We start from the raw sequence: 57,671 nt of genomic DNA on the forward strand, positions 1-57,671 counted from the left end.
GCACCCTGCAAGTGCCTTCCGTGACAGGAAACTTGGACCCTCAGCAAGTCCTATTTTCCCTGATCAGAAGGCACTTCTTCGTTTCTGCCCAGTCCTTGGACACCCCTTAACGAAGGGTCGAGGCTAGGAGGCGTTGGCTCCCGGATCACCGCTCTGCTCCCGCTGTAGAACACCTCGGCAGATAGGCGGCGCGTCGGTGCCTTGAGCCGGACGGAACTCATTGTCGCAGACCTTTCTCGCGACACCGGAGTGGCGTGCCATCACCGAGGCTCAGGATCTGCTCGAGCTTGCGCGATCGTTGGTCGCTACCGGCCGGCGGTACTCGCCTAGCTGGCCTCTCGGACATCAGGCCCTCGGCTCACCTCGGCCACCGACCGAGTCAGACGCGCTCGCCACATCGGCGCAGCAGCTGAGACTCTCGCTCGGGGGCAGACCATGCTCGGCGGCGCAGGCGGCCTCGCCTCGATCCTCCCTCACGCTTGTTCCACTGCCGGTCATTCAGTCCCAAGTGTCGGCGACAGTTTGCGGCAGCGGCCGGAACCCAAGCCCGCGGAGTGAGCGCGGCGGCTGTCGACCCGCCACACTCCGGCAGTGGTACGTCAGAGCGGCAGCTCCGTCCACTCCTCAACGCCCTGCACGCGCAGCCAGTCGGCGTTGACCCGCACCGTTTGCTCCGCTCCCGTTGACCTCGGCGCACGTGTCCACGAGGTCGGCGAACCGGGCGTGGCCAATGGGTGCGGTGACGTTGAAGTCGCCGCTGACCTCTGCCGCGCACAGAGGACGGCGAACGCGGCGAGGTCACAGACATCGATCGGCTGGTTCGGCCGGTCGGCCGGTCGGCCGGAGCCGGGGCAAGCATGTCACTGCTGGTGGATGCCCGCAGCAGCCACCACGTTGGCCGCCCGACGTGCTCGTGTGGTCCGAGAACCACGCCTGGAGGCAGTACTGTCGTGCGGTCCTCGCCCAGCGTTTGTCGGACCGCCTGCTCGCATCCCGCCTTGGTGGTCCCGTAGCGAACGAGCTCGCCGTGCTCGATCGCGTAGTCAAGCTCGGCGTCGACAGGGCACTCATACCGGGGCGACGGTCCGTGAGCAGGGACCTGGGCCAGCCGGTGAAGGCGTTGACCGTCGAGATCGCCATGTAGTGCCCCACGGACGGCGCCAAGATCGTCGTTGCCACGAAGGGTCTCGTGTGGCGTGAAAACGACGGTGTCGATCACCGCAGGGCCGGCTACTCACCTCAGCCAGCCGTGACGACCGTGCTGTTCGGCTCGACCGGCCCCGGCACCTTCACGCCGCGCCTTCTGTCCAGAATCGCGGCAAGCTCCCGCCGGGGTCATTACCCCGTCGTGTGCACCAGGCAGGGCGATCCGGGTGCACACGAGGGTGCATACGACGGTGTAGTTCCCTAGCTGTCGAGCTTCCCGCCACGCTGGTGGTGGCAGCGTAGCCAGTCCATCACTACTCGTAAGCCGCCCAATGCGAGTTTCGCCTAGCGAGCTGCGGGCTTCGATTCTGGGTAATCCGAAGAACGGATCTTGATTGGGTCTTGATCGCCACTTCGTGGCATGCGTGTCCGGTCAGATCTAGCGCGCTACCAGATTTGATGCCGCTTGTTCAATCGTCCACAAATGCGATCGGGGAAGCTATCTTTCCGATACGTCGGCGCGGCGGCTTTGCTGTTCAATATTTACCAGTTCATCGGTGATGAACTGGAATATGCTGCCGGGAGCGCGGCAGACGAGGACGGGTATGGAGGGGATTCGGTTGCGGCTGTGGCTGTAGAAGCCGACTACCGCAACATTGTCGAGGCGGTAGAACGAATAGAGGCGGTCGCCGGGCCTGTATCGGATTTCAATGTCGGCGCCACCCGCAATGCGCAGGTCCTTGAAGTCGTCGTGAGTTGCGGTGATGCGGCGCCGTAATTCCTCGGTGCTGACGGCGAAACGATCGGCAAGCGTGATAATTGTGGATTGGTCGTCAGGGTCTGGGAGGAATACCCGGATTCGACTTCCAGGTCGCGAGGCCAGATTGTGGAGGTGGCGGGCGTGGAGATTGCGCCAAGTCTGGGCGTAGGCGACGAAGATGTCGAGTTCACGGATCTCCGAGAAAAGCTCTTCCCATTCAAGTTCATTGAGATAGCTGGAGCCGATGCGCAACAGACCGGCATCGTTGATGTCGTTGGCCAGCTTCATAGTCAGGCCGTGTTGGTGGAGGGCTTCTCGTTCGGCTTCGGCTTGCAGGCGGGCCGCCTCGGTGCGGGCAGCGGCGAGCAGGCGAGCGGCCTCGCGTTCGGCGCCGGCCCGAATCTCGGACGCCTCGTCGAGCAGCCTTTGCGCCTGGGTCTTCGCTGGTGGCTGATCAGCGCTGCTGGTGTCCCGATGCGACGTGGCGCGTTGGCCCGCGATTCGATTCCACGCGGCAAGCCAGCGGGGATCAGCACCTGGCTCGAGACGGCAGGCTCGCAGGAAAGCGAGCAGAACCCTCTTACGGGGAAGACGCCGGCCAGCGAGCACGTCGACCATGCTGCTGCGCGGCATCGGCGTCGCGTGGAGAGTTCCCCACTTTTCAAGATCGCGGTACGAGACCTCCGCCTGAAGGCGAAGGCTGTTCAGGCACGCAGCAAACTCGGCGATCGAGCCGGCCGTGGTCGGATCGACGTCCGAATCGTCGGCCGCGGGTGGCTGGGGGTGTCCGGTGATGTCCGGAAGTGTACCGGGCCGGGCGCGGCGGTGGGAGCCGCCGGTGACGCTCTGACCAGCGCCGGATCGGATTGGCGTGTCGGGAGTGTCCGGTGTGCTTGCCGGACGCCTGCCAGGTCGTATCCCATGTTCGCTAGGCGGCCAAGGCCACCGGGCGACGCCGGTATGGCTTCCCACCCGGGCGGGGTCTCGATGGCTGGGGTCGTTGAACAGCGTGTGGAGGCGATTGTGGCGACTGGTGTGGCCTGTCCCGTGACCGAGCACGGCGCCCGCTGGCGTCGTTGTGGTCGGCGGCCGCGATGAGCAGCACGGTGGCGGAGCCGCTGCCGCGGCGGACGTTGGGCCGTACCGGTATCGCGGTGTCGGCGTTGGGAGCGGGATGCTGGCCGCTGGGTGGCCCCGATGAGAACCTGGGCATGCCGATGGGTTGGGCCGAGATCGACGACGGGACGGCGGTGGCTGCGCTCGAGCGGGCCTTCGAGCGCGGAGTGACCCTGTTCGACACTGCGGACGTGTACGGCCATGGCCGCTCGGAGCGGCGCCTGGGGCGCCTGGTCGCGCAGGTCCCGCGCGACCAACTGGTTCTTACCTCCAAGGTCGGCTATTTCGCCGGGACGGCGGCGCACGGCTACGACCCTGGGCACATGCGCCGGCAGTTGGAGCAGAGCCTGCAGAATCTGGGCACCGATGTCCTGGACGTCTACTTTCTGCATCACCCGGACTTCGGGCCGGAGGATTGCTATCTGGACGGTGCGGTCGCAGCGATGCGGGACTTTCAGGCCGAGGGCCTCGTACGGGCGATCGGCATGCGGGGCCCGCACCGCTTCGCCGTGGATCGGCTGACGACCGGGCCGCATCTGCGGGGCGACAAGATCGCCCGGTTCCGGGCGCTGTTCGACGTTGTGAACCCGGATGTGCTCGCGGTGCGGGACAACCTGCTGACGCCGGGCGGCCGGTCGGAAGGAATCTTTGCGCTGGCCGACGCCCACGGTTGCGGAGTTCTGGTCAATAAGGCGCTGAGCCAGGGGCTGCTGACCGGAACCTACCGTCCGGGCCGGGAGCGAGTATTCGGGGCGGGGGACCACCGCAGCCGCAAGCGGTGGTTCGGGCCAGCAGCGGGCGCGGTGATGGCGGCGGGCATCGACGAGCTCGGCGCGCTCGTGGGTGGGGAAACCACTGATCTGATCCGGATCGCGTTGTGGTCCTGCTTGAGCCGTTCCCCGCATGCCGTCGTTCTGGTGGGCTTCACTAGCGTGCAGCAGGCGGAGATGGACTTCGGCTGCCTGCGGGAACCCCCCGACCCGGCGACGATCGAGGCCGCGCGCAAGATCATGTCGCGGGTTCAGGCGACGCTCGACGCCGGCGGCGAGGTCTTCGCTGACGAGCTAACCGACACGAAGGGTGCCCGATGATCGCCGCGAACCTGCTGCCATCGGGGCAGGTCGGATCCGATGCCGTGCCCGGCACCACGGTTGGGGTCCTCACCTGGAACGTCCAACACGCCAGCGCGGCCCGCAGCGCGCGGCAAGCGGACTGGATCGCCGCACAGCCGGACGCGGATGTCGTGGTCCTGACCGAGGTAGCGGGCGGCCGATCAGGCGACAGCGTGGCCGCGTCGCTGACCGGTCATGGCTACCGCGTCCACCTCACCGACTCGGGCGGCAAGGACCTGCGGGTTCTGCTCGCGACTCGCGTCGGCGACCTGGAGGCGAGACCGCTGGACGCCGCTGTTTTGCCGCACCGGGCCGCGGGCGCGGTGTTGCACCACCCGGAGGGGCATCAGCTGGCGCTCGTGGGGCTCTACGTCCCATCGCGTGGACCCCGTAACCGGCGCAACCTCGACAAGAAGGCGTTCCAAACCGCCGTCACCACGCTGCTGGAGCGCCTGCCCGGCATCTTCGGATCCGGTCTCCCGATGCTCGTCGCCGGCGACCTGAACGTGCTGGAACCGGGACACCGCCCGCATCACGCGGTGTTCGGCCGCTGGGAGTACGACTTCTACTCCAGTTTCGCCGCGCGCGGCTTCGCCGACCTCTACCGGATGCATCATCCGGAGGGTACCGACCATTCCTGGTTCGGTCGTTCCGGAGCCGGCTACCGCTTCGATCACCTGTTCTGCATCGGTGATCAGCGACTGACCGTGACTGGCTGCCGCTATCTGCACGCCGCACGCTCCACCGGTTTGTCCGACCACTCCGCCATGTCCGCCGACCTCGAATGGGACGTCCCGAGCCCCTGATCTGACCCGGCAGCGCGACCAAGCGGGAATTGCACACGGTCACGCTGCGATGCCTCACGCCCCGAGGCATTGCACAGAGTAGCGGCACTATCGCTTGTTGACGTGCGTTCGTCACCTGGAGGTCCCCCATGCTGGCAACTGCCCCCACGACCACGCGCAACAGACTGCTCTGGGCGGTCATCCACGCGACCGGCAACGACCCGGGCGCTGAACTCGTCCACAACCTGAACCACCTGCCGCTGACGGACGTCGCCGCGCTGAGCACAGCACTGGCATCAGCATTGCCGCGACGCTTCGCGGTGACCGGCACCCTGGAGAATCGCCTGCTGATTGCCGAGAACCCGTCCGGTGAGTGGACGATCGCGGACTTGTCCGGGCAACCGCACAGCAGCCGCCAGTGGCCGGCGTGGACACGCGACCGCGTTACCGTGCACCAGCCGGACGGATGGCTGTCGTCCGCAACGCTCACCGAGGAGGCCGTCGCCCGCCTGCTGCGCCCGCGCCTGCTGCTGGTGGCGCTCTATCACCCCGAGTGGTTCCCGCTGCCGCGTTTCCCGCTCGGGATTTCTGACCTTGCCCGTGCTGCCCGCAGCACCCTGCTGGGCCAGGTCCGGCTCATGGACATGCAGCTCGGCGCTACCCTGCCCGACGTGCGCGCGGCCATCGACCTGTGGCAGCCGGACGTCGTCGGGGTCTCGGCCACCTTCGGCCAGCACGATCTGATGACCGGCCTGCTCGACCACCTGGAGCAGTTGCCCGAGCGGCCGCTGATCGTGGCCGGCGGCAGCCTCACCGCCCGCAACGAGGCCCTGCTGCTGGAGCGGTACCCGGACCTGCTGGTGGCCCGCGCGGCCGGAGAACCGACGATCGCCGACGTACTCGCTCATTACCACGGCGACGTCGACGTGCAGCAGATCCGCGGCATCGGGTACCGCGGCGGCGGGATCGCGATCGGCCGGCAGCGCACCGCCGGGGTCGCCAACCGGGCGCAAACCGACTTCCTGCCCGAGCTCGACCTGCTCGACGCGACCCTGGACCACCGCGGAGTGGCCCAGCTTGAGGCATCCCGCGGCTGCACGAACTTCTGCTCCTTCTGCCCCCGCGGGCACAAGGGCACCTGGGCCGGCGGGCGCCCCGACGACCTCGGCTGGATCCTGAAAGAGATCGGCGAGGTGTTCGACCGGCATCCCGAGGTCTCCCGCACGCTGTACCTGGTAGACGAGGAAGCCATCGGCGCCGGCCCCGACGCGGTCGCCCGCGTGCGGGAGCTGGCCGAGTCCATCCATGCGGCCGGCTTCCGCTGGGAGTCCTCGTGCCGCGTCGATCAGGCCGTCGACCCCGAGAAGGACAGGGCGTGGCACGTGGAACGCGCCGGCATGTGGCGTCACCTGGTCGAGCACGGGCTGCGCCGGATGCTGTTCGGCGTCGAGTCCGGTGTGACCTCGGTGTTGGAGCGGTTCAACAAGGAAACCACCGGCGAGCAGAACGCCCTGGCCATCCGCACGCTGTCCGCGCTCGGGGTGCCCACCCGGTTCACGTACATCACCTTCGACCAGCTGATGACCGTCGAAGAACTCGCCGCCACGCACGCCTTCCAGGCCCGCACCGACCTGCTGCTGAAGCCGTTACCGCATTTGAGCGTGGCCGAGATCGTCGACGGGGTCCGCGACGAGGCGTTCGTCGCGCAGCACAGCACCGGCCGGCCGTTCTACACCGCAATCTCCTACATGCTGGTGTCGATGGAGTGCCTGACCGGCGCCGCCTACACCCGCAAGGTGCAGGCCGCTGGGCTGGCCGGCGAGGCCCGGCCGTCGCTCGGGCGCATCGACGCCCGCTACGCCGACTGGCGCCTGGGGATCTGCTCGCGCAACGCCCAGCTGTGGATCGACCGCCACTTCGCGCTCGACTACACCCTCAAGAGCCTCGAGAAGATTCTCGACGGCCCGCCCCGGCACCAATTGCGGCAAGCCCGCGTCGTGCTGAAGGACTCCGCGTTCACCCTGCTGACCGCCATGCTCGGCCTCATCGATGCCGGCACCCTCGGCGACGACGCCGACGACTTCGAGCAGCACCTGCGCCAGGTCATGGACCAGCGCCTCGCCGAACTCGATCACCGCATGAGTACGACAGTCGCGGCCCTGCTGCCGATCCTCCCCGCCGATTCCGCCGCGGTCCTGAACCACGAACTGGACCGCTGGCAGCACGCCGAAGGCTGGCAGCTCATCAACGCCGCCGACCCGTGCGGCACCTGACGGCAGAAACCGGCGACCAGGAGTTTGGAGACACGTGCATGCAGGGAAGATTCATCGCCTTGGAAGGCCCGGACGGCGTGGGCAAATCGACCCTGGCTGCGCAGTTGGGCGACCTCGACTACGCGAGCGCGGTCGCGCAGCTCGGCGATCTCGGCGCCGGACCGCGCGAGCTGGTGTTCGCCGGCCGCCGACAGATCTCGGCGACCTCCGCCTACGCGGCGAACGTCATGAGCCAGCTCGCCAACGTGCTGTGGCACAGCGGAGACGCACGCGACCTGCCGGACGCCTTCTGGGTCGGCGTCCAAGCCGCCTGGTTCACCGCCCACGCCGGCACCGTCGTGCGACCGTTGCTGGATGCCGGCCACGACGTGATCGTCGACGGCTGGACCTACAAGTTCTTCTCCAAACTGCTGGTCCAGGGCTACACCGAATCCGACCTGCACACGATCTTCGCCCGGGTCCGCATGCCCGACACGGTGATCCTGTTGACCGCCGACCCCGGCGCCCTCTACGACCGCCGGCAGGGCGACTTCCGCCCTGCCGAGCTGGGCATGCACGCCACCCATTCCACGCTGGGCCGCGACACGTTCATCGACTACCAGCAGCAGGGCCTGCACCACCTGCACCGTTTCGCCGACGCGTACGGCTGGTCCACCGTGGCGCTCGATCCCACCGCGAGCATCCTCGGCAACACCGACCGACTCGCCGCGGTCCTCGCCGAGCTGCGCAGCAACCCCGCGACGGCCAGCGACCAGCCGCCCCTGACACCGACAAGGAGCTGACCATGTCGTCCCTTCTCGCCGCCCACGGCGGACCGGCCACGATCGACATCCCAGGACCGCACTACCAATGGCCGGCCATCACCGCCGACCTCGAACAGGCCGTCCTGCAGCAGACCCGCCGCTCGCTGTCCGACCGCGACGCCAGCGGCATCCTCGGCGAGTTCGAACGCGCGTTCGCCGCGTTCGTGGGCGCACCGTACGCGGTGTCGTTCGCCACCGGCACAGCCGCGATCCACGCCATGAGCCGCGTCGCCGGCCTGCGGCCCGGCGACGCGATCATCGCCCCCGCCTACACGTTCCTCGCGACCGCCACCCCGTTCGCCTTCGAAGGCGTCACCGTCCGGTTCGCCGACGCCGACGCATACGGCAACCTCACCGCCGACACCATCGCCGCCCAGTTGCGACCCGACGTGCGCGCCGTCATCGTCACCCACATGTGGGGCAACCCGTGCGACATGCCGGCGATCGCCGCGTTCTGCCGCGAGCACGACCTGCTGCTGTTCGAGGACTGCTCCCACGCCCACTTCGCCGCCCGCAACGGCCAGCACGTGGGCAGCCTCGCCGACATGGCCGTCTACTCGACCAACCAGAAAGCGATCACCACCGGCGAGGGCGGCGTGCTCACCATGCGCGAGCAGAAGTACCACGACCTCGCCCTGCTATTCGGCCACTACAACAAAAGGTGCCAACACGAAATCCCGCCCGAGGCCGACTACTACCCCTTCGCATTCACCGGGATGGGTCTCAAACACCGCATGCACCCGCTCGCCGCCGCCATCGGCGTCCAGCAACTGCACCGGGCCGGCGAGATCGAACAACGCCGCCGCACCATCCTCGAACGCGTCACCGATCGCCTCGCCGGCAACCCCGTCATCACCACCGCCACCGTGCCCGCCGACACCGGCCAGCACGGCCTGTACGTGATCGGCCTGCGGTTCCAGCCCGGCAACGCGACCGTCAACCGCGGCGAGTTCGTCAAACTCTGCCTCGCCGAAGGAGCCCACGAGGTAGACGTCCCCGGCTCCACCCACGACATCAGCACCGAACCCCTGTTCGCCCGAACCGACCCCCACGCCCCCTACCAGCCGATCGCGGCGCGGGCGACCGACCTGCCCGGCGTCCGCGACTTCCAGGACACCTTCATCAAGATCCCCATCTGGGGGTACCCGGGCGACGAAGAGGTCGTCGACGGCTACCTCGCCACCCTGACCAAGGTCAGCACCGCGGTCGCGGCGTGACCACCATGACCACCGGCCACCGACGCGGCCGATTCCCCGTGCAGCGAGATCTCGACGGCGACTTCGGTGCCGCCGACCTCGCCCACCTCACCGCCCAGGCCCGCCAGGCGCCGGCCGCCTGGAATCCGGGACTGGACGCGGCTGCGTACGACAATCAGGTGTGGCGGCTCGACCGGCCCGTCGACGACGGCCGCCTGCTCGGCGACCCCCGCGGAAAAGACCTGTCGCCCGGCGAACCGAGCGACACCGATCGGGAACTGCTGCACGCCTTCGAGGTCTGCGGCCTCTGGCACCCGCCCGTCGCCGACAACCTGGCCGATCTGGACGCCTCGCACGCCCGCGTGTGGCTCGCCCTGACCAACCGGTGGACGACGCTCGCGACCACCAGCGGCGATCTCCGGCTGTTCAACACCGCCTGCAAACTCTTCGGCGCGGTCCGGGCCCGCGCCAGCACCAGCACCAGCGACGGCTGGCGGTCGCTCGCCGACCCGCTCGCCGACACCGCACGCCTGATCAGCACCGCCACCGACGACCTCACCGACCGGCTCCGCCGCACGCAGCCAGCAACGACTATCGCCTCGTCCCCGGCCCGGCCGATCACCGCCGCCGCGCTGTCCTCGCCGCCGCCCATCGTCGTGCTGGCCGGCAGCAGATCGTCCGGAGCCCGGCAGTTCCTCGCCGGGCTCGCGGACCCGTCGCCGGTCGCCGCCGTCTGCTGGTACGACACACCGCAGCTAGCCCTACCCGACGCGTCGGCGTACGCGGACGCCTGGTATCCGCCCGAAACGCCAGCCCCGCCGGGCTCTTCCGCGCCTCCCGATCGCCCCGGCCGCGAGGTCGCGCAGCACTCCACCCGGACATGGAACGAGGTCGCTGAGGTCATCGACGCCTACCGCGCCGATCTCGTCGTGCTGATCGGCATGCCCATCGTGCCCGCCCCCGTCCTGCACCGCGCGCGCCTCGGGGTGATCAACGCCCACAACGGTGCCCTCCCGCAATACCGCGGCATGGACGCCGTCGGCTGGGCCGTCCTGAACGGCGACCTCATCGTCTGCACCGCCCACCTGGCCGCACCCGCCGTCGACCAAGGCCACATCCTCGCCGCCACCACCGTCGGCTACCCGCCATCCGGCAGCCTCCGACGGCGCGTCAAAACAGCCCAGCTCGACCTGCTGCACACCCTGACCTGCGAAACAGCAGCCACCGGGCACCTTCGCGCCGGAACCCCGCAACCGGCAGGGCGGCAGTTCTACCGCCTGCACCCGCACCTCAAACGGGTGCTCGACACCTACCACGACCACTTCACCGAAAGGACTTGATCGTGCCCACCGACATCACCGAGCACCCCAGCTTCGGCGACCTGGACGCCGTCGACTGGGACAACACCGCATCCATTCTGACCGCCGCCGAACATCTTTTTGACGCTGTCACCGGCCACCCCGGCCTGCTCGCCGACCTGCTGGACCACCTCACCGGCGACCCTGCCCTGCGCGCGATGTGCGAGGGCTACGACTTCATGGACAAACTCGTCCTCTACGACAGCCCCGACCACCGCATCCGCCTGCGGCTGCACCGATACCGTCCCGGCTACTTCGACCGCCCGCACAACCACCGATGGCCGTTCGCCAGCCGCATCCTGCGCGGCACCTACCTGCACCGCCTCTACGGCAGCGACGAACAGTTCACCGAAGACACCGACCCCGACCAGCTGACCCCTCTGCTGGAACGCGTCGAACACCCGGGTTCCACCTACGCCCTGCACCACACCAGCGTCCACACCGTGCAGGCCGAAGCCGACAGCATCTCGCTGCTGCTGCGCGGCCCCGCCGCCAAAGACCGCTTCCTCATCCTCGACAAGAAAGCAGGGGGATCCTTCTGGGTGTACGGCGCCGCCCAGGAATCACCCGAAACTCGTACCTCCAAGATCATGAAACCCGTTCAGCTCGACCAGACCATCACCCAAGTACGGACGCTTCTCACCGACGCTCAGACGGAGCAACGCCGATGAGCGACCACCTGCAAGGAATGCTCTTCGCCGGCATCGGCGGCCAGCCCGCCGTCGACGACCACCTCGCCGACACCGAATTGCGGCTGTGCACCCTCAATATCGGCAGCCCCAATCCGGCGCGCGCACAACGGCTCGCCGACTGGCTCGCCGCCAGCGGCAGCAACGCTCTGGTGCTCACCGAGGTCCAGGCCGGCCCCGCCTGCGACCTGATCCGCACCACCCTCGACGCCCACGGCTACCTGCTGCAAGCCACCCCCGGCTGGCGCGACCAGCGCTTCCACACCCTCACGGCCACCAAAGGCTTCCAGATCGACACGATCACCCCGGCACCCTTCGACCCACGCATCACCGCCGTCGACCTCACTTCAATGGGTGGCACCGTCCGGCTCGTCGGCGTCTACGCACCCACCAACGGCATGACCCCTGCCAGCAGCCACCGCCGCCGCGCCTTCCAAGAACAGTTCACCACCTACGTGAAAGACATCCTGCACCCCCGGCTGCACATCACGGGCGATCTCAACGTCATCGAACCCGGCCACCAGCCCCACCTGCCGAGCTTCGAAGACCACGACTACGCCTTCTACCAAAGGCTGATCGACCTGGGCCTGCACGACGCCTACCGCCACGACCAGCCCGACGGTACCGACCACAGCTGGATCAGCCCCCGCTTCGGCTCCCAGCGCCTCGATCACGCCTTCGTCCGCGACACCACCACGCTGACCTCATGCACCTACGACCACGCCCCACGCCTCGAACAGCTCACCGACCACTCCGCCCTGCTACTGGCCACCGGCCTTCCCGGCTAGCAGTCGGCTCCCGCCACGAGCCGCCCACGTAGACAACTGCGCCCCAACGCAAGGAGCGACGTCCTTTGGCAACCATCGGCTGCTTCAGCTACCTCGCCGCCGTCCACACCATGCGCGTCGAGACCTACCCCCGCATCAACTACGGCGTCGACATCCTCGGCACCGACCACTTCATCGCCGGCGACGGGCCCCTCGTCGCCGGCATGCTCGCCACCCTCGGCCACGACGTCACCTTCGCCGGCAACCAGGTCGCCGCCGACGAGGCAGGCCGCCGGCTCGAACACCGCCTCCACACCTGGGGCGTCACTCGCACAGCAGGAACGCCCCCGGCCGGCCGGACACCGGTCAACACCGTCGTCTGCGACGACGCCGGCAACCGCACCTGGTTCTCGGACCTGCGCGGAATCACCGACGCCCTTACCGGCGCGGTCCTCGGCCCCACCACGGTCACCTACATCGACTGCTACGAAGTTCTCGGAACCGCACCACAACCCATGATCGAGGCAGCCCTTTCCAACGGCTCCGAACTGTTCCTCAATCTCGGCGGCTCGCCCCCGCCGCCGTGGCTGGCCGCGACCCTGGGCGACAAGCAGGCGGCGGTTCTTCAGACCAACGCCGACGAGAACGACGAAAGCGCAGCCCGCAACCTTCTCTCCAGCCTCCGCGAACTCCAGCTCGCCGATCTCACGGTCGTGACCGCCGGCCGGCGAGGAGCGGTCGCCGCCGACGGCAGCGACCGCATCGTGGAAACGCCGGCGAGCAGCGTAGACGTGCGGCAGGTCCAGGGAGCAGGCGCAGCCTTCTCCGCAGCCCTCATCCACAGCCGCACCAGAGGCGACTACCTGGAACGCAGCCTCATCTATGCCTGCGCCGCAGGCAGCCTGTGGTGCACCCGCTGCCTGGACGACCCGCTTCCCCGCGACGCCGAGATCAGCGCGTTGAGCCGCTCGTAACCAGGGCCGTGCTCAGCTTGGTCACGAACCGGGCCATGTGTGGATCGAAATGGTCGGCCGCCCAGTTGATCGGCTCATCGAGCCCGAACCAGCCGACACCACGGAACTCGCCCGGGTCCGGAGTGATCGCCTGGTTCCGGTCGCCGTGCAGCACGAACCACATGGTCACGTCGGTATGGGTGTGCGGGCCACGGGTCTGGGTGATCGAGAGGAAGAGCGGGTGCTGACCGAGAAGCTCGTGGAAACGAACATCGATGCCCAGCTCCTCCTGAGCTTCGCGGACAACCGTGGTCCTCGGGTCCTCACCATCGTCGACATGCCCGCCCGGCAACAGCCAGCAACCGGCCTTGACGTGATCGACCAGCATCAACGACCGGCTCGCCTCATCGAGCAGCGCGAAATAGACCGCCAGGTGCTGCGGAGGAGTCGTCGGCGGTACCGTCCGAAACAGCGGTTCGCCAGAATTCACCCAGGCCAGAATGTCGCTTTGATGCTGCCGCTCGGCATCATCGAGCGGCGACACCTGCGCGGTGAGATCAGCGATAAGCGCTCGCGGATCGTCGGTGATCGGCATCGAACCTCCAGAGACAACGGCAGACCGTCAGCGTCTCGACCGCGACTCGATCGAGGCCATCTGACGAAGACCGTGGCGACGCTACCGTGCCCGCACTGCCCGGGCGAGACCCGCCGACTCGCGTGTCATCCGAACGTTGACGACGCAGCGCCCACGACGTCTCGCCGTCGGCGCAACGGTCAGCATGACGCATCCGCCGCGCTGCTGCACCGCACGTTCAACGAACCTACGACTGCCCCAACGGCAACGGCTGTCGAACCCTGCCCGGCGTCTCTGGCCAGTGCAGGGACCGTCTGCTTGCCCGCACCGGCTCCTCATCACTGACCTGGCGATTCCCGAACCCGGACCGGCGACCTGGGCGTACGAGTCCAGCAGCAGGCGACCTCGACAGCCTCTGGTTCAGTGGCGCTCCGACCACCGACCGGGTACGCGCCGCGTTGCCTGCTCTGGCACTGCTGGGCGCACCTTCTACAGCACCCCCTGGACGCTCTCGGATCGGCGAATTCCTGATCACCAAAGACCACCCCAGCTAGCGACACCCAACCCACCTGGCCGCCGGACGATGACCGGTACGTGTCAGCCCCAGCACCATCTCAATTCAGCAAAAGCAATAAGATAGGGCATTTACGGCATGTCTACTGATGCGCTCACCGCCTTGCACGCCCGTTATCCCGACGCTATCCGCGTCGGCGCCGGCTGTGACCTCCCGGTCGACCTTCAGGTGGAGCTCGACGACGACGCCATACTGATCCTCGGCGACCGGGTCACTATCCGCCGCGGCACCACCATCCAGGTTCACCGCGGCGCCACCGTGATCATCGGCAACGACGTCGCCATCGGCGAAAACACGTTCATCTCCGCCATGATCGGAATCCGGATCGGAGACGGCGCAGCGCTGTCCAACATGGTCGACCTGCACGACCACAACCACCGCGACCCCACCGACGCCGATCTGACCGGCGACCGGCTCGTGCCGTGGGCCAGCGGCTTCGGCGGCGCACCGATCATCATCGAGCCTGGCGCGATGATCTCCAAGAAGGTCACCGTCACGGCCGGCGTGCGCATCGGGCAAAACAGCACGGTCGGCGCCGGTTCCACCGTCACCCGCTCCCTGCAACCCAACAGCGTCGCCGCCGGCGCGCCGGCCACCGTGCATCGCCGCTTCGACGGCGTGCTACGCGGCAGGCCATCGTCCCCGAGTATCACGTTCGCCTGGTACGGAACCAGTATCATGCAGCACTACGAGGGCTTCAACACCCGCATGATCACCCAGGCCGACCTGCCCGACGTCGGCTCGCACGTCCAAGTCGAACGATGGGTCAACCGCGGCTACGTGCACCGCCTGCACACCACCTGGCAAACCCGCTGGCCCCACCTCAACCTGCACTTGCGCAACCACGGCGAGGGCGGCGCGACCAGCCGCGACATCCTGCAGATCGTCCGCGAGCACATCGCCGAGCACACCAACCCCGAAACCACCGTCACCATGCTCGGATGCGGCATCAACGACGTCTGGCGCCAATTCCAAGGCCGGCAGGGCGAAGCCGTCGACCTCGACGAATACAGCGACAACTACCAGCAGATTCTCAACCTGCTCACCGCGTCGTCGCGTCAGGTCATCTGCATCGGCGAAACCCCGCTCGGCTACGACGACACCATCGACGTCACCGCAGCCAACACCACCCTGCAGCAATACAACGCGGCCGCCGCCCAGCTCGCGGCCGACAACGGCATCGCGTTCATCAACGTATGGGACGCATTCACCACCACTGGCCGACTCCTGGCCGACCGCACCGGCATCAGCCTCTACAGCGACGGCGTGCACCTGTCCGAACACGGGGACGCACTGCTCCACGACCTCGTCGACACGCACCTGAGCACCGACAACACCATCGGGCGACTCACCACCTACCCGACGCTCGAACGCACGGAGGCCCGGCGCCGGTATGCGGCCTGGTTCGCCGACGACCGCGCCGCGCCGACGACGCGAACGTCCTGACCAGGACCGCTACAACGAGCGGATCACCTGACCCGAAGAAGAGGCCCCATGACCGCGTCCGGACCGTCGCTCAACACCCACCTGGACCAGCTCATCGCCGCCGCGGGCCTCCCCGTCCTGACCGTGAACAGCAGGTGGGGGCCGCACAGGCGCACGGCGCCACGCCAGCACTTCGCAGGACTAGACCCTGGTGGGCCACGGGTCGAGCGTCCGCTTCAGCTTTGTCACGAACCGGCGGACGGCCGCCGGGGCGTAGCCGGACTGTGCCCAGGAGCCTTCGGCGTGAGGGCCTTCGCGGAACATCGCCGATGCTCTCCCGGGCCGCTGATCTCCAAGGGAGTCACCGGTATCGGCAAGACCTACCTGACCCACCGTGCGATCGAGTTCCCAGGCTGCGAACGGCGCGGCGGCGCGCCTGGCCTCGCCCTCGTGAGCCCGCTCGTGGGGCGCCCGCGTGCGGCAGTTTCGCATTCCGTGATACCTGGCGGCCGGCCCGGATCAGGCTATCCGGACCCGGGCGTCGGAGGCGCGCCGGACCCGAGCCCCGACCAGGCGTGTGGCCTCGTTGAGGGGGAACCACGCCGCGCTCGTCACCTCCGATTCTTGGAGGCTGCCGATATCGCCAGTTGTCGTGAAGGCGTATCCCAGGTCGAGGTGGAAGTGTTCCGGCTCGTCCTTCTGCGATCGAGCAGGGACCCTGCCGTACTCGATATAGACCGGCTCCTGGGACACGGCAATGACCGTAGCCGGGTCGATGCCGGTCTCTTCTACGAGTTCTCGCACAGCTGCACCCATCAGCGTGGTGTCGGTCGGCTCCAGATGACCACCTGGCTGCAGCGGGATCCCGTAGGCGCGGTGCCCGACGAGAAGGATGTCCTCGCCGCGGGTGAGCAGCGCGCCGACGGTTACATGCATGTCGAAGTTGCGCCGAGAAGCGAAGTCCTTGCCGCGCGCGAGGAGCTCGACCGGCTCGGCCAGCAATGCCGTCTCCTCTGGGTGGCGGTCGAGGTAGGCGGCCAGGATGCCGGCAATCTCGGAATCAGCGATCGACAAGAGAGGCCTCCACGGCAGTCGGGTCCGTTGCGTCCGCTCGGCGCCGCAGACGCACAACGTTCGGAGTCCTGCTGGCCCGCGTCGGCCGACCTCAGCGAACCTATCGTGTGCGTCACCTCCGTTTGCGGACAGCGGATGGGTGTCCGGACGCTGACACCCACCCGTGGCTGGGTTCCGCGATCGCATCAGTGTCGTTACCGCGTCCGCCCGAACCGCCTGCGTGTAGATGGATACGGCCGAGTCCTTCACGCGGGTGACACGAGCCGCCCGGCCAAGCGATGGCTGGCGCGCGGCTCATCGCGCTGTTCTCGCACTGGGGCTAAGCGTGTGCCATGACGCGGCCTGGCCAGCTCTCATCTGCTGCGTTGTCCTGCCACTCACGAGGAGGGAACTGTCGGTGAGCGCCCAGCCCAGAAGGCTCGGTACAACCATTCCTGCGCAGCCCAGATCAGGCGACGCGGAGCCCGTGTTACCGGAGCTGCGCAATGCCTGGTGGGAACACGGTGTACGCCGACGCGCCGAGACCGGGGTGTTCGGAGTCTTCGCTGAGCTGCCTGGTTTGATCCGTCAGGCGATCCGGATCGCGCGGCGTGCTGACCGCACCCGGACGCTGGTCGTGGCCGGCGCCACGATCGCGGCGGGGGCGATGTCGACGTTCGGGCTGTTGTCCACCCAACGAGTGCTGGTCGAGTTGTTCGGCGGCGGGCCGACCCCCGACCGGGTGCGCGCGGCCCTGCCGGCGCTCGTCGTGCTTGCGGTGGTGACCGCAGTACGCGGAGCGCTCGGTATCGCGGTCGGGTACGCGCAGAACGGGCTGGCTCCGCGGGTGAACGAGGCTGCCGAGCGGCGGCTGTTCGAGGCGACCACCGAGGTGCAGGTGACCGCGTTCGACGCGGACGCGTTTGCCGACGACATGGAACGCGCCACCCGCGGCAGTGACGCGGCGATGGGGCTGGTGCAGAACACCGCCAATATGTTCGCCGGTCTGGTGAGCTTGATCGCGGTAACAGTCGCCGTGTTGGTGATCAATCCGCTGCTGCTGGCCGCGCTGCTGGTCGCCACCCTGCCCAACGGCTACGCCGCATTGCGTGCTGGGCACCTGCGCTACGCGACGTTCCTGGCCGGGTCTGTGCGCCGGCGCCGCCTGTGGGTGTTGCAACGGCAGATGGCCGAACGGGACTCGGCCCCAGAACTGCGCTCGTACGGGCTGCGCGACTTTCTGCTCGGCCAGTACGACATGGTGATGGGCGCCCAGACCAAGGAAGATCTCATGCTGGCGCGGCGGACCACCACGACCACCAGCATCGGCGCCGTCATCAGCGGTATCGGCCTGGCCGGTGTCTGGGTCCTGCTCGGCGCTCTGCTCGCGAGCGGGCGGATCCCTCTGGCAGCGGCGGTGACCTGCGTGGTGGCGATCCAGGCCGCCCAGCGTGCGCTGGCCCTGGTGACGTTCCAGCTCGACCAGCTGTACACCGGCGGGCAGTTCTTCAAGGAGTATGTCGGCTTCCTCGACCGCGCCCGCACCTACCTACCGCCTGCACAGCTTGCTGCCGCGCCGGCCACACCGACGCTGGAGCAGGTGCGCGTGCGCGGGGTCAGTCTGCGCTACCCGGACAAGGACACCGTGGCCGTCGACAACGTCACCCTCACCATCGCCGCCGGGCAGACCGTGGCTTTCGTGGGTGAGAACGGCTCGGGCAAGTCCACCCTCGCCGCCATGATCGCCTCCCTGCGCGAACCCACCGACGGGGTGATCGAATGGAACGGCCAGCCGCTCGAGCACTGGGACCGCGACAGGTTGCGAGCGCGGATCGGTGTCGTACTGCAAGACCACCACCGCTGGCCCTACACCGCAGCCACCAACATCGCCATGGGCGACCTCTCGGAGCCGGCCCAGCAAGACCGCATCGAGAACGCCGCGACCCGCGCCGCGGCCCACGACACGATCGTGGCTTTGTCACACGGTTACGAGACACTGCTGGATCGCACGTTCAAGGACGGCGAGGAACTGTCCGGCGGGCAGTGGCAGCGCATCACCGCCGCCCGCGGCCTGTACCGGGATGCGGACCTGTTGATCATGGACGAACCCTCCTCAGCGCTGGACCCGCGCGCCGAGCACGCCTTGTTCCAGACCATCGCTGACCGGCAGGGCACCAAGACCACGATCCTGATCACCCACCGGTTGGCCAACGTCATCCATGCCGACCAGATCTACGTCCTGCACGACGGCGCCCTCACCGAGACCGGCACCCACCACGAACTCGTGGCTGCGGGCGGTCGGTATGCGGAGCTGTTCGCGATGCAAGCCGCCGGGTATCAAAGCGCCTGAGCCCGCCCCGACAAGCTGAGCACCAACCCTTTCGGACACCGCTTTTGAGGAGAATCCCACCTGATGAAAGAAAGCTCCGACACCCTGGCGTCGCATCTTCAGGGGCTGACCGACGACCGAGATGCCTGGTTGAAGTCGACGACCGGCATGCTCACCAGGCACCCTTGGATCTGCGGGGTATGGGTGGTGGGCTCGCTCGGCCGCGACGACGCCGACGCGTTCTCCGACATCGACTTGGTCGTCGCCGTCGACGACACCGCACCCGGCATCGTGTTCCAGGACCCGGTCGCGGGCCTGGGGATTCCCGGCGAAATCCTGTTCGTGCGGCCGAAGCCCGTCAACGCCCCGACCGGCGGCGCCTACCTCGCCGCCGGTATTGACCTGCACGGCCTGCCACTGCTGGTCGATGTGTTCGTGTGGCCGTCCGCCACCGCGGCGGTCAGCCGCGACGCGACCGTCGTGTTCGCCCGCCGCCCGCTGTTGCACAGCCCGCTCGACTTCATCCCGCTGCTCGACGAGCACCCGTCCGACGACCGGCGTGGGTCGGATCCCGACGCTGCGGGCACGGTGCTGATGTGGGTCATGCTCGCCGCGAAACACTGGTCCCGCGGCAACCAGGCGAAGCTCGTCGGTGTCTGCGAGCAGCTCGGCATCCCCGCCGACCGCTGCGATGCGCGCTGGCTGGACCGAATCCTTGACCAGCGCATCCCCTCCGGGCCGGCCACCGGCCGCGCCGTCATCGCCGTCCGCCACCTGCTCACGCTCGCCGAATACCACCACGCCGCGCACGTCGCCGGGACGGCGAAGGACGGCGTACCGCCCCGGTAGTCGTCGCCAACGTGCGGGCCGTACGGCCCACGTGAAGGCAGGCCCTTTTCGAGAACGGGAGAGTAAGGGTGTTCACGATCGCCGAGCTGATGGCCGCTCTGCCGCGCGAGGTCTACACCGACCATGCCCGGTACGGGGCGACGGTGCACCGCACCTGCCATCAGGCGATTGCCCGGGAACTGACCGCCTTGGATGTCCAGGAGGGCCACCGAGTCTTGGAGGTCGGCACGGGCTCCGGCTACACGGGCGCCCTGCTTGCTCAGCTGGTTGGCCCGGACGGGAACGTCACCAGCGTCGACATCAGCGCCGAGCTCACCGACCGGGCCCGGCGCATCCACGCCGAGCGCGGTGTCCGGACGGTGGACTGCCGAACCGGCGACGGTCTGGCCGGCCATCCGGGCGCGGCCCCGTACGACCGGATCGTGGCCTGGTTGACCCCGCCCCGGCTCCCGCAGGCGCTGGTTGCCCAGTTGGCCGTTGGGGGACGGCTGGTGTCGTGCCTGCCGATTACCGAGTTGCCGTACCTGACCGTGGTCGCCACGATCGCCGCCGTCGCAGGCGAGCCGCAGGTTGATGCGATGTTCTCCGGCGGGTATGTGCAAAGCCGCACCGTCGCCGGCGACGACCTGGTGGTGCCGCACCGGTGGGCGGACTGGGTCACGCCCGGCCCGAACCGCTCGTGGGTGTCGGTCAGCTGGCGCGACCACGACGATCCCGACCGGACCGGCGCCCGCACCACGCTGCACCGGCTGCTGCACCCGGGCCATACCGAACCCTGGCCGGGGGCGCCGATGGACTGGGACTCGTGGAACGCGTTTTCCGCGGCGTTGGGCGAGCCGGGGTTGAGCACCGTGGATCTACGCGGCCGGATCCGGGCCATCGGGCACAGCAGCCCCCGGTCGGTGGCGATGGTGCAGGTCGACGGCGCGATCATCGCCGACCGTCCCGACTCGCCGTCGCTACCGATCCTGCACACATGGCTGCGCCGGTGGGAGAAGGCCGGACGCCCCGACGCCAGCCAGCTCGCCCCCGCCCTGCACCGCGTCGACAACGCCAGCTGTCCGGGCTGGGACCTGCGGGTCAGCTCGCCCTTGCCGCCGACCGCAGCGGCACGATCGGTGGCAGGCGGACAAACGTGACCGAGGACGAGCTCATCAATCCGGGCAGCGGGCGCGGGCCGGCCCGGCTGGCGGTGACCGGCGTGACCCAGCCTCCGCCGGCGGCCGCCAGCACCGAGAACCGAGCCGGCGAGAGCCTGGGCCCGGCCGAGGGGCGAGATGTGCGCCGGTTCTGGGCGGCGTACGCGGTCAGCGCGCTGGGCAGCGGCGTCGGCTCCGGGGCGCTGCCGCTGGTCGCGGTCCTCGTGGTGCATGCGTCCGATTGGCAGGTGTCGCTGCTGGCGGTGCTCGGCGGGCTTGCCGGGGTGGCGGTCGCGGTGCCGCTCGGCCCGTTCGTCGAGTTCCACCGCAAACTCCCGGCCATGATCGCCGCCGACCTGATCCGGTTTGTGGCCCTGGCCAGCGTTCCCGCCGCGGCCTGGCTCGGCATCCTGGACTACGCGTTGTTGTGTGCGGTCGCGGTGGTGCAGACCGCGGCCACGATCGTGTCGAACGCGGCCAGCAACCCGTACCTGAAGACCCTTGTCCCTGCACCGGATCGGGCGCGGGTCAACGGCCGTCTCGAATCGACTACGTGGACGGCCAGCGCGCTCGGGCCGCCCGTAGGCGGGCTGCTGGTCTCCGCGACCAGCCCGGTCGCGTCGCTGCTGATCGACGCCGTCAGCTACCTGGCGGCCGCCCTCGGCTGGACCCGCATCCGCTACCGAGAAGCGGCACCGCCCGCTCCGGAGCACCGGCGGTGGCTGGCCGACACGGTCGCGGGCTGGCACTACATCCTCGCCCACCCGATCCTGAAGCGACTATTCGGTAATGCTCTTCTCTTCGGCGGGCTGATCATGGCCTCCAGCCCGTTGATCGCCGTCTACCTGCTGCGCGACTTAGGGTTCAGCGCGCTGGAGTACGGGATCGCACTCGGCGCCCCGTGCGCCGCCGGGACGCTCGGCTCGCTGCTCGCCCCGATGGTCATCCGCCGGGCCGGGCTCGGCCGCACCCTGCTGTACACCGGGGCCGCTCGCTGCCTGTGGATGGCCCCGATCCTGCTCGCCCCACCCACTACCGCCGGCCTCGTATTGATCATCGCCGCGGACAGCACCCTGCTGCTCTTTGCCGGGATCTTCAACCCGGCATTCGCCACCTACCGCATGAACGCCGTCGCCGACACCCATCTCTCACGCGTCGTTGGCGCTTGGGCCATGACCAGCAAACTCGTCCAACCCGTCTGCATCGCCGCCGCCGGTCTGCTCGCCGCCGCCACGTCCCTGCGCACCGCAATCGCCGTGCTGGCGGCGCTGCTGCTGGCCTGCGCCGTCCTGTTGCCGTGGACCGCCCTCCACCGCCGCCCGGCGCCTTCGGCCGGCACCGGTTGTGAAGGAGACTTTCTCCGATGAGCGATGACGTGTTACCTGGCGGCCGGTTCGCCGCCCCGATCCGCGACGGCGACACCGTCACCCGCCGCCGCGGTCTCGCCTCGACCAACGTCGCGGCTCTTTTGGACCACTTGGCGGCCCGAGGCTTCGCCCACGCGCCTCGGATGCTCGGAAGCACACCGGGCGGCCGGGACGTCCTGACCTACCTGCCCGGGGAAGCAGCCCATCCGCCCCTGCCTGCAGCGGCCCGCTCCGACCGCGCGCTGCGCAGCGCCGGACGGTTCGTCCGCGCCCTTCATGACGCTACCGAAGGATTCGTCGCCCCCGAGCCCGGCCAGTGGGTGCCCCACGACCTCGTCACGCCGGTCGCAGTCGACTGTGTTGGGCACGGCGACCTCAACCCCGGCAACCTGCTCTTCCAGCACGATCAGATTGTCGGGGTCATCGACTTCGATACCGCCGGCCCGTCTAACCGGGTCTTCGACCTCGCGCTGCTCGCCCACCACCTGGTGCCGCTGCACCACACCGACGCCTTGCCCGGGTTCGGCTGGGACCACGAACCCGACCGCGGCCGCCGCCTGTCGATCCTCGCGACTGCGTACGGCGACGGCATGCAACCCTCTCAGCTCGTCGACTACGCCGCCCTGCGCCTGCTGTCCATGGCCGGGCACATCCAATCCCAGCTCGACGGCGGCAACCCCGCGTACGCCGGGCATGCCGGCGAGCCGGACGGCTACCGCCAGGCGGCCGTGTTCATCCTCACCCACCGCCACCAGTGGCTGCGCCGCCCGCCCCGCTGACCGATCAACGCCCGGAACGCTCGCTCCACCTGCTGAAACATTGCGAAAGGATGTTCATGACCGACCTCGCCGAACAAACACCGGACGCTGCCCGCCGCCAGCTGGTTGACCAGCTGACCACCAAGGGCAGGCTCGCCAGCCCACGCATCGCCGACGCGTTCCTGAGCGTGCCCCGCGAGGTGTTCGCGCCGGCCGGCACCAGCCTGCAAGCGGCGTACGCCGACGACGTCGTCGTCACCAAACGTGACCAGCACGGCGAGGCCCTATCCAGTATCAGCGCGCCGTGGCTTCAGGCTCAGATGCTGGCCGCCGCCGACCTGCAACCCGGCGACCGTGTCCTCGAGGTCGGGTCCGGTGTGCGACACGAGGTCGCACATAGCAAGTGGCGAAGACAGGGAGGCCGTCTGCTGATGCAGTCGAGGTCGTAGCTCGGGTCAGTGCTCATGACCTGTTCCCACTCCGGCGTGCGCTGCGGGTAACTGCGGGGTGCGAAGCCCGGAGAGAGGCCGAAGGTCTCCTGTTCCATCCAGGAGGTACGGGCTGGGAAAGACCGAGCGGGTGAATACAAGTGAATCCTCAGTGACGCCTCGTTACGATCAAGGTCCGTGGATGGAATGCTTCAAGGGCCGTACAGAGCTGGCCGATGAGAAGCGGCACGTGCTGGTCGATGTTCCAGAGTCGGCCAGGTGAGCACCACGGCTCCGGGGTACAGAGGGCACCCAAACCGGTCGCATCTTGCGTGTGTGGAACGTGATAACCCCGTTGAGGTCCGACGGCGGCCTTGGCCACCGTCGGTAATCCAACCGTAAGGGAGGACCAAGCCCTCAGCGGGAGTAGGAAGGCCCGAGAAGCGAATGCCGGTTGCCGAAAGGCTATGGGAAACCGGGTGAGGTAGTCGGCCCCCTCCGCCGATTGCCCGGATAACCAGCCGGATACGGGCATCATGCCCGGCCCGAAAGGGAGCCCACGCGGGCCTGGTGAGTCTGTGAAGCTGATGATGACGAGGACTTCCGAACCAATGGACAAGTTAGACGCCCCCGGCAAGCCGGTGGTGAACGGACCTGAGGACGGCGAACTCGGCTGGCAGTCTGTCGACTGGAATACAGCCGAGCGTGACGTACGTCGTCTGCGTCAACGGATCTTCACGGCAACACGGGAAGGGGACCTGAAGAGGGTCCGCAACTTGCAGAAGCTGATGCTCCGCGCCCGCTGCAACGCCCTGATGGCGACGCGGCGGGTCGCTGAGATCAACGCAGGACGCAAGACCGCCGGAGTCGACGGGCGTCTGGCCTTGTCTGATCCATCGAAGGCCAGTCTGGCTCGGTGGACGCAGGCACAGGCGTTGGCATGGGAGCCGAAGGCGGTCAAGCGCGTGTATATCCCGAAGAACGACGGAAAGCGGAGGCCGCTCGGGATTCCGGTGATCCAGGACCGAGCTGCCCAGGCTTTGGTCCTGAACGCGTTGGAGCCCGAATGGGAGGCGCGGTTCGAGCCGAGGTCCTACGGATTCAGGCCCGGCCGGGGCTGCCACGACGCTATCGAGGCGATCTTCAACGTGACGCGAGGACGTCAGTCCAAACGACGTTGGATCCTCGACGCGGACCTGGCGGCGGCGTTCGACCGCATCAATCACGACCGGCTGCTGTCGGCGCTCGGGATGTTCCCCGCCAGGGAGATGATCCGAGCGTGGCTGCGGGCCGGCGTGATGGAGCGCGGCCAGTTCGCGCCAACGGTTGAGGGCACTCCGCAGGGAGGCGTCATCAGCCCGCTTCTGCTGAACGTGGCTCTTCACGGAATGGAGGAAGCCGCCGGGGTGCAATACCGCACGAGCGGTGCTCACGCCGGAAAAACGGCGCTGACCAGTCCGGTTCTGATCAGGTATGCCGATGACCTCGTCGCCTTGTGTCACTCCCGTGAGCAGGCTGAGGAGGTCAGAACGCGGCTCGCCGCGTGGCTGGCGCCTAGAGGGTTGTCCTTCAACGAGGGCAAGACGCAAGTCGTCCACCTCGAAGACGGTTTTGACTTCCTGGGGTACAACGTCCGGCTCTACAAGGAGAGCAAAGTCCTGATCAAGCCGAGCCCGGCGGCGGTGACCCGCTTCCGTCGACGGCTGCGCACCGAGTTGCGCAACCTACGCGGAACCAGCGCGGATGAGTTGATCACCAAGCTGAACCCGATCCTTCGGGGATGGGCCGCCTACTACCGGAACGGGGTGTCCAAGCGGACCTTCAACGCGATCGACGACTACCTATGGTGGGCGACATATCGCTGGGCCTGCTACAGACACCCGAACAAGCCGAAGAAATGGATTACCAAGCGCTACTTCGGCTCGTTCGGCCTCTCCAGACGGGTGAACTGGGTGTTCGGTGATCAGGTCACCGGCCGATACCTCATCAAGGTCGTCTGGACTCCGATCGTGCGGCACGTGATGGTCCAAGGGAATGCCTCCCCAGACGACCCGGCACAGGCCGACTACTGGGCACGAAGGCGCAAGAAGGGCACGCTGCCATTGAGCAGGGACTACCTTCGGATGCTTCAGCATCAGCGCGGACGTTGCCCACTCTGCAACGGCTACCTGCTGCTCAGCGACACCGAGCCGCAACACCCCGATGAATGGGCGCAATGGATTGCCGGTGTCAACCGGGCAGTCCGCGCGTCCGCGATCACGCATCGGGCGAAGCCCAGCGCAGGCCACGACCGGAGGGCTCCGAACCGGGAACTTATCCATGCACGATGCGCACGGAGGTCGGCGTGACCGGCCACCGCCGCGCAGCTGCGGTGCTTCACCAATCCCTGAGCCAAAGGACTTGCTTGAGCCGTGTGCCGCGAGGAGTGGCACGCACGGTTCTGAGGGGGCCCTGGCGCAGCAATGCGCCAGGGCTACCCGACGGCTACAACGCCGCCCTGATCGCCGAGCTCGTCGGCCCGACCGGCACCGTGGTCAGCATCGACATCGACCCGGACGTGACCGCCAACGCCCGCACCGCCCTCGCCCGCGCCGGATACCCGAACGTGCACGTGGTGCAGGCCGACGCCGCCTACGGACACCCGGATGGAGCAATGTTCGACGTCATCCTGGTCACGGTCGAATCCAGCGACGTACCCCCAGCCTGGCGCCAGCAGCTCGCGCCCGCAGGCCGGCTGATCGTCCCGCTGCGGATGCGCGGCAACACCCGCTGCCTCACGTTGCACCACGACGGCGACCACCTGACCGCAACGGCCGCCGTGCAGTGCGGCTTCGTGGCGATGCAAGGCGACGGCGCCGACCCGATCACCCGGATCCGGCTGCGCGGCGACGACATCGTCCTGACCCTGGACGACCCCAGCACCCACGCCGATCCCGAACCGCTGACGGCCGCACTCGACATGCCGCGGGTCGAGGCCTGGCCGCAGATCACCGCCACCATCGACGAGCCCGGCGTCTTCGAGTCCATCCACCTGTGGCTCGCCTCCCAACCACGCCCGTACGGGGTGCTGACCGTCGACCGCCACCGCGTCGGCGACCTGCTCAACCCCGACAACCGGTTCACCTGCCCCACCCTGCTCGGCCCCGACAGCTTCGCCCACCTGACCCTGCGCCAACCCGACCTCGGCCTCTACGAGTTCGGCGCCCACGGCTTCGGCCCCAACGCCGCCCGCCTCGTCGCCGAACTCGCCGACCTCATCGTCGCCTGGAACACCGACTACCGGCACGGACCCGGCCCGAGAATCACCGTGCATCCCACCGCAACACCCCTGCCCGCCGCCGACACGCCCCGCCTGCTGGTACCCCGCCGACACACGACCACCGCGATCACCTGGCCGAAGGCGGGAACCGGGTGACCTGGTACCCCAGGCAGCCCCATGCTGAGGACACCGCGATCGGCACCCGGTTGGCCCGGCACGCTCCACGGCTATCGAGATCAGTGAGCATTTCATGAGAGCAGTTCCCCGTGTCATCACCTACGTAATCGACAGAGCCCTGAAGGCCTATTGGAAGGCATTCAAGCCGAAAACCTTTGGCGTAAAGGCGTTAATCCTGCACCCACTCGACCCCGAATTGTGTGTACTGATCAGACAGTCCTACGGCGATCGCAACCGCTGGGGATTGCCCGGGGGCGGATACCGGCCCAAGAAAGAATTGGCCGAGGCTGCCGTGCGGCGCGAGTGCAGGGAGGAGCTGGGTCTCGAGTTCGAACCCGAGACGGATGTACTCGAAGAACTTTTGACGACAGCCGAAGGCAAGCGAGACCACCTGACCATCTTCAGAGTCACCGCCCGGTCGGATCAGCTTCAACTGAACCGGGAGGTAATGGAAGCTGTATGGACGCCACTTGACTATTCGGGCCTTCCACCAGGGGCGCCGGTGTCCCGGTTCGCAGATATCGCGGTTTCTGCCCATCGGGAAAACGGATACTCATGACGGTTTGTGGGCGGTGACGTCCTGCTCCGCCACCGAGGCGCTCGCCAGACGTCGAGACGCTCGGCGATATCATCGTCGCCTTCCAGCAATGGATCTGACCGCATAAGCCCCGCCCGCCCGGCCGGGCGCCTCGGCAGTCTGTTGAATAGCATCAGAGCATGGGCGCTGCGCGGGGCCGGTTCGGCGAGATGGCCATGCGCGAATCCCTCGCCCGCATCGTCGACCGATACGCCCTCAACGCGAGCGACGCCACTCTGCTGCGGCTGACAAACAACGCCGTGTTCGCGCTGCCGAACGCCGGCCTGGTCGTCCGGATCACCCGCTCGCACACCTTGCACGCCCGGGTCCATAAGAACGTCGCGCTGGCAGCCTGGTTCGCCGCCATCAATGCCCCGACGATCCGGCTCGCCGCCGGCTTGGGCCAGCCGATCGCCGACGGCGACCTACGGGCCACCATCTGGGACCTCGTGCCGCCGAGCACACCGACCCCGGACGCGACCGACCTCGGCACCGTCCTGCGCCGCTTCCACGCGCTCGGTCTGCCGGCGTTCGACCTGCCGGCCTGGGACCCCATCGCCGACGCCCGGGCCCGCATCATCGACGCCGAAGCTCTCGGCGACGGCGACCGCGACTACCTGCTGCACTGGTGTGACCGGCTGGAGCCGCGATTGGCCGCGTTCGCCGCCGCGAATGCCCGGTCGCTGATGCACGGCGATGCCCACCCCGGCAACCTACTGCGTCGAGCGGGCGGACCCGTGCTGCTGTGCGACTTCGACGCCACCGCGGCCGGACCGTGGCAGGTCGACCTCGTCCCGGCGCCCGCCAGCGAGGGGCGCTTCGGCGCCGGCGGCGCACACGCGAAACTCGCCGCCGCCTACGGCTACGACATCACCACTGACCCGGCATGGCCGTTGTTACGGGAGGCCCGGGAGCTGAAGATGATCGTCGGCGGGGTGCCGCTGCTGGCCTCTGGGCCGGGCATCGCCGACGAGTTCGCGGTACGCCTGAACTCCGTGCGTAACGGCGATTCCAGCGCCCGCTGGACCGCATTCGGCGACCTACCTCGGTGACCAGGACTGGCCGCTTCGCGATCCCAGCGAAGTAGCCTATCCGCGCTCGGGCAGCAGGCGGCTGGTGAAACCGGCGTCCCGCAGGACCGTGAAGGCGTCCAGCACGGCCGGTGGGACCGGCTGGGCGATGGCGAATCCTCGGCTGGGGTACTCGAGGATGCGCTGCACATCGCCGACCAGCATGTCGACGAGCAGACGGTCGTCGCCGATCCCGTCGAGGTAGTCATCGAACCCGATGACCTGCGACGCACAGACCGGCTCCACCTGCGGCCAGAGTTTGCGGCAGGTCGCGTACGCCCGCCGCTGGTCGTACGGGCGGCACACCAGCGTCACCGTCTTCGGGTGGATCCCGGCCTCGGCCAGCACGGTCCTGGAAAGGGTGATGTTCTCGCCGGTGTTGCTCGCTCGCCGCTCCAGCAGGGCCCGTTCCGGGGGCATTCCGGCGGCGATCGCGAGCTCCCGGAACTTCACCGCTTCGCCGTCGGGGAACAGCTCGGGACGGATCGGGTTACCCGCGCCGCTGAACACCGCGTACGGGAACCATCCCTGCTGGTAGAGGTCCGCCGCGCACTCGGCCACGCCCAGGTCGTGACTGCCCAACACGATCGCTGCGTCACAGGATTTCCTCGATTGTTCAAGGTGGTGGTAGCGCCACAGCAGGTGAGCCGCCGTCCACTGGGCGTCGCTGATGCGCACAGAACGTGGAGACACGCCTCTCCCTTCACCGTCTTCAAAAGACCACGACGAAAAACCGGCGAGCAGGCTGAGCCGCCACCAGCGACTCCGGATCATCGCACAAGCGTACGAGAGTCGAGCCGGGGCCTCGCCCGCCCCGCCGAGGCTGATCAGCGGCCGGTGAACTCGGCCGTGAGAACCCGGCGAAGGACAGCGACAACCTCCCCGGCCAGGTTGGTGTCACATCGGCAGTACCGAGGGTTGAAGACCGATGCCGAGCCTCCAGCGTGGTTGCTCCTCGGCCAGCGAGGCAAGGTCGAGGGTCGTCAACGCCCACGTCAGCCGCTGATGGTCGTCGCCAGGCGCAAGGTCGTCACGATCGATTTCCTGCAGGTCGTCGACATCGGCGGAGTACAGGCGCGAGGCCACGATGCAGTGGCCGTCATATCGGCCGCGCAGAGCCTGCACGTGTAGCTCTATCTGAGCCAGATGCACCGCGAGGTCTTCCGCGTCTGTGGACCCGAGCAGGTCCGAGCTGGGACGGTCGGTGTCGGGCATCAGCGCCTGTCTGCGTGCCGCGTCCAGTAGCGTTCGCGTAGCGTCTTCGGCGGCGATCGGCACGTCGTAGCCGAAGGCAAGGAACGATTCAGATCTCATCGCCTGATGCTGTCGGGAGCAACAGCGTCGGTCAATGCGCTGGTCTTCACCTGATCGAGGGATCCGCGCGGTGCATGAGCGAAAAGAGCATCAATGGCTGACGACACCGACCGGAAACCGACCGGCGGACTACGGGTCGGTGCCTGTCAAACCCCGGAGATCTTGGCCGACCCGGAGGCTGTCCTGGTGTGTATCGAGGACTTCGCACGGCAGGGCGCTGATAACAGGCTTGATCTGCTGCTTTTCCCGGAGTGCTTCCTGCAGGGCTACCTCGTCGACCCCGACCACGTCAGCCGGTGTCGACCCGACGTACTTCGCCGACCGTGAGCCCGGCCTGATCCCCGCCGAGTCGGCCGCCTGGCCGCTCGATGGTCCACGATAAGTGTCCCCTCCAGCCGAGGTTGCCGGCCGCGAGCGCCACAATGATCGCCTGGCCCGCTCGGCGGAGCACGACATGCGTTTCGGGATTCATCGCCGTACCACCGGATGCCTGGGCAGCAATATCGATGATCAGCCCACGCGCCGGGTTACCGATGGGGCCGCCGTGGAGCGACGATCCGTCGGCTTCGGTGCTGTCGGGGACCGTGAGTCCCGTCCACGTCTGCACGCCGGCGAGATCGAGTGCGGCCTGACAGAGTCCGAGACCGACGCCGCGTTCGGTCTGGTCGTCGCGCACGTGCACGTCCTTGACCTTCCCGACTCGGGCACCGCTGTCCTGCGAGACGGAGGTCCAGGTGAGGTGGCCTACGACGGTCAGATGGTCGGGATCGACGCCGAGGAGTGTGGCGTTTCCGTCCCGCTGAACCAGCACGCCGAGCAGGTTGGTGCGACCTGCTCGGCCGCTGACCTCGTAAGGATCGACGGCGTCGGCATCGATGGGCGTCGGGGGGTGATCTGTAGTCACGTTGGCGATCCTTCCGCGAGGCTTAGTGTGCCCCGCAAGGACAACGACTGCGCACCTGGTGCGGATACGCGCCGGGTTGACTACGCCGGCCGCCGTATCAATGACCCGTGTCTGGAGGTGCACAACACAAGGTATCGAAACTAGTCCTAGGGCAACATGCTTGGCGACGACTAGCGCAGCGCCTATGCTGTTGCGCTATGGCAGGTCAACACCTTCGGTTGATGGGCGCCCATGAGATACGGCTCCGGCTCGGCGGGGTGAGCCGACAGCGGGCGTATCAGGTCACGTGCAGGCAGGATTTTCCTGGGCCTATCGCTGACTTGGCGCAAGGCAAGGTGTGGTTGCGGCAAGACGTCGAAGACTGGATGACGGTGCACCGGCAGGATCAGGCGGGAACTGAGGAGCTGTGAGCGCCTGACCGGCCGCGGGCTCTCCGTTTCTCCTCGTGGCAAGGTCTACGGCTGATGGGGGATGAAGCTGGCTGCTCCCGGGGCGCCGAGGCCTCTGGCGCGCAGGTGGCGTGCCGCGGTGGTGTGGTCTTCAGCGTTGAGTGCGGCGATCAGCTGCTCGACCGCGATGAGGAGGTCGGCGTCCACTTCGTAACACAGCTCGGCCAGTTCTCCGTGTGTTGGGCGAGTGTTCTGGTCAGCAGTTCCGCCGCTCCACAGTCGCCTTCGTGGGGCCTGCGGTGAGGCTGGCTCCGCAGACTGTGGATTGGTGACGGTGCGTTTGCGAGTCCGCGGCGCGGAGGCGCTGGAGGCGTCAGGTGGGCGGGATAACCTGGACACCGGGCCATCGCTGCTGGGGCTGATGCCGGGCGAGCCGGGCACGCGATTCGCTGAGGGTGACGCGGGTGGGGTTACGGCGCCAGGTGCCGGCGAGTAGGTCGTCGACGCCGTGCGGGGCGCACAGTTCGACGGTGCCGACGTGCTGGAGGCGGGCGGCGACGGCGGTGGCGGTTTCTGGCCAGCTCGCGACCGCCTCGGCGATTGAGGTGAACGGCGTGGCCGGGTTGCCGCCGAAGCGGTGATGGAACCAGGTGTGCACGGCGGCCTGATTACGGGCTTCCCAGGGCAGGCCGGGAGCGAAGCGGGTGAGCTCGGCGGTGGCCTCGTCGTTACGTTCCCAGTCCAGACGTGCCGGGTCCCAGAACGCCACATCGACGTCGTGCACGCCGGCGGGGTTGAAGCCGTGCCCGTACAGCTGTCCCCAGACGAGGTCGCGCAGGGCGCCGGCGCCGACCCAGGCATCGGGCAGTCCGCTGTGGCGCACCGTGGTCAGGACCTCCATCATCCACGGTGACGCCTCGATAATCGCGGTGAGCTGCCGCCGGGGTTCGGGGATAGGCGGTGTCATCGCCGGTCGCTGCGCGACGGGCTCGCCGCTGTAGCGCTGGATGCGGTCAGGTGGTCCAAGGTGAGTCGGCGGGCAAGGTAGTCGGCCAGCGAGGTGGTGCGCGGGATGTCGGGGTCATCGGTGGGCCCGTTGGGCACGAACCAGGTCTGCTGCCACTGCTCGGTGACCGCCAGCAAGGGCGCACCGTGCTGCAGGGCCAGCGACGTGGCGGTGGCGAGGGCGTCGGTGAGTCCGGCGAGAGTGGAGCCGTGCGTCCCGACGCGTAGGTCGAAGCCCGCCGAGCCGCCGCTGTCTGCGGCGCTGGAGGTCAGCGTGCCGGTGAGATCGCCGATCTGGAAGGACCGGGTATGGCCGGTCGAGCGGCGTCCCCGGCCGATCGCAGGGCTGGTGCGTCGCGGGGAGGGAAGTTCAGACACGGCGGCACGCATCACAATCTGTAGTGGTAAACAAGGCCTGTAGCCACCATATGAGGTGCTGACCGTAGCGTAGTGGGTACTGAGGCGGCCCGAGCGCAGGGCACAGCGCTCCGCGTTTCCCGGCCTCCCCGCAGGTCGGCAGGCGGAATCGGTGAGGGACGCGCCGCCAGTGCATGGCGATCTACCATGCACTGCGACCATCGGGAGGAGAGCCGGCGGCGATGACGCTGGAGCACCGACACGGGATGACCCTGACCTCGGCACAACGCACCCTGCTCGCCTACATCGATGGCTGCGCCACCGTTGCGGAAGTCAATGCCCAGCCGCCAGGATGGGCGTTCCGCTCCACATACCACCTGCTCGCCGCGCATGGAACGTTCTTCGCCGCCGCACCGCGGCCCATCGAAATGCCCAAGTTGACCGACCGGCTGTGCTATAGCAACGCCGCTACGACGGCGGCCACGTACGCCGCCGAGGGCCTGCTGTACGCCGAGGGTTTCGCTACCGCCACCGTCAGGGGTCAACAGTTGCCGTTGGCCCACGGCTGGTGCGTCACCGCGGACGGAACCGTGGCCGATCCCACCTGGGACTTCGACCCGAACGCGATCTACTTCGGCATCGCCTTCCAGGAGCCGGCAGTCTGGCCGCACGACGGCGGAGGCCTGCTCACTGAGCCTGATCGGCTGCTCCCGCTGCTGCGCGATGGCCTGTCCGCGGCAGTGCCGACCGGCCGCCAGCATTGATCGTCTCGCGCGATGACTCTGGGATCGTCGAGCTCCGGCGTCGTAGTGGCGATGCGGCATCAATTGGCCTACCGGTGGCGGCGGACGGCGTCGTAGGCCCGCCGTGCGCTGAGCATCTGCCCGAGCGCTTCATGTAGCTCCTGGAGTACCTGGACATCCTGGGCCTGCCACCCCCTTACGTCGCGAGCGCTGCGGCCCGGATCAACTGGCACCCCACGGGCGATCACTGCGGCAAACGCGCTTACGTAACGACGTGCCGCTGCGACGTACGTCGTACGAGCTAGCGGCTCCTCGCGTTCCGGCCGGGTCGAACCCACCAACAGATCGTACAGGTGTTCGATTTCGTCCTTGACGAAGCTTCGGCGAGACGTTCGGTCAGCACAGGAAGCGCTCCTGCGTAGCCGACGGCCCGGGCGGCGTTGGCGTTCGTGGAGGGCTGCCCCGTGAAGGGAGAGCCGCGGAAGGCTCAGGCGTCGGTTTCCACGACGTCGGCGCCGTTAGCTGCACGCTGCTTTGATTCGCTGCCGTCCTTGGCCGCGGCTTGCTCTCGTACGCCTCGCCGGTCGCAACCACCTGCCCGTTCGAGGCTTTGAGGCGAAGCGGTACTTACCTGCCTTGTCGGGAGGGCGCGATCGAGGTCTGGGCTTGCGCGGTCTTTCTAGCCCTGGCCGGCGCGGGCGTGCAATGCGGCCATCAGTTCAGGCGCCATAAGTCCGATCGGTGGTGCACCCATCGTCATGACGACATCGCCTTGCGCTGCCCGGTCAACGGCCTCGTAGATTGCTTCTTTCCAGCTCGCCGCGTACGTCTTGTTGCGATCGCTGAGCGGGATCTGCTGGACTAGTTGCCGCGCGAGGTCGTCTTTGCCTTCGTCGGTCGAGGCGTCGAAGACATTGAGGACGATAACGTCGTCGGCTGCACCAAGAGCAGTAGCGATATCTTCCAGGAACGTCGTGGTCCGACCCATGCGCAACGGTTGAAAAACTAGGAGCAGGCGGTGACCGTCGGTGACTTGACGCATGGTGCGGATCGCTGTGGCCATCGACCGCGGGTGAAACGAGTATTCGTCGTAGAGTCGCACCCCGTCGACGGTGCCCTTGTGTTCCAGCCGTCGGCCGACCCCGGGGAATTCGGCGATGGCCGCGGCGACTCGGGAGAACTCGTGCCCGAGGCGTACGGCGGTCAGCGCCGCTGCTGCCGAGTTGAGTGAGACGTGCTCGCCCGGCATCGGCAGCTGCACCTCGCCTGCCGGCTCGCCGTCGATGACCGCCAGGTAGCGGCTGCCTTGCGCGTCGCTGGTGAGGTCGGTGATGCGTAGGTCCGCGTCGGCTGATTGGCCGTAGGTGTAGACGGTGCGGCCCTGCTGGCGGGCGTGTTCTGCCAGTTGGCGGCTGCCGTGGTCGTCGGCGCAGGCGATCAGGAAGCCGTCGGGGCGTACCGATGCGGTGAACTGCTGGAAGGCTTCGTGCAGGGCTTCGGTGGTGCCGTAGGCGCTGAGGTGATCGTCGCCGATGTTCGTCACGATCGCGACGAATGGCTGGTAGTGCAGAAAGGTGCGGTCACTTTCGTCGGCTTCGGCGACTAGCAGGGTGCCCGTGCCGCTGTGGGCGTTGGTGTCGGTTCCGGCCAGAACCCCGCCGATGACGTACGACGGGTCGGCTCCGCACTGCTGCAGGATGAAGCTGGTCAGTGTGCTGGTCGTGGTCTTGCCGTGGCTCCCGGCGACCGCGATGGTGTCGCGGTCGGTCATGGCCGCGGCCAGGGCCTGCGATCGGTGGATGATCCGCAGGCCGCGGTCGCGGGCCTCGACGAGCTCGGGATGATCGGCGGGGATGGCGGTGGAGTAGATGACCGTGTCGACCCCGGCGAGGTTGCGCACGTCGTGAGTGGGGAAGATGGTCGCGCCTAGCTCGCGTAGCGCGTCGAGGACCGGCCAGGATGCGAGTTCGCTGCCCTGTACCGCCAGGCCGCGGCCCAGCAGCAGCCGGGCAACCGCGCTCATCCCGACGCCGCCGATGCCGACGAAATGCACGCGGCCGAGCTGTGCGGCGCCGAGCGGCGTCTCCGGTTGTGCCGCGATGCTCATCTGGCCTCCGTCTGGGTCGGGTTGGGTGCCGGCGTGGCGAACTGACCGCAGAAGCATAGTGGCCCCGGGCACGAGCGCCCCGTTCCAGCTTCGGCTTGCCCGCGCGGGTCAGGTCCGGGAACCCGTTGCCGCGGCGGCTGGATGCGGGGCGTGCTGGGCCCGGCGCGGGCGTGCCGCCTCGGGGTCGGTTGACGGTTGCTCGAGGAGGTTGCGCAGGTCGACCGCGATCAGATGGGCGCGGTCGTCACCCATCAGGAGGACGAGGTCGCCGGTTGTGGCCAGTCGGGCGAGCAGTTGCGCTGCTTGCCGGCCGTCGGGGGCCTGCCACCGGTGTGCGGCAGGAACACCGGCCAGCATCCGGCCGGTGGCCGTGGCGTCGGCCGGTGTCGCGTCGGGGGCGTCGATGACCAGGACGTGGTCGGCCCGCGCGAGATGTTCGGCGAGCCGTTCGGCGTATGCGTGCACCAGGTTGATGCGCAGCGGGACGTAGACCGCGATGAGCCGGTCGGCCGGCAGTGTGCGGGCGGCGGTGATGGACGCCTCGACGGCGGTCGGGTGGATGGCGTAGTCGTCGACGATCCGTACCCGCGTCGTCTTCGAGATCGTCTCCAGGCGGCGGTGGACCCCTGCATAGTGGCCGAGCGCGGCCGCCATCGGGGTGGCCGGGATGTCGAGGGCGAGGCCGGCGGCGAACGCGGCCGCAGCGTTCTCCGCGGTGTGCACCCCGATGGCGGGCAGCGACACCGGGTGTTCGGCATGCCGATGCCGCAGGACGAAGCTGGTGTCCTCCCGGTGCCGCCGCACGCTCGTGACCTGGACGTCGTCGCAGGGCTCGGTGCCGTACCGGAGCAGACGCGCCGCTGGGGGAGGGGTCAGACGGCGGCGTGCCGGTTCGTCGGGCCCGGCGACCAGGGTGCCGCCGGGCCTGATGTGGCCGGCGTGCTGCTCGAACGCCGCGAAGAGGTCGTCCGGCGCCGGGTATCGGGGCAGAGGTTCGGGCCGCACGTTCGTGACGACGGTGATGTCCGGCCGGAAGTGGAGAAACGAGGCGTCCGCCTCGTTGGTTTCGACGATGAGTGTCTGGTCGCCGATGTGGGCGTTGGTGTCGACACCGATGGGGTAGCCGCCGATGCTGAACGACGGGTCCTGGCCGAGGGCCCGGAGCGCACGGATCAGCATCGAGGCGATCGTGGTCTTGCCGTGGCTGCCCGACACGGCGATGCAGCGGAAGGGTTCGGCGAGCACCGCCAGGGCTGCGCCGAGCGACATCACCGGCCGGCCGCAGGCGCGGGCGGCCAGCACTTCCACGTTGTCGGCCGGCACGCGTGGGCTGACCACGATGGTGTCCGCGGCGGCGACGAGGGCCGCGTTGTGCCCGGCGTGCATCTGCAGGCCGAGCTGGACGAGGTCTTGCGTGCGCCGGGAGGTGATCAGGTCGCTTCCGCTCACGGGGATGCCTTGCAAGAGCATCAGTCTGGCGACGGATGAGGCGCCGATGCCCGCCACGCCGACGACGTGGACCTTGCCCCACGGGTGGATCATCAGCGCTCCTTCGGGGTGGGCCCGGCTGGCGGCCGTACCGGCCTGGCGCGGCCGTCTGCCGGACGGGGGTGTCACGATCGCTGCAGCGTGGCCACGAAGCCGCGCGCGACCTCGGCGACGTCGTGCGCGCCGATGGTCAGCACCACGTCGCCGTCGGCCGACACCGCGGCGAGGCGCTCGATCGCGGCCGCGGTGCCGTCGGCGTAGACGACGTCGGCACCCAGCTGCCGCACCCGGTCGGCGAGGGCCGCACCGGTGACACCGTCGATCGGGGTGTCGCCGGTGGGATCCATGACCACCACGTGGTCGGCCCGCGCCAGCGCCTGGGCGATCTCGGCTGCCATGATCTGGGTGCGGGCGAATCGCAGCGGCCGGAGACAGACCACGACGTGCCGGCCGGTCTGCTGCCGGGCGAGCGCGATGACCACGGCCATCTCGGTCGGGTGGTGCGCGTAGTCGTCGATGACCTCGATGCCCTGCCAGCGGCCGAGACGCTCCAGGCGCCGCTGGGCGCCCTGGTATCCGCCGAGGACCTCGGCAACGGTGTGCAGGTCGAGGTCGAGGTCGAGGTCGAGGGCGTCGGCGACGGCCATGACCGCCGCGGCGTTCTGCAGGTTGTGCACCCCAGGCACTGACAGGCGGATCGGGAAGACCCCCTGCGCTTGGACGGTGATCTCGCCTTCGACCAGGCCGTTGACGACTTGGACCGGTCGGTAGACGACGTCGGCGTCCGGGCCCGAACCGTAGGTGACGACCCGCCGACCGGCCTTGCCGGCGTCGTCGGCGAGCTCGCGGCACCGAGGGTCGTCGGCGCATACGACCAGAACGCCGTCCGGGTCGACCTGCTCGGCGAAACGCTGGAACGCCTCGACGTAGCGTTCTGCGGTGCCGAACAGCTCCAGATGGTCGGGGTCGACGTTGGTGATCACCGCGATCCGTGGGCGGAACAGCCCGAACGTGCCGTCGCCCTCGTTGATCTCGGCGACCATCCAGGGTCCCGACCCGCCGTGGCCGTTGGAGGCCAGCTGGAAGGGGTAGCCGCCCAGTGAGTATGTCGGGTCTGCCCCTGATGCTGCCAGCATCACCAGGGTCAGCATGCCGCTGGTGGTGGTCTTGCCATGGCTCCCGGCGACCGCGATCAGCTGCCGCTGCCGGGCGATGAGGTCGAGCAGTTCACCTCGCGACATGATCGCCAGACCCCGCTCGCGGGCCGCGTCGACCTCGACATTGCCGGCAGGCAGCGATGGGGTCGCGATGACCGTACGCACGCCGGCCAAGACTGCCGGGTCGTGGCCGAGCACGCAGGTGACGCCTGCCTCGCGCAGCCGGGCGAACTGGACATCGGCGGTGTCGCTGCCAGAGACGTCGTGGCCCCACCCGGCGAGGATCTCGGCGAGTCCGCTCATGCCGTAGCCGCCGACACCGACGAAGTGGATCCGTCCCAGGTCGGCCAGTTGCGGGCTCTGCGTCATCGGCCGGACGCCGTCGCCGGGTTCCGGTCGACGACGGCCTTCGCGTAGGCGCGCATCGATTCCCACAGTCCTGCTCCCGTCTGCGGCCGCAGCAGGCCCTGAGCCTGCGCGGCGGCGGTGTCGACCTGGTAGTCGCGGCCATCGGCCCGCTCGAGGTGCTGCACGGCGGCGCCGAACAGGCCGGCGGCATATCCGGCGACCGCGCCGAATGTCGCGTGGTCCTGGGCGATGTTGAGCACTCCGGACAGCTCGGGCCGGCAGACCGCGCTGACCACGACCTGCGCCGCCTGCCGCCGCTCGATGAACGGCCGCCAGGCCCGGGCGCCGTAGAGCTGGACCGTTCCGCCGGCGGCCTGCCACAGCAGCCGGTGGACCGACTGCTTCTTCTCGCCGGCCTGGTCGTGGCCGTGCACGGTGGCGATCCGCAGGATGAGGTGCTCACCGAAGGCGCCCACCGCGACCGTCTCCGCGGCGGCCTTGGCCACCGCGTACGGGTTGATCGGCTGCACCGGGGCGTCTTCCCGGCAGACGCCGCCGGCCGCTCCGTACACCGAACACGAGGACGCGTGCACGAAGCGCACCCGAACGGCGGCCGGCAGCATCGCGACTACTTCGCGCAGCACCCGGGGCTCGTCGTGGCGGTCGCCGGCGAGCAGGCTGACGATGGTCACCGCAGGCTGGCGGGTCACGAGGTCGCGCAGCGCGGGCAGGGCGATGCTGGGCCGGCCGTGGCGGGTGTCGCCGGTGCGGCTGACGACCTGGACCTGCCAGCCGGCGGCGTCGAGACCGTCGCTGATCAGCCGGCCCAGGTAGCCGTGCCCGCCGATGACCACCGCGAGCTGCGCGCTCACAGGAACTTCCAGTGCGGATCGGTGGGATCCACGGTGTATCCCATGTTCTGCTCGAGCGAGCCCTGCTCGTAGCCGGGAGTCATGTGCAATCCGCCGCCGGTGCGCTGGTCACCCAGGTTGTGCAGCATCGCGTTGGCGGCCTGGAACCGGCAGAACGGGCAGGTGTTCTTCGCGTCGATCGCGGCGGCGACCTTCTGGCGCAGCGGGCCGTGCCAGATGTCGGCGAACCGCTGCTGGCCCAGGTTGCCGAACGCCGTTTTCTTGCCGTGCATGATGTGCGCGTAGCAGGGCAGCACGTCGCCGGTGGCCCCCACCATCGCGATGAGCCCGTCGGCCACGACCGGACACCGCGCGTCCCGCGCGTTCGGCTGCTGGGCGATGACCTTGTCGTAGTTGCCCAGGAACTTGGCGTACTGGTGAGCTATCCCGAGCTTTCGCCCGTGCGCCTCGATGACCGGCGCCAGCGCACGCAGCTGCTCCAGCGGCCGGGTGGGCTCCAGCGCCGGTGTCAGGAAGATCGGCCGGTAGTGAACGTAGTCAGCCCCGACCTGCGCCCCGATGTCCAGGCACTTCAGCAGCAGCTCGTCGGTCTGGCAACCGCGGTCCACCAGGTAGGCGACGCCGATCACCGGCGCACCCGGGCCGCCCTGGCCACGTGCGGCGGACAGCTGGGTCATGTGCTTGAGCACCCGGTCGTAGTTCTTCGGGTCGTGCGGGCTCAGCACCTTCTGGTAGTGGGCCGGGTCCGGCGCGTCCAGCGAGAACCGCACCCAGGCACACCGCAGGAACGCGGCAAGGACCGCCGCCGGCATGCGCACACCGTTGGTGATCACCCCGATCTCGATACCGGCATCCGCGAGCCGGCCCACGGCCTCAGCGAAGCCGGGATGCACGGTGGGCTCGCCGCCGCCGGAGAAGACCACGGCCTTGAGCGTCGGCGTCAGCCCCACCAAGTCATCGACCAGCGTGGCCAGCAGATCGGCAGGGAGCATCTCCTGGTGACGAACCTGGCCGAACGCGCAGAAGGTGCAGCGCAGGTTGCAGACGTTCGTCAGGTGGATCTCGACGCTGATGGGCGCCTGGGTGGACACCTCACCGGTGAGCCAGGCGAAACGCAGGTCGGGCTCGTGGCGCAGCAGGCGCGCCTTGGTCGAGGACTGACCCGGCATCGTCACCGTCGGCGCCCCGGCGCTCTCGATCGGGGCGGGCTCTGTCGGATCAGGGACCCTTCCGGCAGCGGTCAGGGATGGGGATCGACCCGTCACCAGTACACCTCCACGGGTGGACATCAATGTCCATGGAGGATGTGAGCCGGCCGGTTGCGTGGGCAGAGCGAGGAACCTGCACTCACCCCACCTGGAGCGAGCCGGTCGCACCAGTGCGAGTGAGTAGCTCGCTCGAAGCCGTCCGACCGCCGCCGAGCGGTCGGACGAATAGGGTTAGCTCTCTCTGGGAGGTAACCGGGATGCGACCCCAAGAGCATCAGCCCAGCTGCGCAGCGGCGAAACGGCGTGCGCTGCTGGAGGCCGGCGTTGATCTCAGCCCGGTCGAGCGACCGCTGCACGCGCTCGCCGCGCAGATCGCGGCCTGCTGCGGTGTGCTTCCGCTCAAGTCCTACCGCCTGGCCCGGGGCATGCGGGTGCAGGAGGCCGTCGACGCGCTGCACACCTCACGCCGCGACGAAGGTCTCCCGCCGTGCAGACTCAGCCGCGAGCAACTGACTCATTTCGAGAACGCCACCCGGCCGGGAGAGGCGTACCGCGATGCCCTGTGCCGGTTCTACCGCACCGGCCCGGTTCAACTGGGCTGGGCCGTCGACTACTCACCCCGCGAGACCGAACCAGCTTCCGGTTCCGCCATCCGGACTCGCGCTGGTCAAACCGGCACCGTGGATGCTTGGGTGAATATGTCTGCCGGCATTCCGGAGGAGGCCATCGTGCAGCGTCGAGAAGCCCTGCGGGTCCTGCTCTCCGCCAGCTCGGCCCCGGTCCTGTCACCGGCATTGCTGGAGCTGCTCGATCACATCCGAGCCACGACGGAGACCATCCTCGGGTCCTCAACAGTCAGCGACGTCGCGCTCGACCGCTGGGAGCAGGCCGCCGAAACCCACGGCTACGCCTTCAAGACCCAGGCGCCGTTGAAAGTCCTCGAAGACGTCTTGGTTGACTTCGCAGAGCTGCAAAGTCACGCCGCCCGCCGCCAGCCCCTCGATAGCCAGAAGAGAATCAGCCGGATATCGGCCCAGCTCGCTGGCACCGCCGCGAACATCCTCGTCGACCTCGGCTACCACCGAGACGCCAGCGCCTGGTTCGCCACCGCGATGACTGCCGCCACCGAGACCCGGGACCGCGCGTTGACCGGCTGGGTCCAGGCGCGCGAGGCCACCGTCAGCCTGTACCACAACAGGCCACCCCAGATCGCGATCGCCATCGCGGCCGAGGCTCAAGCCCGGGCCGGCGGGACGCCCTGCGCCGGTGCCGCGCTCGCCGCCGCCACCGAGGCCCGAGCCTGGGCCCGGCTGGGCCACGCCGACAATGCGATCACTGCACTGCGCAGCACCGACGGGATCGCCGCCCGACTGTCCACGGCCGCCACCGCCAACAGCATCCACGGCTACCCCGTTCAGCAGCTGGCCTTTCACCGCGAAGCCACATTGACGCTCGTAGGCACGGTCGACGACGCCGCCGAAGCCCAGAAAGCGGCACTCGCGCTCTACCCGTCAGGCGAGTACGTCATCCCCACCCTGATCCGCCTGGACCAGGCGGCCTGCACCATCCGCCGCGGCGACCACAGCAGTGGCTACCAGGAGTCCCTGCATCGTCTCGCCGAGATACCCGGCCAGTTCCGCACCGCCCTGGTGATCTCACGCGCTCGCGAACTGGCCGACATTCCGGCGCTGAGCGGCCAGGCAGCCCCCGCCAAACAACGCCGAAACTACCTGGAGGCCGTTGACGGGCTGGTCCTGGCACCCTGATCGGCCGAGCGTTTCTGCGGCCGGTGGCGGGCCGAGTCCAGGCCACACCGATTCTCCTGCCGCCGCGCGAGAGGGACTACCCCACGCCTGGTACCGGATACCTCCCCGGCACCGGATCGCTCGGTTGTTCGCGTCGTCCGGGTTCTCCGGCTCGCCACGGCCGCGGACGTGCTCAGGGCCGGCGGCCCCGCCGGCCACCGGCTCGTGCTTCGGCTTCCAGCGCGCTCCACAGGCCGACCGGTGGCGTCACTTCGCGGGCACCCTTCGCGGTCCAGTTCTCCACCGAGCTCGTCGACGTCGCGGACGACTCCGGCGAGCTTTCGGAGGCGGGATGACGATCTCAGCCGGCACGCCGGCGATCGACGGTGGCGGCAGCAGCGTGGTGGCCGTGCGCGGCCGGGCAGCGCGGCCCCGACCGCCGGACCGGATGGTGACCTCCTGCGTGCGCAGGCGGCCGTGGCCCTGGCCGACGCCGGTCCACCGCCGGCCGACCAATTCCAGGGTCAGGTCGGCGCCGGGCCACGGGCGATCGGAGACAAGGACGGCGCCGCGCTGCCGGGCCCGGCCGATGAGCGCCCGGGCGACCCCGTCGGTGATGGCGGGGGCGGAGACGACGACCAGGTCGAAGCCGTCGATGAGCGAGCCGACGACGGTGGGCCAGTCCGGTCCTGAATTCGGGATGAGCGCGAGCCGGTCGAGCGGGATGCCGTAGTCGATCTCGGCGGAGAGCGCGCCGAAGTCCGGGCGTCCGGCCACCGCGGCCCATGACCCTTCGGCCATGCCGGCCGCGAGCAGCGTCAGCAGCAGCGAGGTGGAGCCCATCGCGGAGACGGTGGCGCCGCGGCGTATCCCGCCCGGCCACGGCATCAGGTCGGCGAGCTCCGGCGCGACGGGCAGGACGCGGGTGACGTCCGAGGAGTCGATCGCGGCCTCGTCGGCGGTGAGCACCGGCAGCGCGAGCGCGGCGGTACCTTGCCGGCCGAGCGCTTGGGCGCGCACCTGCTCAAGCACACCGTCGACTTGCCCGGCGTCAACGATTCGGGCCGCGCCGGTCCATGCCCTGCCCTGCTCGCGGTTCGATCGTCTCGCCACGACTGTCCCTCCGGCACGCGACGATGGGGCCGCGGGGGAAGACGCAACCGAACATGTGTACTAATCGTCAGTATGGCGGCATCGCGCTGGCCCGGCTCGCCTTTGTGCGACTACGGACGTCAGTTGGCGAATCTGCGGACGGTTGTTGGCGGGCGCGGCGGCATAGTTCTTCGCCACCGCCGCAGTCGCCGAGGCCCTCAGCGTGCCGACTCCGGACAGCAGCTCCAGCGCTACACCGGCACCGACCGTGGCTTTCACCGCCGACCTCGACGATCAGGGCCGCCTCACCCGCTACCACCTCGACGTTCCGAGAACAGGGCGGCACCTACCCGCAGGACCTGGCCTACTCCGACTTCGGCACCCCGGTCACCGTGCAAGCACCACCGGCCGATCAGATCGCCGGCAACACGTGATCGACCACGAGGGCCACTCGACTCACTTGGCCATCGGTCCACTTGGCGGGGAGTAACGAGGCGCTATCCCTCCGCCGGGCTTGGGCCGTCGGCCACCACTCCAGTGGTGTCGTGCCTGCCCGGCTTCTCTGGCTTGCATAGAGTGAGTGCGTCGGGCGGTCGGGGAGGCTCTGCGGTGGGGATCACAGGTGAGTCCGAGGTTCATGATCGCACCGAGGCGGCCCTCTGGGCTGCGCCGGCCGGACCGCTGCCCGAGCCGCCGGTCAAGACCAACCTCCAGGTGCTACCTGTCGGTCAGTTGAGCTGGCCTGACGCTGAGAAGCTCTTCCTGCGTCTTCTGGAGACTGTTCGGCCGGTCTCGTACGCGAAGTTGTTCGGCACGCCAGGCCAGGGGCAGGAGGGCATCGACGCGTACGCCCGTCTGCCTCTGGATCTGACAGCTGCCGACGCCGCTGGCCGGGACTACATCACGCTTCAGTCACGTCGGGTGCAGGCGTTGACCGCCGCCAAGATCAAGAAGGCGGTGGACGACTTCCTGAAGGGCGACTGGTCAGACAAGACCCGCACCTTCTACTACGCGACGTCCTACGACTTGCAAGACACAAAGCTCGACGAGGAACTCCGAACGCAAGGCGATCGACTGGCCGCGCTCGGGATGACTTTTACCCCTTGGGGCGTACAAGAGATATCCACGCTGCTGAAGGACCATCCGCGCATCGTTGACGACTTCTTCGGCCGGAGCTGGGTCGAGGCCTTCTGCGGCCCTGAAGCAGCCCAGACGTTGGCGAATAACCTGCCCGCTCTGGAGAGCAGGCAACTGCGCATGCGGTTGCGGCAGCTCTATCAGGCGGTGTTCTCCGCCCAAGGCGGCGTACAGCAGACTGAGGACCCTGCCTCCGAGCAGCAGTTCGTAATTGTGAATGTTGACCCTCGGCCCCAACAGCAAGGCATCGTGGACGTTGAGCAGCCGAGCACCGAAAGCTCGATCAGATCGGAGCATCCGGAGGACGGCTTCACCTACGTCGCCTCCCGCCTGGGCGCTCGCCGCCAGTCGTTTAGATCCGCCCAGCAGCTCATCGCCGCCGCCACGTCGGACGGGCCGAGTGCCCAGGGTGCCGTGCCGGCCGACGAATGGCTGGCCACAGGCAAGTATCGGCTCGTCATCGGCGGCCCCGGCGTGGGCAAATCGAGCCTGCTGCGGTTCGCGACGGCCGACCTACTCGCCGAACGGCCGCAGTCGATCACACTGCAGCGCGAGCACGGCGGTGATCTTCCCGTCTGGCTCCCCTTCGGGTTCCTGTGCCGGCACCTCGACGCCTCGACGGAGAATTCGCTGGTCTCCGCCGTCGAAGCCTGGCTGTTGTCGCAAAGCGCCGCCGATCTCTGGCCGCTGGCCCAACGGGCGCTGCACGACGACCGGCTGATGCTGTTCGTCGACGGCATCGACGAGTGGAGCGACATCAGCTCAGCCGAACTCGCCCTCGGCGTCCTCGAGGCGTTCCTAGGCCGCTCGAACGCCGCCGCGGTCCTCTCCACCCGCCCCTACGCCGTCGACCGGCTCAACTGGCAGCGCCCGTGGGTCCACGCCGAGATCACGCCGCTGACCGACGGGCAACGCCGCAGCATCGCTGCGGGGATTCTGCAGCCAGGCCCGGCTGCGGAGGTTGACCCAGAACCACGGGTGCACTGGGGCGCCGGCGTGGACGCGTTCCTCGCCCAGCTCGAGATTTCCCCCGACCTCGCTCAGCTGTCACGGTCGCCACTGTTCCTCACGCTGCTCGCGACAACCTGGCAGGGCGAGCCGTTACCCCGCCAACGATTCAAGATCTACACCCGCCTCGTCGAGCTGCTGATCGAGAAGCATCCACAGATGCGACAGCGGGCCTCCCACGCGCGCGGCGGCCCGCTACCCGCCGCTGACGCCAGCACGCTGTTCGCTGCGGTCGCCTACCGGCTGCGCCTCAAGGACGCAGCCGGCGTCGCCACCAAGCAGGACATGCGGAAGATCATCGTCGACTCGATGACCGACGACGAAGTCCTCGGATATCAGCAGCCCGAAGCCCGGCGCCTGGCCGACGCGGTCCTTGCGATGGCCGAAGACGAATTCGGCCTGATCGTCTCGCACGGCGCCGGCTCCTACGGATTCCTGCACCGCGTCGTGCTCGACCACCTGGCCGGCCAGCACCTGGCGATGCTGGCGCCCGACGAACAGCTCAGCGCCGTCCGGCGGTTCGTTCACGATCCTGCCTGGCGCGACGTGTTGCTCGCCCTGCTCAGCGCCCAGGTCAGCCCGCACACCACCGAACCCCTGCTCGCGGCGGCCCTGAACGCGGGCGATTACGTCTGGGCAGACCTCGATGGATACGAGCTGCTGGCCGACGCGCTGGCCGCCGGCGTCCGACTCACCCCCCGCGTCCAGGCCGCCCACACCAACGACCTGGTGGAGCGGGTGGAGAATCACCCGTACGCCCGGCACCGCGCCAACTTGATTACCGCGCTGGTCGCCACGCTCGCGAGCCCCGCCGCCAGCAGCCAGCTGCTGCCCATCATGAAGCGGTGGCTCACCGCGCCGCGTCCCGAGCCATCCGCGACCATGTGGGCACTACGCGAACTGCCCATCGCCGACGAAGAAGCCGCCAAGCATCTCCTCTGGGGCCTACGGCATCCCCGCGACGAGGTGAAGGTCAACGCAGCCGGTGCCCTCGCCCGGCGACCCGGCGGACAGCCGCACCTCGTCCCGACGCTGGTAGCACTCACTGAGACCGGGCCTAGCTCGGCCACCCAGGCGGCCGCGATATTCGCGCTGGGTGAGGGATGGCCGGATGCGCCGGACACCGAGCGCCTGATCGAGTGGGGCCGCCACCAACCGTCCACTGCGCTGCGGCTAGTGGCGCTGAACTCGGTATTCAAGGCTGCGGAGCCACGAGACAGCTCCGCGTTCCGGACGGAGGAGCGTGCCTGGCTGCTCTCCATGCTGTACCACGAGGACTACCGTTCAGGGCCTTGGCCGGCCGCGGATCTGGTCGCCGCCTGCGCCGCTGCGAACACCGAGGCCGCCGACTTCGCGCTAGAAACCCTCAGGACTAATGGGCAGACGACCGGGGGCGATCGTGGCCTGGCGTGGCATCTGGCCTGCACGGCCTTCGCTGATGATGCCCGCTTCAAAGACTGGGTCGCCGAGCAACTGGCCAGCGACGACGAGCACAGCCTCATCCTCTACAACCTCGGCGCGATCCCCAGGCAGTGGCGTGACGACCCGGTCTTCGCCCAAGCCCTACGTCCGCGTATCCAAGACGACCTGGCGAAGCTTGCCTCCTCGGGCAGCGCTGGCCTGGCCACCACGCTTCCACCCGACCAGGCCACGACGGTGCTGCTGCGCGGCCTGGACGCCTGGCGCCCGTACGGGGCGGCCCGTGTTCTGGCCGACAAGTACGGCGACGACGAGACCGTCCGCGAGGCGCTGACCGGTCGGCTGCGCGGCCCCTACCAGCAGGCGGCGCCCCTGGCCGGCGTAGCCATTGATGTGCTCGGCCCCAAAGAAGGATTCGCTGTCCTCGTCTCGCTGCTGCGCCAGTCGGCCCAGGACGGACGCAGCGAGGAACGCGTCGTGGTCGCCGAAGCGGTCGCCGAGGCATGGATCCGTCTGACGGCAACCGCGGACGAGCCCGGCGCCGGAGCAGCACCGTCTGTTCTCGCCGAATACGACCCGGCCGAACTGGCGGCCTTGTGCACAGCAGGCGAAGCCCACCCGCTGACCTGGCATGTTGACGCTGTCATCAACGCCTGGCCGTCCCAGCCTGCCGTACAGGACTTTGCCGAACAGCTCATCGACGACATCCGAACGCTCACCTCCGGCCTCCCGGACACCATCCCGGTGGCCATCCTCCGCAGCTACTGCACCCGAGACGACGCACGGTCACAAGAACTCTGCGCCAAAGTGTGGGCGCAGCTCGGGCACGTGGAACCGGAACTGCGCGAAGTGCTGACGTTCGAGCTGACCCGCAGTGCGCTCACCCTTGACCAGCTCGTCGAGGTGCTATCCGAGTGGGAGAAGGAGCCCGACTCCGAAGTCCGCCGCATCGCCTTCATTGGACTGGTACAAGCGATCAAGCGCCACCAAAAGGCCCACAACCAGACGGCCGGCTCCGAAGTAATCACCGACCACATGCAGTGGCTGGTAGAGAAGATCAAAGCCAACCTCTGCGCCTACGGCCCCGACCTCGACGACCTGCGGCAGCTGGCATGGACCGGCATGCTCATGCTCGGCGACATCACAATCATCGACGGCATCACAGAATGGATCGGCGAATCCCGCCCTGTAGCCGTCAAGCTCACCAAACTCCCCGAAGGCGCCATCGACCAAATCCTGGTCGACCTCATCGCCGAGCATTGGGACCGTCTCCGCGAACACTTCGGCGATGACCTGTACCAGCGCCTCGACCGAACCGCCAGCGACCGCGCCAAAAGCGTCGACGACCACAGGCACGACGTCATAGCGGCCATGGCGACGACGGCTGCCCGGTTCCCGGCCATCGCCGAGATCCTGCGCCACGAAGCCGACACCGATCCGAAACTTCGTGACGACCCGAACTTCCTGCTCTGGGCCAAGCAGGAAAACCGCGGCGACGAAACCGTTCTCCGAGCCCTGGCTGGCAAGCTTGGTGCCACCAGGCAGAGCTGGGCGAGCCAGGTGCTTGAAGCGGTGCTCGACAGAGATAGCTGGGCCGTACCCGACGACACCTTCAAAGCGGTGCTCACCGACGACGCGCACACCGACCCCTCCGGCGCTCGGTGGTACAGCGGCGCCAATCTCGCCGCCTACGTGGAACTCTTCCCGGACGACGCCGTATCCGTCACCGCATTCCGCAACCTCGAAGCATGGTTCCGCGACGACCACGCCCACCGCGCGCCTCGCGAATGGAACGACACACTGGCGCTGGTGCTCGCGCTCGCTGCCTCGCAGGACCTTCCTGCAATCTTCCTGCGTGTTCATGAACGATTCCGCCACTCCAGGATGGCGCATCTCCTGCCTGCCCTGCTCAACCCTTTGATGCGGCGCCTGCGCCGGGACACGATCGCGGTCGACGCCTTCAAGACCGCCGTCCGCGACCCGATGGGTATCGCGCAGCAGACTCCGCTGTTCGAGATCGAGGCGGATCCCATCGCCCAGCGATGGCCAGACATGGTCCCGGCGCAACGGGCCTACCTCTTCGCGCTGGTCCTACGCCAAGCAGGAACACTGCCTCACCACGAAGCCGCCCCCGTAGTGCAAACGTTAACGTCCATCTCACCAGACATCGTCGTGAACAATCCCTTTACCGAATGGGAAGGGCCGCTGCGCCTGGCGGTCTTGGATCTTCTGCACGGCTAGGGCACCTTCGACGGATCTCCATTCAAGCGCTCGACCAAGGCCGGCTTGTGTGGCCTCCGAACACGCGCGATCGTTGTCATGAAGGGAAGGACCGGGACAACATTTTTGGGGCGAGGTGGTTGCCGGCGAGGATGCCATTGTTTAGCACGCTGCTGTCGCCGAAACTGCGCGGTGTAGCGTCGGCGGTGACTAGGACGATGGCGATACCTGCGGCAGGGCCTTCGGTGACGACCTTCTCGAGGAGCGGCAGCAGTGCTGGCGCTGCGTGTAGGAGGCTGTCGGCGTCGTCAATGCCGATGAGGATGCCTTGACGGGCGGGGCTGGGGTGGAACGAGCTCGTGGCCTGGGCGCGTTCTTCGCATTGCTGAGTGACGGTGGTGAGACGGTTTTCGATGTTGTCCAGGCCTGCGGCGGCATTCGGGTTGCGTCCCCAGGCTTTGCGGTCGCGTCGTGACCAGGTCATGCCCATCGGCATGATGGTGTAGAGCCCTGTCGCGGCTGCGCGAAGGAGGATCTTGCGCATCAAGGTACTGCGGCCGCTGTGTGGTGGCCCGTCGATCAGGCCATGACGTACGTGTTCGCCGGGCCGGTGCAGCTGCCAGGTGATGATGCTCCCGTACGGCCCGTTACCCATCGCAATGCGGCCGCTCATGGGCTCGAAGTCGGGGCCTGCCCAGCTCGCCGCGTTGCTGGTGTTGACGAACGGGAGCTGCGCGACCTGTCGTTGCATGCTGACCAGGCCGGGCGTGCGGTTCTTGATGGCGATGTCGGCTTGGGTTTCGGGATGGTCAGGGCCGAAGAGGCTCGTGTCGGTGGCTATGGCCTCGTCGAAGGCTGCGTTGGCCGTCCCGGCGTCGTCCAACAGTGCCGCGGCCTGGCCGAGGAGCACGAGTGCGGATGGCAGGTAACCGCGGCTATTTTCGTCGCCGTGGCGTAGCAGAGCTATTGCTGTTTGCAGGTCGTCGACAGCGTCGAGCCATCGACAGCGTATGAGGTTGAGGTGACCGCGGGTCGTGAGGTACTTGGCGTAGGGGACGCTGTTGATGCCGAAGGTGGCTCGGATCGCCTGCTCGGTTTCGGTCAAAAGCTCGGCGGCCAGGTCTAGCTGCAGCGTCTCGACTGCGGCATCGGCGGTGGTGGTCAGGGCGTCAGTCACGCGCAGACTCACCCGGGTACCGGACAGCGTGCGGAACTGCTCGAGCGCCGCCTGTTCGTGGCGCAGCCGCGCGTGAGTATCTCGTTGGTCACGGGCGATGGTTGCTGCGCTGGTGTGCAGGTCGGCGAGCAGCCGGGGTGCTACCGGACCCTCTACTTCAGCGGAGGCCAGCGCGGCGGCGTTGACATCAGCGGCTTCGTCGATGCGGCCGAGCAGGCGGAGCAGGCCGGCGCGGATGTGGCCCATCGAGGCGCGGACGTCGCGGCCTTCGGTGCCGGCCTGCTCCAACGCCGCGAGGACTTCTTGTGCTAAATCACGCCGGGTGGCGTTGACAGCGATCGCGCCGAGGTCGAGCACCGCCGACAGGGCGAGCCCGCGGATCACGTCGGACTCGGCGTCAAGCGTTGCAGCGAGGGTCCGCACCTTGCTGATCTGGGTGATTGCTTCGTCGACGCGCCCGGCGCGCTGGAGCAGGGCGCTGGCAGCGCGTCGGTACTGCACGATGAGCCGTACATCGAGCAGTCCTTGACTCGCGAGGTCGTCGGTGATCGCCAGGGTGCGTGCGGCAAAGTCGGCGGCGGCGTCGATGGTGTCCAGCGGCGGAATGCCGCTACGGGTCGCCAAGTGCAAGCAGAGCAGCATGGCGGCGGCGGTGACCGCGGGTCCGAAGTGGTGATGGTCCAGGGCAAGCAGCACGAGCGCCGTGATGTGGTCCATGGCGGCGTCCAGCTCAGCGACCGCGCCGAACGGATCGTTCGGGTCGACCTTGTCGAGGAACAAGCCGAGACCCAGTTCGATCCAGGTCAGAGGGTCGGTTTCTTGACTGCGCAGCACGGTGCCGATCAGGGGGTGCAGCATCAGGTCAGGACCTGCGCGGCGGATCAGAGACCGTTCGACGAGAAGATCGACGGCCGTTTCCCCGGCTGACGGATCTGCCAGCTTGTCGGAGATCTCCCGGGCGCGCCGCGTGACCTCGGTGAGAACATGCGCCTTCACGACTGGTTGTCCGGTGACGATGGCTTTCAGCCTGCGCCATACGGAGCTGTGCAGGGGCCTCACATACGGGGTCACGGTGAGGGCGTGTGTGTTCGCGTTGCGCAGCAGCTGCTCGTTGACGGGGGCGAGCGCCAGGTGCGCCAGCAACATCAGCAAGTCACCGGCTGTCGCGTTCTGCTGCCGAAGCAGCTGCAGCTGGAGCTCGATGGCCGGCACCAGGCCGGTGGGGTGGTCAGCGGTGGTTCCGCGCTGAAGCGCGACGTCGGGTTGGCGGCCGAGCTGGACGAGGAAGCCGGCGATGGGACGGTCGGAGGCCAGGCAGTAGTTGACGGCTTGGGAGACCGCCAGGGGATGGTGGCCGAGCGCCGCACCCAGGGAGGCCACTTCGGCCGGGGTTGATCGGGGTAGGGCGCCGCGGATGAACTGTGCCGTTACCTCGGGTGTCCACGAGAGCAGCTCGATCGAGTGGTAGCCATGGTCGATATGGCGGACGGTGCTGGTGATCACGACTCGGCACAGCGTTGAGCGTGGGATCAGGCCGGCCACGGTGGCGACGTCGGTGACCCCGTCGATGATAAGCAGCAAGGACGGATCGCGGGGAAGAGCCAGGCGACCGGCAATCTGCTCCTCGGCTGTGTCATCCTCCGGGGCCGTCAGGACGGTTTGCAGACGGTGCAGCGCACGCTGGACAGAGAGCCTCGACGTGCCTGAGATGAGTTCGGGGCGAAGGGATTCTCCGTGCAAGCCCGCGAACTGCATTGCGAGGCTCGTCTTGCCGGCTCCTGGCATACCGTGGACGAGCACCGGTGTGACCTCATCCGGGCTCCCCGGCCGCAGAACCTCAGCGAGCGTTGCGAGCTCGGTGTCACGGCCTGCGAAAAGTGGGTCAACGACCCACCGAGGAGCGGCGGCATGAGGCGGCTGTGCGGCTAACCGGTCGTGGGTCGCCAGGAGCAGGCTGAGTGTTTCGTCGCGGCTGATGAACTCGTGGCGGATGCGCAGTTGCTCGCGTAGCCGTCCGGCATCAGCCAGGGTGGCTGCTGCTGCGGCCCGTTCGGTGGTGCGGCCGGGTGTGTCCGTTGCCGCCTCGCGGATCCGGGTTCGTAGCGCCTCGAAGCAGGCGGCGGCGGTGGCGTCCGTGCCGTCGCGCAGCGGCCGGAGTAGGTCGGCGGTGCGGCGCACCGCCACGTCCTCCATCTCCTTGCGGCGCGGGAGCGGCTCCTCCGGCAGATGGAAGGCCGCGAGGAAAGCGTGCGCCTCGGCGGCCGGCACGGCTAGCTGCCGGGCGACGTGGTCCACCATTTCCGCCGTGGGTGTTTCGCCTTTCGCGCATACGCGCCACAGCTCATGCGTGCCACCGGCGAAGCCTGCGTTGGACCAGAATGCCAGCGTGGCCCGCTTGCCGTACAACAACCACTTGGCGTGCAGATCACTCAATACGCGATCCTGCTCAAGCGCCGACCACGTCCAGGCCACGCTACCGCCGCGGTTAGGCTCTCGGTGCTTGATCGAGACGAGCTCCGGGTCACCGTCCGTTCGGATCAAGATCAGGTCGGTGGCCCGCTCGATGACCACGCCAGCGAGTGCGTCGTCCGCCAGATGTCCTAGCAGGACCAGTGCTGCACAGTCGTCTTGAAACTGGAACCAGGCCCGGACTTTGGGCGCCGGATTGCCGCCATCAACAGGTAGGCGCCCGAGCTCGCCCCATCCCAGATGATCACCTTCAGTAGTGGATTGGCTACTCTCGTCGCTCATCGATGGTGAACTCTAGTCGCGTTCCGACGGCACGGACAGACATCAGGCCAGGGTTCAGATCCCTCGCAATGGTTGACGCTTCTGGCCGCCGGCGACCAGCGTTCGCGGTGTCCCAGCTGAGGGCTAAGCCGGACAGCGAAGTCGCGCCGCCGCGGGTCCTACCGGTGGCGGCGAACGGCGTCGTAGGCGCGCCGAGCCCTCAGTGCCTGCCCGAGCGCTTCATGTAGCCCTTGAAGCGCCTGGACGTCTTGCGACTGCCACCCCGTACGTCGTGAGCATTGCGGCCTGGATCGTCGGAACCCCGCGCGGGCGATCACTGCGGCGAAGGCGCTCACGTAGCGGCGTGCCGCTGCGACGTACGTTGTGCGCGCCAGTGGCTCCTCGCGTTCCGACCGGGTCGATCCCACCGGTGGATCGTACAGGTGTTCGATAATGTGGGAGTGAAGGTCCCATCCAGGGGATGGGGTCAGCACGGGGTGCGCTTCTGTGCGGCTGCTGCAAATCAGGTCGGTTGCGCACCTCGCAGCCGCGGCTGCCCATCCGCATAACCTTGAGACGGCGCGGAAATTGCTTGTCCGCTCTTTCGTGGCCAGCCAGAATACGCACTGAGGGATCGGATTGGGTATGGGTGACTTGCTGATCGAACGGCTGGGCCGGGGACAAGCGGAGGATCTGCTGACCCACCCATTCCACCAGTGGGCCGTGGGAAGACTGGTCGAGCTGGTGCGCGAGCTTCGGCAGTGCGGGTCGCCGGAGGACGCCTACCACTTCCAGCAGCGCCTGATCGACCTGCTGTTGCAAGTAGAACAAGACCGCGCTGCCGTCAGCAGAGCCCGCAAAATGCTGCGTAAGAAGCCGGGCAAGACCCCGAATGGTGCTCCGGAACTGCGCAGTGGTCTCGATTCTCTCGACCCTTACTCGTGGGATCTAGAGTCAACGCCGTTTAGTTAGGGCGGTCGGGAGTTGGTCAAGGTCCGGGGTCGATGATGTTGATGCTGATAGTGGCTTGGTAGCTGCGGCGGTCGATGTTGGGGCCTCGGGCTTGATACTTGCTGTTGGAGCGTTTGATCATCCGGGTTTTGGTGCGGATCCGGCGGTCGGGCAGTAGGTCGTTCAGGATATGAGCGCCGATGACGCCGACCAGGTCGATAACGGTGTCGGCGATGACGCCGGCGGCGTGCACGACCTGGTCGCGGGCGGTGTTCAGGGCGGTGGTGAAGCTGGCTCGGTCGGGATCGGTGCCGGGCCGGCTGTCGGTGGCGTCGGTCATGGCGGTGCGAAGCAGTTGGTAGGTGAGCAGCAGCGCATGGATTTCCTGGTCGATGCCGTCAAGGGTGCGGGCGCGCAGGACACGTCCGCCGAGGATCGAGGATTTGAGTTCGAGGTAGGCGGTCTCGATCTCCCAGCGTTCGTGGTAGATCCGGATCAGCTGGTCGGCGGGGTGCGTGGCGGGGTCGAGCAGGGTGGTGATCAGCCGGTAGTCGCCAGTGTGGGTTCCGGTCGTGGTGGTGACGCTGATCTGGGCTTCGATGACCCGGACCGTCAGGGCGCCGATGCGGGAGAGCCAGGACCCGTCACGCATACGGCGCAGGATCGCCAGACGGCGGTTGGCTTTGTTGCGGATCAGTAGTTCGGCGCCGGTGGCGGCGAGGGTGGTCAGCAGATCGGCGGCGGCGTAGTTACGGTCGGCGATCAGCAGCATGCCGGGTTGCAGGCTGCGGGCCAGGGTCCGGGCCTGGTCGAGTTCACCGACGCTGATCGGGTCGAACACGGCGTCGAGCACTGACCGGGTGCCGCAGGTGAGCAGGGCGCTGAGTCTCAGTTGCGGGTAACCGGACGAGGTGCCGCCCGTGCAGCGGTGTTTGGTGTATCGGCTGGTGTTCGCCGGTGAGTCAGCGACGACCAGTGTGGTTCCGTCGACCACACACAGCAACAGCCCACCCCACCGCACTTGCCTGGCGGTAGTGACGGCCGGGCCTCGTAACAGGTCGAACAACGCCCGTACCGGGGCCGCGCCGAGACGTTGCCGAGCTTGCCGCAGCGCACTCGCGCTGGGCGACACGATCGGCAGGCCGTGCAGGCCGCTGGTCAGCTTCGACCACACCTGCCGGTAGCCGACCTCAGCGAACAGGCATCCCGCGAGCAGCAGATACACCACGACACGCGCTGGCAGGAGCCGGACACGGGCCTGCGTTCGCCGGGTCGTGGCCAAGACATCATCGACCATCTCGAACGGGATCAGCCGGGTCAGCTCGCCCAGATGACCTGGCGCGAACACTCCTGCGGCTACCGTCACCGTCCGGGTTATGGCAATCTGATCAGCCAGCGGAGCTCCAGGTGTCGGGGAAGTCTTAGAGTGACCACCCTCTATACAGGAGCTCCGCTGCTTTACCCCGCAGACACGCCTTGACGACCAGTCCCACCGCCTAACTGAACGGCGTTGGATCTAGAGTACGAGGTCTTCGAACGGGTCTGCCGCCAGCTGCGTACGATCGGCGACGGTCTGGCCTGGCGCATGTTCGGTTACGAACGCAACATCATCATCGCGTTGTCGCGCAGCGATCCAGCTGGGCCAATGGTCGACAAGAAGGGACTCGAGCGGGAACGCGAGATCATCGCCGAAGCCTGGCGCGACAACGGCGAGTTCGTGCTGCACCACGACTCGACCTCCGCTCTGCGCATCGGTGACGTCAGCATCTTCGGCAAGGACGGCGGGGTCCTGCTCCGCGAGATCAAGACCAACGACCGGTATCGCGACAAGGCGCAGGACCGGAAGATCCTTGACACTGTCAACGCGTTGATTAACGGCGGACCGTTGGCGGCCGGCGGCTATACCCTGATCCCGTCGAACGTCGCCTATCGGGCCAACATGAAGGGCTTGCGCGAAATCTTGATCCTTGCCTACCAGCGCGGTATCCAGGGAGCTCACCTTCCCGGACGCCGGGCGATCGTGGCAGCGAATCTCGCGTCTGCCCCCGACCACTTCTCGCCTCAGCAGTTCAACACCCGCTACGCGGTTGAGACAAAACGGCAACAGCGCCGGGCCAGGATCCACTCGGAAAACCACATCCTCGCGCTCAACAGCGTGGACCGAGCCGCGCGGTCACCGGCCGAGCCGCCCTGGGCGATCTATCCGATCGAACCGGAACTCGCAGTCGGGCTCATCACCGACGTGGTCTTCTACACCGTCAGCATGGCCCCGGAAACCCTGCTTGACGCACTGGTCGAAGTCGGCATCCAAGGCCGTTGGCTTCAGCAGCTGGACGGCACCGAAGACCCGCTGAAGCCGCTGCTGCAGGTGTCGATGCGTACCGGCGACAAGCTGAGCTACACCAGCATGAACGTCATCGAGCTGACCCGGCTGCTGATCGAGCTGGTAGACCTGCCGACGTGGTGCCAGCAGCTATCGATGCTGTTGCAGGCGGACCTGCCCGCCGGAACCCGACCCTGGACCTACTTCGCCGGCGAGAACATCGTCTGGTGCTGAACCACCGCACGCCGGTATTTCGGGCGTTTACCTGAACGGCAAGCAGCGCAGACTGCGAGACCGCTCTCTCGCGCAGGTCAACCGTGTGCGGAGCAGCGGATCGGGCCTCTGGCAAGACCGCAGAGATGGTGTCGTGCAGCTGGCCGATCACCTCACCGAGTCCCGTGCACCCGTCCACCGCGAGGTCGTGGCCGCTGAGTTGCGCTCCGGGCTGTCAGCTACTGGCGCGGTACCACTCGCCGTTGACGTTCAGCCCCGTGTCGCTTTCGACGGTCATGCGGGACAGCGGGACCGGAATGCCCTGCTCGGCGAACCGAGGCAGGACCTGGTGGACGTCGCGCGCTGTTGCCGGTGGCCGATCGGCCAGCTGCTCGATCGCATGGCTACCGGTCTCGGTTGTCGTCCGTTCAGTTCGGTTCATCAAGCCCTGCGAGATCTGTCGGCACGACAGCACCCGGCCGAGTCCGAATTGCTCGGCGATCCGCGAGGTAAGTGGCGCCGCTAGCGTGTGGTCTAGCCTCGATGGGATCTCAGCTACGGCCGACGGTCTTACGCAGTCCGGTGATTGCGTCAGCGGCTTGGTCGTCGAGCCACTGCCGGTGCTCGCGGTCGTCAACCATGTCGAACAGGCTCTGATAGAGGCGCCGCTCGCGGGCGAGCCACAGGACCCGCATTGCCCGGTAACCGGTCAGCGTTCCGGCGGCTTCGGCGATCTGGGCGCACCGCTGCTCGGCGCCGACATCGTGACGGCTCAGCCACAACCCGAGAAGCGCAAGGTCAGATCCGGACGGGTACATGCCGGCGAACTCAAAGTCGATGAAGATCAGTGGCCGGTCGGCGGCGAGCAAGGCGTTGCTGGCCAGCGGATCGCCGTGACCGAAGACCAGCGGAGCGCTGGCGACCGCTTCGAGCAGCGATTGCTCAACGTCGCCGGGCAGGTCCCCGGCCGCGGTGTAGCGGCGGATCCGGGCGATCCAGTCGGTGACGGGCATGTTCAGCGGTACTGAGGGAGGCTCCCACGCGTTGAAGGCTGTCAGGGCCCCAATCATGGCTGTCACGGTGGGCTCGGGGAGTAGGGGTGGATATCGGTCAGTGTGCGGGGACGCCCCGGGCAGCCGCTCGATGATCAGCACACGGCGGCCGGCGTAATGCAGTCGCGGTGTCCGCCATGGCGGCGGCGTGGCAGCGAACGCTCGGTAGGCGCTG

45 protein-coding genes and 1 pseudogene (1 of these 46 running past the window's edge) are annotated in these 57,671 nt (G+C 68.1%); 26 read left to right on the forward strand and 20 right to left on the reverse strand.

Annotated features, from left to right (window positions below; all coding sequences use genetic code 11):
* Positions 1-1,645 precede the first annotated feature (1,645 nt).
* Positions 1,646-2,524, reverse strand: a complete 879-nt coding sequence (locus QSK31_RS35020; protein WP_285688940.1) for a hypothetical protein — start codon at positions 2,522-2,524, stop codon at positions 1,646-1,648.
* 476 nt (positions 2,525-3,000) lie between these two features.
* Here QSK31_RS35020 and QSK31_RS35025 point away from each other — a divergent pair, with 476 nt between their 5' ends.
* The 9 genes from QSK31_RS35025 (at position 3,001) to QSK31_RS35065 (ending at position 12,979) form a co-directional block, all read left to right on the forward strand.
* Entirely contained in the window at positions 3,001-4,113 is a 1,113-nt protein-coding gene (locus QSK31_RS35025) for an aldo/keto reductase (RefSeq protein WP_285688941.1), read from the forward strand.
* Complete coding sequence (locus tag QSK31_RS35030) at positions 4,110-4,940, forward strand: endonuclease/exonuclease/phosphatase family protein (protein ID WP_285688942.1); 831 nt, start codon at positions 4,110-4,112, stop codon at positions 4,938-4,940. Before QSK31_RS35025 ends, QSK31_RS35030 begins: the two co-directional genes overlap by 4 nt.
* A 128-nt stretch (positions 4,941-5,068) precedes the next feature.
* Positions 5,069-7,192, forward strand: a complete 2,124-nt coding sequence (locus QSK31_RS35035) for a B12-binding domain-containing radical SAM protein (protein WP_285688943.1) — start codon at positions 5,069-5,071, stop codon at positions 7,190-7,192.
* Positions 7,193-7,230: 38 nt separating this feature from the next.
* Positions 7,231-7,974, forward strand: a complete 744-nt coding sequence (locus QSK31_RS35040) for a dTMP kinase (RefSeq protein WP_285688944.1) — start codon at positions 7,231-7,233, stop codon at positions 7,972-7,974.
* A gap of 2 nt (positions 7,975-7,976) precedes the next feature.
* Complete coding sequence (locus QSK31_RS35045) at positions 7,977-9,212, forward strand: DegT/DnrJ/EryC1/StrS family aminotransferase (RefSeq protein WP_285688945.1); 1,236 nt, start codon at positions 7,977-7,979, stop codon at positions 9,210-9,212.
* A 5-nt stretch (positions 9,213-9,217) separates the two neighbouring features.
* Positions 9,218-10,531, forward strand: a complete 1,314-nt coding sequence (locus QSK31_RS35050) for a formyltransferase family protein (protein WP_285689049.1) — start codon at positions 9,218-9,220, stop codon at positions 10,529-10,531.
* A gap of 2 nt (positions 10,532-10,533) precedes the next feature.
* Positions 10,534-11,220: a hypothetical protein gene (locus QSK31_RS35055; RefSeq protein WP_285688946.1), complete on the forward strand. Its 687-nt coding sequence runs from the start codon at positions 10,534-10,536 to the stop codon at positions 11,218-11,220.
* A complete protein-coding gene (locus tag QSK31_RS35060) occupies positions 11,217-12,026 on the forward strand; it encodes a hypothetical protein (RefSeq protein WP_285688947.1) in 810 nt (269 codons plus the stop codon). Before QSK31_RS35055 ends, QSK31_RS35060 begins: the two co-directional genes overlap by 4 nt.
* A 65-nt stretch (positions 12,027-12,091) precedes the next feature.
* The gene (locus QSK31_RS35065) at positions 12,092-12,979 is read left to right on the forward strand and encodes a carbohydrate kinase family protein (RefSeq protein ID WP_285688948.1); all 888 of its coding nucleotides are present in this window, start codon (positions 12,092-12,094) and stop codon (positions 12,977-12,979) included.
* Here the strand turns inward: QSK31_RS35065 and QSK31_RS35070 are convergent.
* Positions 12,957-13,553 carry an NUDIX hydrolase gene (locus QSK31_RS35070; protein WP_285688949.1) on the reverse strand — a complete coding sequence of 199 codons (597 nt, stop codon included), beginning with the start codon at positions 13,551-13,553 and terminating at the stop codon, positions 12,957-12,959. The two genes, QSK31_RS35065 and QSK31_RS35070, sit on opposite strands and share 23 nt — an antisense overlap.
* A gap of 721 nt (positions 13,554-14,274) precedes the next feature.
* Here QSK31_RS35070 and QSK31_RS35075 point away from each other — a divergent pair.
* The gene (locus QSK31_RS35075) at positions 14,275-15,552 is read left to right on the forward strand and encodes a DUF459 domain-containing protein (protein WP_285688950.1); all 1,278 of its coding nucleotides are present in this window, start codon (positions 14,275-14,277) and stop codon (positions 15,550-15,552) included.
* 498 nt (positions 15,553-16,050) lie between these two features.
* On the opposite strand, the gene QSK31_RS35080 is transcribed toward QSK31_RS35075, so the two are convergent.
* Positions 16,051-16,605, reverse strand: coding sequence for an NUDIX hydrolase (locus QSK31_RS35080; protein WP_285688951.1), 555 nt, complete (start codon positions 16,603-16,605; stop codon positions 16,051-16,053).
* A gap of 226 nt (positions 16,606-16,831) precedes the next feature.
* Here QSK31_RS35080 and QSK31_RS35085 point away from each other — a divergent pair, with 226 nt between their 5' ends.
* From QSK31_RS35085 to QSK31_RS35130, 10 genes are all read left to right on the forward strand, one after another.
* Positions 16,832-18,934, forward strand: coding sequence for an ABC transporter ATP-binding protein (locus tag QSK31_RS35085; protein ID WP_285688952.1), 2,103 nt, complete (start codon positions 16,832-16,834; stop codon positions 18,932-18,934).
* A gap of 63 nt (positions 18,935-18,997) precedes the next feature.
* Positions 18,998-19,762: a nucleotidyltransferase domain-containing protein gene (locus QSK31_RS35090; protein ID WP_285688953.1), complete on the forward strand. Its 765-nt coding sequence runs from the start codon at positions 18,998-19,000 to the stop codon at positions 19,760-19,762.
* A 68-nt stretch (positions 19,763-19,830) separates the two neighbouring features.
* On the forward strand, positions 19,831-20,901 hold the full coding sequence (locus QSK31_RS35095) for a methyltransferase domain-containing protein (RefSeq protein ID WP_285688954.1): 1,071 nt from the start codon (positions 19,831-19,833) through the stop codon (positions 20,899-20,901).
* Positions 20,898-22,268, forward strand: a complete 1,371-nt coding sequence (locus QSK31_RS35100) for an MFS transporter (protein ID WP_285688955.1) — start codon at positions 20,898-20,900, stop codon at positions 22,266-22,268. The genes QSK31_RS35095 and QSK31_RS35100 overlap by 4 nt, the downstream gene beginning before the upstream one ends.
* A complete protein-coding gene (locus tag QSK31_RS35105; RefSeq protein WP_285688956.1) occupies positions 22,265-23,047 on the forward strand; it encodes a phosphotransferase in 783 nt (260 codons plus the stop codon). The genes QSK31_RS35100 and QSK31_RS35105 overlap by 4 nt, the downstream gene beginning before the upstream one ends.
* 56 nt (positions 23,048-23,103) lie before the next feature.
* Entirely contained in the window at positions 23,104-23,475 is a 372-nt protein-coding gene (locus QSK31_RS35110) for a class I SAM-dependent methyltransferase (protein WP_285688957.1), read from the forward strand.
* Positions 23,476-24,041: 566 nt separating this feature from the next.
* A complete protein-coding gene (gene ltrA / locus QSK31_RS35115; RefSeq protein ID WP_285689051.1) occupies positions 24,042-25,802 on the forward strand; it encodes a group II intron reverse transcriptase/maturase in 1,761 nt (586 codons plus the stop codon).
* A 77-nt stretch (positions 25,803-25,879) separates the two neighbouring features.
* Positions 25,880-26,869 carry a methyltransferase domain-containing protein gene (locus QSK31_RS35120; RefSeq protein WP_285688958.1) on the forward strand — a complete coding sequence of 330 codons (990 nt, stop codon included), beginning with the start codon at positions 25,880-25,882 and terminating at the stop codon, positions 26,867-26,869.
* 94 nt (positions 26,870-26,963) lie between these two features.
* Positions 26,964-27,449: an NUDIX hydrolase gene (locus QSK31_RS35125; protein ID WP_285688959.1), complete on the forward strand. Its 486-nt coding sequence runs from the start codon at positions 26,964-26,966 to the stop codon at positions 27,447-27,449.
* Positions 27,450-27,607: 158 nt separating this feature from the next.
* Positions 27,608-28,519, forward strand: a complete 912-nt coding sequence (locus tag QSK31_RS35130; RefSeq protein WP_285688960.1) for a phosphotransferase — start codon at positions 27,608-27,610, stop codon at positions 28,517-28,519.
* Between the two features lie 36 nt (positions 28,520-28,555).
* On the opposite strand, the gene QSK31_RS35135 is transcribed toward QSK31_RS35130, so the two are convergent.
* Positions 28,556-29,230 (reverse strand): YdcF family protein, encoded by a 675-nt coding sequence (locus QSK31_RS35135; protein ID WP_502873060.1) that lies wholly within the window; start codon positions 29,228-29,230, stop codon positions 28,556-28,558.
* Between the two features lie 204 nt (positions 29,231-29,434).
* Positions 29,435-29,851: a hypothetical protein gene (locus QSK31_RS35140; RefSeq protein ID WP_285688962.1), complete on the reverse strand. Its 417-nt coding sequence runs from the start codon at positions 29,849-29,851 to the stop codon at positions 29,435-29,437.
* 93 nt (positions 29,852-29,944) lie between these two features.
* On the opposite strand from QSK31_RS35140, the gene QSK31_RS35145 reads away from it, so the two are divergent.
* Positions 29,945-30,178, forward strand: a complete 234-nt coding sequence (locus QSK31_RS35145; RefSeq protein WP_285688963.1) for a carbon-nitrogen hydrolase family protein — start codon at positions 29,945-29,947, stop codon at positions 30,176-30,178.
* On the opposite strand, the gene QSK31_RS35150 is transcribed toward QSK31_RS35145, so the two are convergent.
* The 4 genes from QSK31_RS35150 to QSK31_RS35170 all read right to left on the reverse strand — a co-directional run bounded on the left by QSK31_RS35150 (position 30,141) and on the right by QSK31_RS35170 (position 32,527).
* Positions 30,141-30,755 carry a hypothetical protein gene (locus QSK31_RS35150; RefSeq protein ID WP_285688964.1) on the reverse strand — a complete coding sequence of 205 codons (615 nt, stop codon included), beginning with the start codon at positions 30,753-30,755 and terminating at the stop codon, positions 30,141-30,143. The two genes, QSK31_RS35145 and QSK31_RS35150, sit on opposite strands and share 38 nt — an antisense overlap.
* Before the next feature lie 455 nt (positions 30,756-31,210).
* The gene (locus QSK31_RS35160) at positions 31,211-31,351 is read right to left on the reverse strand and encodes a hypothetical protein (RefSeq protein WP_285688966.1); all 141 of its coding nucleotides are present in this window, start codon (positions 31,349-31,351) and stop codon (positions 31,211-31,213) included.
* 166 nt (positions 31,352-31,517) lie between these two features.
* The gene (locus QSK31_RS35165; protein WP_285688967.1) at positions 31,518-32,111 is read right to left on the reverse strand and encodes a nucleotidyltransferase family protein; all 594 of its coding nucleotides are present in this window, start codon (positions 32,109-32,111) and stop codon (positions 31,518-31,520) included.
* Positions 32,108-32,527, reverse strand: a complete 420-nt coding sequence (locus QSK31_RS35170; protein ID WP_285688968.1) for a TSCPD domain-containing protein — start codon at positions 32,525-32,527, stop codon at positions 32,108-32,110. Before QSK31_RS35170 ends, QSK31_RS35165 begins: the two co-directional genes overlap by 4 nt.
* A gap of 221 nt (positions 32,528-32,748) precedes the next feature.
* On the opposite strand from QSK31_RS35170, the gene QSK31_RS35175 reads away from it, so the two are divergent.
* On the forward strand, positions 32,749-33,270 hold the full coding sequence (locus tag QSK31_RS35175) for a hypothetical protein (protein WP_285688969.1): 522 nt from the start codon (positions 32,749-32,751) through the stop codon (positions 33,268-33,270).
* A gap of 375 nt (positions 33,271-33,645) precedes the next feature.
* On the opposite strand, the pseudogene QSK31_RS48925 reads toward QSK31_RS35175, so the two are convergent.
* The 6 genes and pseudogenes from QSK31_RS48925 to QSK31_RS35200 form a co-directional block, all read right to left on the reverse strand.
* Positions 33,646-33,864 (reverse strand): annotated as a pseudogene (locus QSK31_RS48925) (YegP family protein); the annotation flags it as partial.
* A 64-nt stretch (positions 33,865-33,928) separates the two neighbouring features.
* On the reverse strand, positions 33,929-35,356 hold the full coding sequence (gene murC / locus QSK31_RS35180) for a UDP-N-acetylmuramate--L-alanine ligase (RefSeq protein ID WP_285688970.1): 1,428 nt from the start codon (positions 35,354-35,356) through the stop codon (positions 33,929-33,931).
* A 108-nt stretch (positions 35,357-35,464) separates the two neighbouring features.
* On the reverse strand, positions 35,465-36,898 hold the full coding sequence (locus tag QSK31_RS35185) for a Mur ligase domain-containing protein (RefSeq protein WP_285688971.1): 1,434 nt from the start codon (positions 36,896-36,898) through the stop codon (positions 35,465-35,467).
* A gap of 71 nt (positions 36,899-36,969) precedes the next feature.
* A complete protein-coding gene (murC, locus tag QSK31_RS35190) occupies positions 36,970-38,370 on the reverse strand; it encodes a UDP-N-acetylmuramate--L-alanine ligase (RefSeq protein ID WP_285688972.1) in 1,401 nt (466 codons plus the stop codon).
* Positions 38,367-39,221 carry an NAD-dependent epimerase/dehydratase family protein gene (locus tag QSK31_RS35195; protein WP_285688973.1) on the reverse strand — a complete coding sequence of 285 codons (855 nt, stop codon included), beginning with the start codon at positions 39,219-39,221 and terminating at the stop codon, positions 38,367-38,369. Before QSK31_RS35195 ends, murC (QSK31_RS35190) begins: the two co-directional genes overlap by 4 nt.
* Positions 39,218-40,390, reverse strand: a complete 1,173-nt coding sequence (locus QSK31_RS35200; RefSeq protein ID WP_285689052.1) for a radical SAM protein — start codon at positions 40,388-40,390, stop codon at positions 39,218-39,220. The genes QSK31_RS35195 and QSK31_RS35200 overlap by 4 nt, the downstream gene beginning before the upstream one ends.
* Positions 40,391-40,686: 296 nt before the next feature.
* Here QSK31_RS35200 and QSK31_RS35205 point away from each other — a divergent pair, with 296 nt between their 5' ends.
* The gene (locus QSK31_RS35205; RefSeq protein WP_285688974.1) at positions 40,687-42,195 is read left to right on the forward strand and encodes an NsdA family TPR-like regulatory protein; all 1,509 of its coding nucleotides are present in this window, start codon (positions 40,687-40,689) and stop codon (positions 42,193-42,195) included.
* A 246-nt stretch (positions 42,196-42,441) separates the two neighbouring features.
* On the opposite strand, the gene imuA' is transcribed toward QSK31_RS35205, so the two are convergent.
* Positions 42,442-43,194: a DnaE2-dependent mutagenesis accessory factor ImuA' gene (gene imuA' / locus QSK31_RS35210; RefSeq protein WP_285688975.1), complete on the reverse strand. Its 753-nt coding sequence runs from the start codon at positions 43,192-43,194 to the stop codon at positions 42,442-42,444.
* A gap of 681 nt (positions 43,195-43,875) precedes the next feature.
* Between imuA' and QSK31_RS35215 the strand changes: the two genes are divergently transcribed.
* Entirely contained in the window at positions 43,876-49,071 is a 5,196-nt protein-coding gene (locus tag QSK31_RS35215) for an NACHT domain-containing protein (protein WP_285688976.1), read from the forward strand.
* A 76-nt stretch (positions 49,072-49,147) separates the two neighbouring features.
* Here QSK31_RS35215 and QSK31_RS35220 read toward each other — a convergent pair whose 3' ends face one another.
* Positions 49,148-52,978, reverse strand: coding sequence for a tetratricopeptide repeat-containing protein (locus tag QSK31_RS35220; protein WP_285688977.1), 3,831 nt, complete (start codon positions 52,976-52,978; stop codon positions 49,148-49,150).
* 624 nt (positions 52,979-53,602) lie between these two features.
* On the opposite strand from QSK31_RS35220, the gene QSK31_RS35225 reads away from it, so the two are divergent.
* Entirely contained in the window at positions 53,603-53,929 is a 327-nt protein-coding gene (locus tag QSK31_RS35225) for a hypothetical protein (protein ID WP_285688978.1), read from the forward strand.
* 16 nt (positions 53,930-53,945) lie between these two features.
* Here QSK31_RS35225 and QSK31_RS35230 read toward each other — a convergent pair whose 3' ends face one another.
* Positions 53,946-55,274: an IS4 family transposase gene (locus QSK31_RS35230; RefSeq protein WP_285688979.1), complete on the reverse strand. Its 1,329-nt coding sequence runs from the start codon at positions 55,272-55,274 to the stop codon at positions 53,946-53,948.
* 144 nt (positions 55,275-55,418) lie between these two features.
* On the opposite strand from QSK31_RS35230, the gene QSK31_RS35235 reads away from it, so the two are divergent.
* On the forward strand, positions 55,419-56,465 hold the full coding sequence (locus tag QSK31_RS35235; RefSeq protein ID WP_285688980.1) for a hypothetical protein: 1,047 nt from the start codon (positions 55,419-55,421) through the stop codon (positions 56,463-56,465).
* A 214-nt stretch (positions 56,466-56,679) separates the two neighbouring features.
* On the opposite strand, the gene QSK31_RS35240 is transcribed toward QSK31_RS35235, so the two are convergent.
* Positions 56,680-56,886 (reverse strand): hypothetical protein, encoded by a 207-nt coding sequence (locus tag QSK31_RS35240; protein WP_285688981.1) that lies wholly within the window; start codon positions 56,884-56,886, stop codon positions 56,680-56,682.
* Between the two features lie 109 nt (positions 56,887-56,995).
* Positions 56,996-57,671: the 3' portion of a phosphotransferase gene (locus QSK31_RS35245; protein ID WP_285688982.1), read on the reverse strand. It continues 203 nt past the right edge of the window; the window shows 676 of its 879 coding nt (coding positions 204-879); its start codon lies off the right edge, out of view — the gene reads right to left on this strand; the stop codon is at positions 56,996-56,998.

This window comes from Actinoplanes sp. NBRC 103695 (assembly GCF_030269485.1).
Classification (GTDB): Bacteria; Actinomycetota; Actinomycetes; order Mycobacteriales; family Micromonosporaceae; genus Actinoplanes.

What these genes read in the sequence shown, in the direction of transcription:
- QSK31_RS35020 (WP_285688940.1), bottom strand. Translation starts at nt 2,524, where the DNA reads ATGGTCGACGTGCTCGCTGGCCGGCGTCTTCCCCGTAAGAGGGTTCTG.
- QSK31_RS35025 (WP_285688941.1), top strand. Translation starts at nt 3,001, where the DNA reads ATGAGCAGCACGGTGGCGGAGCCGCTGCCGCGGCGGACGTTGGGCCGT.
- QSK31_RS35030 (WP_285688942.1), top strand. Translation starts at nt 4,110, where the DNA reads ATGATCGCCGCGAACCTGCTGCCATCGGGGCAGGTCGGATCCGATGCC.
- QSK31_RS35035 (WP_285688943.1), top strand. Translation starts at nt 5,069, where the DNA reads ATGCTGGCAACTGCCCCCACGACCACGCGCAACAGACTGCTCTGGGCG.
- QSK31_RS35040 (WP_285688944.1), top strand. Translation starts at nt 7,231, where the DNA reads ATGCAGGGAAGATTCATCGCCTTGGAAGGCCCGGACGGCGTGGGCAAA.
- QSK31_RS35045 (WP_285688945.1), top strand. Translation starts at nt 7,977, where the DNA reads ATGTCGTCCCTTCTCGCCGCCCACGGCGGACCGGCCACGATCGACATC.
- QSK31_RS35050 (WP_285689049.1), top strand. Translation starts at nt 9,218, where the DNA reads ATGACCACCGGCCACCGACGCGGCCGATTCCCCGTGCAGCGAGATCTC.
- QSK31_RS35060 (WP_285688947.1), top strand. Translation starts at nt 11,217, where the DNA reads ATGAGCGACCACCTGCAAGGAATGCTCTTCGCCGGCATCGGCGGCCAG.
- QSK31_RS35070 (WP_285688949.1), bottom strand. Translation starts at nt 13,553, where the DNA reads ATGCCGATCACCGACGATCCGCGAGCGCTTATCGCTGATCTCACCGCG.
- QSK31_RS35085 (WP_285688952.1), top strand. Translation starts at nt 16,832, where the DNA reads ATGGATACGGCCGAGTCCTTCACGCGGGTGACACGAGCCGCCCGGCCA.
- QSK31_RS35090 (WP_285688953.1), top strand. Translation starts at nt 18,998, where the DNA reads ATGAAAGAAAGCTCCGACACCCTGGCGTCGCATCTTCAGGGGCTGACC.
- QSK31_RS35105 (WP_285688956.1), top strand. Translation starts at nt 22,265, where the DNA reads ATGAGCGATGACGTGTTACCTGGCGGCCGGTTCGCCGCCCCGATCCGC.
- QSK31_RS35110 (WP_285688957.1), top strand. Translation starts at nt 23,104, where the DNA reads ATGACCGACCTCGCCGAACAAACACCGGACGCTGCCCGCCGCCAGCTG.
- ltrA (WP_285689051.1), top strand. Translation starts at nt 24,042, where the DNA reads ATGATGACGAGGACTTCCGAACCAATGGACAAGTTAGACGCCCCCGGC.
- QSK31_RS35125 (WP_285688959.1), top strand. Translation starts at nt 26,964, where the DNA reads ATGAGAGCAGTTCCCCGTGTCATCACCTACGTAATCGACAGAGCCCTG.
- QSK31_RS35130 (WP_285688960.1), top strand. Translation starts at nt 27,608, where the DNA reads ATGGGCGCTGCGCGGGGCCGGTTCGGCGAGATGGCCATGCGCGAATCC.
- QSK31_RS35140 (WP_285688962.1), bottom strand. Translation starts at nt 29,851, where the DNA reads ATGAGATCTGAATCGTTCCTTGCCTTCGGCTACGACGTGCCGATCGCC.
- QSK31_RS35145 (WP_285688963.1), top strand. Translation starts at nt 29,945, where the DNA reads ATGGCTGACGACACCGACCGGAAACCGACCGGCGGACTACGGGTCGGT.
- QSK31_RS35165 (WP_285688967.1), bottom strand. Translation starts at nt 32,111, where the DNA reads ATGACACCGCCTATCCCCGAACCCCGGCGGCAGCTCACCGCGATTATC.
- QSK31_RS35175 (WP_285688969.1), top strand. Translation starts at nt 32,749, where the DNA reads ATGACGCTGGAGCACCGACACGGGATGACCCTGACCTCGGCACAACGC.
- murC (WP_285688970.1), bottom strand. Translation starts at nt 35,356, where the DNA reads ATGAGCATCGCGGCACAACCGGAGACGCCGCTCGGCGCCGCACAGCTC.
- QSK31_RS35185 (WP_285688971.1), bottom strand. Translation starts at nt 36,898, where the DNA reads ATGATCCACCCGTGGGGCAAGGTCCACGTCGTCGGCGTGGCGGGCATC.
- murC (WP_285688972.1), bottom strand. Translation starts at nt 38,370, where the DNA reads ATGACGCAGAGCCCGCAACTGGCCGACCTGGGACGGATCCACTTCGTC.
- QSK31_RS35200 (WP_285689052.1), bottom strand. Translation starts at nt 40,390, where the DNA reads ATGCCGGGTCAGTCCTCGACCAAGGCGCGCCTGCTGCGCCACGAGCCC.
- QSK31_RS35205 (WP_285688974.1), top strand. Translation starts at nt 40,687, where the DNA reads ATGCGACCCCAAGAGCATCAGCCCAGCTGCGCAGCGGCGAAACGGCGT.
- QSK31_RS35220 (WP_285688977.1), bottom strand. Translation starts at nt 52,978, where the DNA reads ATGAGCGACGAGAGTAGCCAATCCACTACTGAAGGTGATCATCTGGGA.
- QSK31_RS35225 (WP_285688978.1), top strand. Translation starts at nt 53,603, where the DNA reads ATGGGTGACTTGCTGATCGAACGGCTGGGCCGGGGACAAGCGGAGGAT.
- QSK31_RS35240 (WP_285688981.1), bottom strand. Translation starts at nt 56,886, where the DNA reads ATGAACCGAACTGAACGGACGACAACCGAGACCGGTAGCCATGCGATC.